This window comes from Bacteroides fragilis (assembly GCF_019583405.1).
In the GTDB taxonomy this organism is placed as follows: Bacteria; Bacteroidota; Bacteroidia; order Bacteroidales; family Bacteroidaceae; genus Bacteroides; species Bacteroides fragilis_B.
In genome coordinates this window covers 576713-634383 of sequence record NZ_SZUU01000002.1, presented here as the reverse complement: position 1 = coordinate 634383, position 57671 = coordinate 576713, and the positions used below count along the sequence as shown (strand labels likewise).

General features: G+C 44.8%; 43 protein-coding genes (1 of these 43 cut by a window edge). 21 read left to right on the top strand and 22 right to left on the bottom strand.

The annotated features are described in order from the left end of the window. From FDF36_RS07025 to FDF36_RS07000, 6 genes are all read right to left on the bottom strand, one after another. Positions 1 to 146, bottom strand: the beginning of a protein-coding gene (locus FDF36_RS07025) for a tetratricopeptide repeat protein (protein WP_220390842.1). It extends 1891 nt beyond the left edge of the window; only the first 146 of its 2037 coding nucleotides appear in the window; the start codon lies at positions 144 to 146; its stop codon lies off the left edge, out of view. A 24-nt stretch (positions 147 to 170) separates the two neighbouring features. Next, complete coding sequence (locus tag FDF36_RS07020) at positions 171 to 989, bottom strand: hypothetical protein (RefSeq protein WP_195317582.1); 819 nt, start codon at positions 987 to 989, stop codon at positions 171 to 173. A gap of 80 nt (positions 990 to 1069) precedes the next feature. Beyond that, positions 1070 to 2152, bottom strand: a complete 1083-nt coding sequence (locus FDF36_RS07015; RefSeq protein WP_220390841.1) for a hypothetical protein — start codon at positions 2150 to 2152, stop codon at positions 1070 to 1072. A 14-nt stretch (positions 2153 to 2166) separates the two neighbouring features. Continuing rightward, on the bottom strand, positions 2167 to 3300 hold the full coding sequence (locus FDF36_RS07010) for a DUF5031 domain-containing protein (RefSeq protein WP_220390840.1): 1134 nt from the start codon (positions 3298 to 3300) through the stop codon (positions 2167 to 2169). A gap of 13 nt (positions 3301 to 3313) precedes the next feature. Then, positions 3314 to 4447 carry a hypothetical protein gene (locus FDF36_RS07005; protein WP_220390893.1) on the bottom strand — a complete coding sequence of 378 codons (1134 nt, stop codon included), beginning with the start codon at positions 4445 to 4447 and terminating at the stop codon, positions 3314 to 3316. Positions 4448 to 4480: 33 nt separating this feature from the next. Then, positions 4481 to 5680 (bottom strand): FimB/Mfa2 family fimbrial subunit, encoded by a 1200-nt coding sequence (locus FDF36_RS07000; RefSeq protein WP_220390839.1) that lies wholly within the window; start codon positions 5678 to 5680, stop codon positions 4481 to 4483. Positions 5681 to 6356: 676 nt separating this feature from the next. Between FDF36_RS07000 and FDF36_RS06995 the strand changes: the two genes are divergently transcribed. The 5 genes from FDF36_RS06995 (at position 6357) to FDF36_RS06975 (ending at position 11651) form a co-directional block, all read left to right on the top strand. Further along, positions 6357 to 6629, top strand: coding sequence for a co-chaperone GroES (locus FDF36_RS06995; RefSeq protein ID WP_005780804.1), 273 nt, complete (start codon positions 6357 to 6359; stop codon positions 6627 to 6629). 42 nt (positions 6630 to 6671) lie between these two features. Then, a complete protein-coding gene (gene groL, locus FDF36_RS06990) occupies positions 6672 to 8309 on the top strand; it encodes a chaperonin GroEL (protein ID WP_005780800.1) in 1638 nt (545 codons plus the stop codon). Between the two features lie 145 nt (positions 8310 to 8454). Continuing rightward, positions 8455 to 9612, top strand: coding sequence for a 6-bladed beta-propeller (locus FDF36_RS06985; RefSeq protein ID WP_220390838.1), 1158 nt, complete (start codon positions 8455 to 8457; stop codon positions 9610 to 9612). Between the two features lie 21 nt (positions 9613 to 9633). Then, positions 9634 to 10917, top strand: coding sequence for a Kelch repeat-containing protein (locus FDF36_RS06980; protein ID WP_220390837.1), 1284 nt, complete (start codon positions 9634 to 9636; stop codon positions 10915 to 10917). 155 nt (positions 10918 to 11072) lie between these two features. Next, positions 11073 to 11651 (top strand): flavodoxin family protein, encoded by a 579-nt coding sequence (locus FDF36_RS06975; RefSeq protein WP_005807817.1) that lies wholly within the window; start codon positions 11073 to 11075, stop codon positions 11649 to 11651. A 103-nt stretch (positions 11652 to 11754) separates the two neighbouring features. Here FDF36_RS06975 and FDF36_RS06970 read toward each other — a convergent pair whose 3' ends face one another. Next, on the bottom strand, positions 11755 to 13494 hold the full coding sequence (locus tag FDF36_RS06970; protein ID WP_220390836.1) for a thiamine pyrophosphate-dependent enzyme: 1740 nt from the start codon (positions 13492 to 13494) through the stop codon (positions 11755 to 11757). Between the two features lie 240 nt (positions 13495 to 13734). On the opposite strand from FDF36_RS06970, the gene FDF36_RS06965 reads away from it, so the two are divergent. After that, positions 13735 to 13953, top strand: coding sequence for a winged helix-turn-helix domain-containing protein (locus tag FDF36_RS06965; RefSeq protein ID WP_005780792.1), 219 nt, complete (start codon positions 13735 to 13737; stop codon positions 13951 to 13953). Between the two features lie 65 nt (positions 13954 to 14018). On the opposite strand, the gene FDF36_RS06960 is transcribed toward FDF36_RS06965, so the two are convergent. Next, positions 14019 to 14444, bottom strand: a complete 426-nt coding sequence (locus FDF36_RS06960) for a DUF6249 domain-containing protein (protein WP_220390892.1) — start codon at positions 14442 to 14444, stop codon at positions 14019 to 14021. Positions 14445 to 14578: 134 nt separating this feature from the next. Between FDF36_RS06960 and FDF36_RS06955 the strand changes: the two genes are divergently transcribed. The 3 genes from FDF36_RS06955 (at position 14579) to FDF36_RS06945 (ending at position 16684) form a co-directional block, all read left to right on the top strand. Then, positions 14579 to 15130, top strand: coding sequence for an RNA polymerase sigma factor (locus FDF36_RS06955; protein WP_220390835.1), 552 nt, complete (start codon positions 14579 to 14581; stop codon positions 15128 to 15130). Further along, positions 15130 to 15501 carry a hypothetical protein gene (locus FDF36_RS06950; protein ID WP_220390834.1) on the top strand — a complete coding sequence of 124 codons (372 nt, stop codon included), beginning with the start codon at positions 15130 to 15132 and terminating at the stop codon, positions 15499 to 15501. Before FDF36_RS06955 ends, FDF36_RS06950 begins: the two co-directional genes overlap by 1 nt. Positions 15502 to 15670: 169 nt before the next feature. Next, complete coding sequence (locus tag FDF36_RS06945) at positions 15671 to 16684, top strand: threonine aldolase family protein (protein ID WP_220390833.1); 1014 nt, start codon at positions 15671 to 15673, stop codon at positions 16682 to 16684. Positions 16685 to 16802: 118 nt separating this feature from the next. On the opposite strand, the gene FDF36_RS06940 is transcribed toward FDF36_RS06945, so the two are convergent. Together FDF36_RS06940 and FDF36_RS06935 are read right to left on the bottom strand one after the other, a co-directional pair. Further along, a complete protein-coding gene (locus FDF36_RS06940; RefSeq protein WP_220390832.1) occupies positions 16803 to 19016 on the bottom strand; it encodes a TlpA family protein disulfide reductase in 2214 nt (737 codons plus the stop codon). A 427-nt stretch (positions 19017 to 19443) separates the two neighbouring features. After that, complete coding sequence (locus FDF36_RS06935; protein ID WP_220390831.1) at positions 19444 to 21954, bottom strand: bifunctional glycoside hydrolase family 9 protein/polysaccharide deacetylase; 2511 nt, start codon at positions 21952 to 21954, stop codon at positions 19444 to 19446. Positions 21955 to 22238: 284 nt separating this feature from the next. Here FDF36_RS06935 and FDF36_RS06930 point away from each other — a divergent pair, with 284 nt between their 5' ends. From FDF36_RS06930 to FDF36_RS06910, 5 genes are all read left to right on the top strand, one after another. Continuing rightward, a complete protein-coding gene (locus tag FDF36_RS06930; RefSeq protein ID WP_220390830.1) occupies positions 22239 to 23465 on the top strand; it encodes a BamA/TamA family outer membrane protein in 1227 nt (408 codons plus the stop codon). Further along, positions 23452 to 25152: a phosphoethanolamine transferase family protein gene (locus FDF36_RS06925; protein WP_220390829.1), complete on the top strand. Its 1701-nt coding sequence runs from the start codon at positions 23452 to 23454 to the stop codon at positions 25150 to 25152. Before FDF36_RS06930 ends, FDF36_RS06925 begins: the two co-directional genes overlap by 14 nt. A gap of 141 nt (positions 25153 to 25293) precedes the next feature. After that, positions 25294 to 26931: a PAS domain-containing sensor histidine kinase gene (locus tag FDF36_RS06920; RefSeq protein WP_220390828.1), complete on the top strand. Its 1638-nt coding sequence runs from the start codon at positions 25294 to 25296 to the stop codon at positions 26929 to 26931. A gap of 73 nt (positions 26932 to 27004) precedes the next feature. Further along, positions 27005 to 27946, top strand: a complete 942-nt coding sequence (locus FDF36_RS06915) for a DnaJ C-terminal domain-containing protein (RefSeq protein ID WP_220390827.1) — start codon at positions 27005 to 27007, stop codon at positions 27944 to 27946. Between the two features lie 15 nt (positions 27947 to 27961). Further along, entirely contained in the window at positions 27962 to 28273 is a 312-nt protein-coding gene (locus FDF36_RS06910; protein WP_005780772.1) for a chaperone modulator CbpM, read from the top strand. A gap of 146 nt (positions 28274 to 28419) precedes the next feature. On the opposite strand, the gene FDF36_RS06905 is transcribed toward FDF36_RS06910, so the two are convergent. From FDF36_RS06905 to FDF36_RS06865, 9 genes are all read right to left on the bottom strand, one after another. Continuing rightward, on the bottom strand, positions 28420 to 32445 hold the full coding sequence (locus FDF36_RS06905; protein WP_220390826.1) for a glycoside hydrolase family 2 TIM barrel-domain containing protein: 4026 nt from the start codon (positions 32443 to 32445) through the stop codon (positions 28420 to 28422). Between the two features lie 233 nt (positions 32446 to 32678). Then, a complete protein-coding gene (locus FDF36_RS06900; protein ID WP_220390825.1) occupies positions 32679 to 34382 on the bottom strand; it encodes an acyl-CoA dehydrogenase family protein in 1704 nt (567 codons plus the stop codon). A gap of 3 nt (positions 34383 to 34385) precedes the next feature. After that, complete coding sequence (locus FDF36_RS06895) at positions 34386 to 35405, bottom strand: electron transfer flavoprotein subunit alpha/FixB family protein (protein WP_005780766.1); 1020 nt, start codon at positions 35403 to 35405, stop codon at positions 34386 to 34388. A gap of 15 nt (positions 35406 to 35420) precedes the next feature. Continuing rightward, positions 35421 to 36293: an electron transfer flavoprotein subunit beta/FixA family protein gene (locus tag FDF36_RS06890; RefSeq protein ID WP_005807781.1), complete on the bottom strand. Its 873-nt coding sequence runs from the start codon at positions 36291 to 36293 to the stop codon at positions 35421 to 35423. 150 nt (positions 36294 to 36443) lie between these two features. Next, on the bottom strand, positions 36444 to 37655 hold the full coding sequence (locus tag FDF36_RS06885) for a 6-bladed beta-propeller (protein WP_220390824.1): 1212 nt from the start codon (positions 37653 to 37655) through the stop codon (positions 36444 to 36446). Between the two features lie 192 nt (positions 37656 to 37847). Further along, the gene (locus tag FDF36_RS06880) at positions 37848 to 39728 is read right to left on the bottom strand and encodes an alpha-L-fucosidase (RefSeq protein WP_220390823.1); all 1881 of its coding nucleotides are present in this window, start codon (positions 39726 to 39728) and stop codon (positions 37848 to 37850) included. 76 nt (positions 39729 to 39804) lie between these two features. Continuing rightward, positions 39805 to 41496 carry a RagB/SusD family nutrient uptake outer membrane protein gene (locus FDF36_RS06875; protein ID WP_220390822.1) on the bottom strand — a complete coding sequence of 564 codons (1692 nt, stop codon included), beginning with the start codon at positions 41494 to 41496 and terminating at the stop codon, positions 39805 to 39807. A gap of 13 nt (positions 41497 to 41509) precedes the next feature. Then, positions 41510 to 44665 (bottom strand): SusC/RagA family TonB-linked outer membrane protein, encoded by a 3156-nt coding sequence (locus FDF36_RS06870; protein ID WP_220390821.1) that lies wholly within the window; start codon positions 44663 to 44665, stop codon positions 41510 to 41512. 745 nt (positions 44666 to 45410) lie between these two features. Further along, positions 45411 to 46091 carry a transporter gene (locus tag FDF36_RS06865; protein ID WP_220390820.1) on the bottom strand — a complete coding sequence of 227 codons (681 nt, stop codon included), beginning with the start codon at positions 46089 to 46091 and terminating at the stop codon, positions 45411 to 45413. A gap of 233 nt (positions 46092 to 46324) precedes the next feature. On the opposite strand from FDF36_RS06865, the gene FDF36_RS06860 reads away from it, so the two are divergent. Both FDF36_RS06860 and FDF36_RS06855 read left to right on the top strand, forming a co-directional pair. After that, entirely contained in the window at positions 46325 to 47446 is a 1122-nt protein-coding gene (locus FDF36_RS06860) for a sensor histidine kinase (RefSeq protein WP_220390819.1), read from the top strand. Then, positions 47443 to 48180 carry a LytR/AlgR family response regulator transcription factor gene (locus tag FDF36_RS06855; protein ID WP_220390818.1) on the top strand — a complete coding sequence of 246 codons (738 nt, stop codon included), beginning with the start codon at positions 47443 to 47445 and terminating at the stop codon, positions 48178 to 48180. Before FDF36_RS06860 ends, FDF36_RS06855 begins: the two co-directional genes overlap by 4 nt. Positions 48181 to 48271: 91 nt before the next feature. Here FDF36_RS06855 and FDF36_RS06850 read toward each other — a convergent pair whose 3' ends face one another. Then, positions 48272 to 49456 carry a C1 family peptidase gene (locus FDF36_RS06850; RefSeq protein ID WP_005807760.1) on the bottom strand — a complete coding sequence of 395 codons (1185 nt, stop codon included), beginning with the start codon at positions 49454 to 49456 and terminating at the stop codon, positions 48272 to 48274. Between the two features lie 119 nt (positions 49457 to 49575). Between FDF36_RS06850 and FDF36_RS06845 the strand changes: the two genes are divergently transcribed. Then, the gene (locus FDF36_RS06845) at positions 49576 to 50034 is read left to right on the top strand and encodes a copper resistance protein NlpE (protein WP_220390817.1); all 459 of its coding nucleotides are present in this window, start codon (positions 49576 to 49578) and stop codon (positions 50032 to 50034) included. A gap of 1 nt (position 50035) precedes the next feature. On the opposite strand, the gene bamG is transcribed toward FDF36_RS06845, so the two are convergent. After that, complete coding sequence (bamG, locus tag FDF36_RS06840) at positions 50036 to 51241, bottom strand: BamG family beta-barrel-assembly machinery protein (RefSeq protein ID WP_220390816.1); 1206 nt, start codon at positions 51239 to 51241, stop codon at positions 50036 to 50038. Then, positions 51238 to 52563, bottom strand: a complete 1326-nt coding sequence (locus FDF36_RS06835; RefSeq protein WP_220390815.1) for a DUF4270 family protein — start codon at positions 52561 to 52563, stop codon at positions 51238 to 51240. The genes bamG and FDF36_RS06835 overlap by 4 nt, the downstream gene beginning before the upstream one ends. A 195-nt stretch (positions 52564 to 52758) precedes the next feature. Between FDF36_RS06835 and FDF36_RS06830 the strand changes: the two genes are divergently transcribed. The 4 genes from FDF36_RS06830 (at position 52759) to FDF36_RS06815 (ending at position 57566) form a co-directional block, all read left to right on the top strand. After that, the gene (locus FDF36_RS06830; protein WP_220390814.1) at positions 52759 to 53811 is read left to right on the top strand and encodes a Kelch repeat-containing protein; all 1053 of its coding nucleotides are present in this window, start codon (positions 52759 to 52761) and stop codon (positions 53809 to 53811) included. After that, on the top strand, positions 53798 to 54124 hold the full coding sequence (locus FDF36_RS06825) for a DUF4907 domain-containing protein (RefSeq protein ID WP_259281385.1): 327 nt from the start codon (positions 53798 to 53800) through the stop codon (positions 54122 to 54124). The genes FDF36_RS06830 and FDF36_RS06825 overlap by 14 nt, the downstream gene beginning before the upstream one ends. A gap of 375 nt (positions 54125 to 54499) precedes the next feature. Continuing rightward, positions 54500 to 56689 carry a cation:proton antiporter gene (locus tag FDF36_RS06820; protein WP_220390812.1) on the top strand — a complete coding sequence of 730 codons (2190 nt, stop codon included), beginning with the start codon at positions 54500 to 54502 and terminating at the stop codon, positions 56687 to 56689. 37 nt (positions 56690 to 56726) lie between these two features. Continuing rightward, entirely contained in the window at positions 56727 to 57566 is an 840-nt protein-coding gene (locus tag FDF36_RS06815) for a patatin-like phospholipase family protein (protein ID WP_005780737.1), read from the top strand. Positions 57567 to 57671: the final 105 nt, after the last annotated feature.

Sequence of the window (57671 nt, the reverse complement as noted above, 5' to 3'; positions counted from 1 at the left end):
TCTACCTGAATACTTACTCCTGAAATAGGAGCGGCTTCCTTGTCTTTCACGATACCACTAATGGTATGTGATGTTTGGGCTGATAGACGAACAAGCATGAAAGTTTGTAATAAGATAATAATCAGAGTTCGTATTCTCTTTTTCATGATTTACTGCGTTAATGTCTAAAGTTAGGGTATGATTGTTTCATCGTCATTATTTGTACCATCCCAGTCAGGATTGATGGTCACGGAGAAGCCGGAGTTCCCCAGAATGGTATAGTTAAAATCTGTGCTGATACGGGTCAGTTGGTTACGTAGAATGCGTACATTGTTTAGTGTGTTCTGGTAAACCGGAGAATCGGACTTACCATCGGCATATAATTTAAGGATAATGCTGGCATTCTCTGTTCCGGTTGTTGGGAAGGTACCTATATTGAAAGAAACGATACCTTCTGCGTTAGTGGCTTCTGTGACTGTGGTATGGTATTCGGCTATTGTTTCACCTTTATATAAAGTATCAATCTGACAGGTTGCCGCTACTTTATGCATTTCTACTGCGATTCCGGTAATGTTTTCGGGTAACTGTTTCAATTGGAATTGAGTTACGGCTTGAGTACGTCGAAGAATTACGAAGTCTTGATAACCGCATTCACAATCAACGGTAAAATCATAACAGGATGTAAAATAATCTTTTGTTTGTTCGGCTCCCGGATAGTTTAAATTGAGTGCCTCGGGGGTAGTCGTGTCAGAAAGTTCCTCTTCCGAAGCATTGGCAACAAGTCCCAGGCAATACTCTCCGAATGCCAGTTTGGGAAAGCTCAGTGGATGCGTATCAGTGTCCAGGTCAGTTGCATTGTCTATAATTCCGGACTGGACCAGTGTGTTATCTTTATAGAGATAATAACGGATGCTACTGATTCTAACAGACAGATTATCTTCCAATTGCCCTTTATCGGTAGCCGGCTGCTGGAATTTTTCAGCTGCAATTGTCAAGGTAACGTCACCCATCCAGCAGTTTTTCAAATCTTCTTTCCAGCAACTGCTAAAAAGTAGAATGAAAGGAAGAAGGTATAAAAGACGGTTTGTTTTCATTTTGAGAAATTGAGTTCTATGTGTCCCCATGGAATATTATTAGGATCCCAATTATCGGGTGTACCTATTATGAGAGATTGACAGTTTAAAGCAGATCCTACTTTATTTAGGATAAGAGTCGTCACTTGATTGCGCATCGCTTGGGTTTCGACTTCAATAGTAGGCGGTGTTTGATCGTTGTCCTGGAAGATGGTTACAGTAATGTTTTTACCTTCGGGTGGGGTTAATATGTTTTTTAATTTATCCTCCTCTCTCACTCCAAAGTAAGTGAAAAACATCGTCTGATCACCGACTTGATACTGAAATGCTTGTCTTATAATTGTTTTTAATTTACCGAAAGATAACTCAGTATCTTTTGTGACAGTTTGACCAAGTAGATTTATTCCAGTAATGCTTTGTTCTTTTATGGAATAATTAATCTCTGTTTCTTTATCGAAGATTCCCCAGAAGTCGTCTCCTGTTGTAGATAGGCGTATTAATGAAGAATATCGCTTTAGAGTTAATTGTTCTGTTAATGGGTGGTGATGACCGGAGTCTTCAAGTTTTTCAATTTTTTTAATCGTAACAATGTCTGATGTTGCGAAAAATATTTCATAACTGCAATAGTCTGTATCAAGGCTTGTTAGCCATGGAATATCGCTTTCTGTAAAGCTTTGATTAGGTTGTAATGTATTGTTTTTCGGACCATTAATGAGAAGTATAAATTTATAATTTCCCGGGCGTAGTGTCTTTTGGAGAGTATAGTTAAATGAATCGGAAGATTTTATGTATCCTTGGGGAATAACCTTATCTTCTATCTCTTCTATCACCCATGTGGAGTTATCTACTTCTTTTATAATGATCAATCGGCTATCGTTGATTGCTGCCACATTGTAGTCTGCTATGCTGTTGGTTCGTGTCCTCATCGGTACAATTTCGTTGTCTGTTGAGAACTCTTTACTGTTTATAGTGGCAGTTAATCGGACTGTAACCAGTTCATCCTTACTATCAGGGAATTCCACCTCATTACTACAGGAGGTATATAAGAATAATAGACTTATCCATCCTGATAGAGTATATAATAATCTATGTCTCATCATATTCTCATTATTTTTTAGTCCCATTTCCAGTCTATTCCGTAATAACCCGAAACAGAAAGATCTATGATACGATTGTTTCGAAGGCGTATATTGGTTACGGTATAATGGTCTTTCACGATAGTCAATGGTTTGTCGGTAAGAGATAGAGTGAGTTTTTTGGTATTGTAACTTCCGGGGGGAAATGGAGTTGTGTCATAATACGAAAATTTGAGGACAGCTTTGACTCCTTCTTCTATCTCTGCCACTCCTGTTTCCGGATTATCTAAAGTTATCTTGGAGAAGAGGTATGGACCACAGATGCGCGTTGCTCCATTTACGGCTTTATTATCAATATCCAACGGAGCATCGTTAAGTAACTCTATGATTCCTTTATTGTCTTCGAAAACAGGGAAGTATGTATCCTCTTTGAGAGTGACTGTTTTAGAGAAACAAATATCAATTCGTTCCGGCTTTTTCGTTTCGTTGGTTAAAGACACTTTGGGTGTCACTCCGCTTACCTCCATATCTATTTGAAATACTCTGTCTAAAGTTGAGGAGCATTCTGCGTCAATATCGATGGGATTACCCTTTTCATCGCACTTCATTACATCAAAAACCAGTTCACCCACTGCCCGTTTTAATTTGAACTCGATAGAAGTTTTTCCTTGTGTTATGTCTTCCGGGGTAAGAGCCTGGATGGCATAATAGTTATCTTTGGAAAGAGGAATATAGCTGTTATCGTTTTCTCTAACCATACTGATCTCTGAGTCTGTGAAAGTCATACCTTCTCCACTTAAGACTACAGACTCCGGTTTCTGTTTCGGAGTGGCATGGAGTAGTAACAGATAAAATCGATCAGTATATTCGGTCGGGATGGATAATGTGTAGTTTTGGATTTCTTCGAGATCGAGCCCTTTCTCTTCGGTCCGTTCCCAAAAGATATAATCGGAACCATCATTGGATGAAGGGGTAGAAGTTGCGGAACGGAAAATGAAAAGATGGTAAACCAATTGGGGCAATACTGTATTATCACCGGGGACTACCTCTCCGGCAGGAGGCACCAGACTAAGGCTGAAGGCTGATGTTTCAGGAGCTCCTTCGGGTTGTTCACACGAAAAGACCCCCAACAATAGAATTCCTAAAATCAGAAAAAGTGTATGTGGTTTCATTGCCTATGTGTTGTTAGTTCCAAAATCCGTCGTTACCGGAAACCTGACTATTGAATTTTAGTTCTTCTAAATTCAGTTCGGCGTCAGGGGAAATGGAAATATCAATATTTTCATTTAAAATCCAGAGGGTGAACAGGTACATCTTGTTGCGTTCTAAAGTGATATTTTTTAATGTGAAAGTTTTGCTCTTCAGAGTTCCTGTGTAATCGATATCGATGGTTATGCAAATCGTTTGATTGAGAGGGGCAGGGAATAGTAGCGGACCTTCGCAATAAGCTGCTCCTTGGTACTTTTGATAGTCTGCTTTTTCAATAGCCGGGCTGAACAGAGAAACAAATTTGTCTACATCAAACTTTTTAAAAGAGAAATTCCCGTCTTGGAGTCGTGCCGAACAGTGGTAGGACATCGGATTTTTAAAGATTAATCCGGTTTCACTTAAATAGCAGCGACTACTGCTTCCTTCTATTGTAAGATTGATACCATCAATCTTTTTCAATGCATTATCAAAAGTGTTTTCAGGTGAATCAATTGATATGTATTGTCCGTTTTCTTTTCTGGCTCTTTGCATAATAAAGCATAATTGGCCTTGTAAATGGTTTATTTTCCGGGAAATTTGTGCTTGATTCGTTGTTGATAAATTATATTCTGTCTGACTGTCTTGGATATCTTCTTGGTCTGAGTCCGTAAAGAGGGCTGTTGTGCAGTGATTGAGTTCCGTTTGTTCGTTTATAACGTGGGTAGGATACTGAAAATAATAGTTCCGGTCATATGAAGTTGAAATTAGATTTTCCGGATTATCTTCGGTCACGAATGAAATTTTTTCAGAACTTACCGCATTTTGAGAAAATCCTTTTGCCAACAGGAATCGATAGATTCCTGTTGGCAATAAGATGTTTTTTTGCAAGTGTTCTTTCTCGGTAAACCATGGACTCTCTTGGATACTTTCTGTTTTGGTAAATTGGTTCTCTTCTTTTTTAAATATGAGAACTGACATTTCGTCGTCATCTCCTCCTTTGGTGGAAGGTGACTGTTGGGCCTTAAATGTGACATTGACGGAAGTATCTCCTTCGATTATTTCCCGGTGGTTAGTACAGGCACTTCCCAGCACAAGTGTTCCCAAAAGTAATTGTCCGATGTAGTGTTTCATCATATTAGGCTCTGCAGAAGGATTTTAGTGGATTTATTCGACATCAACATCCGTTTGATGGATACCGTCATAAGTTTTTTCTATTTCTACAATGAAAGTAGATTTTGGGTTGAATAGATGTTCGTCATCATTACCTTCATCATTGTTTTCGGCTTCAGTCGAAGAATTTAATTTAATGGTAATCACAGAAACATAGTTTTTGGTGACTGTGAACGAAGGGACTTTGATCGTTCTTTCCTGATTTGCTTTGTTAAGTTGAATGTTGGCATTCAGCGTTTGAAAAACAGATGGTGAAAATGGTAGTAAGTAAGATCCCATAAAGTAGGCTCCACCGTTTGCTATACCATTTTTGATATTAGTTTCCATATTTTGGTTGATTGCATCTGCATCTTTAGGGAATGGTTGGTACTCTGTTGACTTTACTGCATCCGCGCCGGATTCTCCATATCGAAATGTAGGAGTATTGTAGGTTACTTCACATGGGGTGCCTGCTGTATAGTCCGGATTTTCTCCATAAAGGTTATATTTGAGAGGGATATTTGTTGGCTTGAAGATCAACGATGTCAATGGGTTCGCCTCTGTACTTCCAAATATATTACCTGTTTTATATGGTACTTCTATTGTGGGATCGTTTGACGCTACTTTGATAAACTTAATATCTATGCGTGATACAATACGTGCCAAAGTTAATTCTATTTTTATTTCATTGTCATCTCCGCCTACACCACTGGAAATATTTATCTCTTCCGTATTACCACAGAAAATTTCATTCATGTCCGTTTGGTATTGGGAAGAGGTAGAGGGGTAATGGGTAATTACGATACTTTTTAATACAGTCTCCCAACTTATATTTTTTATGTTTTCTATAATTTCATTGAGATTAGTTCGGTTGCTTTCGTCCAGATTGTAAAATGCAATAAATTTATAGGTACCTACCGGAAATGCAGCATTATATTTCCAGGTTTCTCCATTAATGGCAGTTGCTGGGTGTTTAGCCTCTTCATAACTAAAGTTACCTTCTCCGTTTTTTTTGAATGCATACAGCACGAAATGGTCCTCGTCCAGACTTGTTGGTGCGGATCCTCTTGTTTGGGCGGAAGAATGAGTTGTTAATTGAGTGGTACAACTGATGTTTCTCAATTCTGTTTCAGGAATTTCTGTTGTAGCTTTTTCGCTGCAACTTAGAGTCATTGCAGACAATGCAGTAATAAACAATAGTTTTAATGTTTTCATAATGTTGAGTATTTGTTATTGTTTTGGTGAATAATCGAATGGGAGATACTCCCCCTTGTGTAAGTTGGCGTAATACAAAAACAGCAATGTTGAGGTTACAAAGCGTTTTGATAAGAAATTAAAAATGATTTGTTGATAAGGCACGCTACGCTCTTACCTCTTACAGAGGCGTTATACGATAACGTAATAATAAAGATTAGGAAAAGACTTTTCTCATACTTAATAGGTAAGAGAATTTATTTTATGGACATATGCTCTTACGGGTAGTTTTGAGTTAAATTCATAATCTCATGGCAAGAAACAGTCATATAGATATATATTATTTTATAATAAGGAATTATATTTACTTTAAAAATCATTCATAGATAACAATTTAATAAAAAGAACTGGTGTAAAAGGCAAATATTAAATAGTTTCATTTAAAAAAAAGAAAAGAAATATTTTGGATACATTAAAAATTATCCATACATTTGCAACGATAAAATGAATGACTTATCATTCTCTTACCTATTAAGTAAGCGCCTGTTTTTCCAATGTCATCAGTCATTTTGGCAGTCCTTCTCTGACAAACAATCATTCTTCCCTTTTGGCACACTTTTCGCAATAGGTTATTCGTCCTGCTAAAAGGACAAAATATTACTATAATAAGTATAACATATAAAAATAAAAAGTAACTATGAACATTAAACCATTAGCAGACAGAGTGCTGATACTCCCTGCACCTGCAGAAGAAAAAACAATTGGTGGTATCATTATTCCTGATACAGCAAAAGAGAAACCTTTGAAGGGTGAAGTTGTGGCAGTTGGTCACGGTACGAAAGACGAAGAAATGGTATTAAAAACAGGCGATACGGTTCTTTATGGAAAGTATGCCGGAACAGAACTTGAAGTAGAAGGTACAAAATACCTTATCATGCGTCAGAGCGATGTTCTCGCTGTTTTGGGTTAATAAACGTAGTGTTTAATCAATTAATTAAATAGTAAAATCATTATGGCAAAAGAAATATTATTCAATATCGAAGCTCGCGATCAATTGAAAAAAGGTGTTGATGCTTTGGCAAATGCGGTAAAAGTAACACTGGGCCCGAAAGGACGTAATGTAATTATTGAGAAAAAATTCGGTGCTCCTCACATCACTAAAGATGGTGTGACAGTGGCAAAAGAAATTGAACTGACAGATGCTTACCAGAATACCGGTGCACAGTTGGTAAAGGAAGTTGCTTCTAAAACAGGTGACGATGCCGGTGACGGTACAACTACTGCAACTGTTTTGGCTCAGGCTATCGTAGCAGAAGGTTTGAAGAATGTAACTGCCGGTGCAAGCCCTATGGATATCAAACGTGGTATTGACAAGGCTGTTGTCAAAGTGGTTGATTCTATTAAAAATCAGGCAGAGAAAGTTGGTGATAACTATGACAAGATCGAGCAGGTTGCTACTGTTTCCGCTAATAATGATCCGGTTATCGGTAAACTGATTGCTGATGCCATGCGTAAAGTTTCTAAAGATGGCGTAATTACTATTGAAGAGGCTAAAGGTACTGATACTACTATCGGTGTGGTAGAAGGTATGCAGTTCGACCGCGGTTATCTGTCGGCTTACTTCGTGACTAATACGGAGAAGATGGAATGTGAGATGGAGAAACCTTACATCCTGATTTACGACAAGAAGATTTCTAACCTGAAAGATTTCTTGCCTATCCTCGAACCGGCTGTACAGTCAGGCCGTCCTTTGTTGGTTATTGCGGAAGATGTAGATAGTGAGGCATTGACTACATTGGTAGTGAACCGTCTGCGTTCTCAGTTGAAGATTTGTGCAGTAAAAGCTCCGGGCTTCGGTGACCGCAGAAAAGAAATGCTGGAAGACATTGCCGTATTGACCGGTGGTGTGGTGATCAGCGAAGAAAAGGGTCTGAAACTGGAGCAGGCTACTATCGAAATGTTAGGTACTGCTGACAAAGTGACTGTTTCTAAAGACAACACTACAATTGTAAACGGTGCCGGTGCTAAAGAAAACATCAAAGAACGTTGCGACCAGATCAAGGCTCAGATTGCTGCTACTAAATCAGATTATGACCGTGAGAAATTGCAGGAACGTTTGGCTAAGCTGTCAGGTGGTGTAGCTGTTCTTTACGTAGGTGCTGCTTCTGAGGTAGAAATGAAAGAAAAGAAGGATCGTGTGGATGATGCACTTCGCGCTACTCGTGCTGCTATTGAAGAAGGTATCGTACCGGGTGGTGGCGTAACTTACATCCGTGCAATCGATGCTTTGGAAGGTATGAAAGGCGACAATGCCGACGAAACAACCGGTATCGAAATCATTAAACGTGCTATCGAAGAACCGTTGCGTCAGATTGTAGCCAATGCCGGTAAAGAAGGTGCTGTAGTAGTTCAGAAAGTTCGTGAAGGTAAAGGTGACTATGGCTATAATGCCCGTTTGGATGTTTACGAAAACCTTCATGCAGCCGGTGTGGTAGATCCTGCTAAAGTAACACGTGTTGCTTTGGAGAATGCCGCTTCTATCGCAGGTATGTTCCTGACTACCGAATGTGTGATTGTAGAAAAGAAAGAAGATAAACCCGAAATGCCGATGGGCGCTCCCGGAATGGGAGGAATGGGTGGAATGATGTAATTTATTCCCAGGATTGAAAAAAGAAAGCTGCTTTCGGAAACGGAAGCAGCTTTTTTTGTTGACCTTTGCGGATATTGCGTGGAACGCTTTGCCGAGATTATATATTTGTGTACATTCGTATATTCAAACCAAAACAAACTTATATATGAAGGCACATCTTATATTTCTATGGTTCGTTGCTTTGGGGGTGATAGCTTGTACTTCTCAGCCGGGGATTAATACCGGTGGCCACAAAATAAAAGGAGATACTATACCTGTATTAGATTTTGCTTCGGCAATCCATAAACAAGTTCCTGATACGTTTATGTGGAATAGTGTGGCCAAAAAGATTACTTATATACCATTGTCCTCTTCTCATCTGATGGACGGTCATCCTGTAATAGAGTATCTCGATGATGATATGTGCATTATTTCGGAAGGGAAAAGTCAATGGATAAATTGTGTCGATTATAAAGGTAATTTCTTAAATAGCTTCAGGCATGTAGGCAATGGGCCCGGAGAATATGTTTATTTATCTTCAGTCGTATACCATCTAAAAGATTCCACTATTCGTGTTTTTGATAATGGCAGTTATAAACATATCATCTATAATAAGCAGGGGAAGTTCTTCCGGGAGATTAATTTGGCCGATTCCGAATTTAATTATTTATTGCACATGCAGGGCGATTCTTATTTTTTTCGTGGTAGTTTCAGTAAAGGTAAATCAGAAGTTATTGTGACGGATACGGCGTTGCGGGTGAAGTCTTCCATTTTACCTTTTGATTCGACGGCCGATTATATTACACGGGGAGCTACTATGTTGAATAGCAGTATAAAAGCGTGCAGTCCTGATCTTTGTTTGTTTAATCACATTAATAGCGATAGTGTTTTTCTTTTGACTCCGGACGGATTGAAACTTGACTTTATCCTTCGTAAAGGCAAATATGCGCCGTCTTCGGAAGATGTAAAGCAATTCATGAAGTGGAATCAATATGATCCATTTATTAAAGGATTATCTATTAGTACTTTCCCGGGATATTATTATTTGCAGTATGCATACAAAGAGCAAGTTCTGGGCGAAATATGGAGCCGGAAAACGAATCAAATCGTGTCGAGAAGTATCTTGACCCGTCCCAATCAGTTTACAGTGTTCCGTGGAATCCAATTTCGTTTACTTTCGGGTACAATCATCAAATTATTACCTGCTTATATAAGTGGAAATAAACTTGCTTTTTTTATTCCGGCGGATGAAGCTATGGGTGAAATTCCGGGAGTAAAGATAAGGGAGGATGATAATCCGATATTGATGGTGATGGAGTTGTAGCTCATATTTTGGGGGATCAATATGTTGACAAAGTATTCGCGTGCGGCTTTATTTCTATGTGCTCTCTTTTTGGGGGGACCAGTTGTTGATGCTCAAACTAAAGGAGTTGTTGTGGATGGTGTAAAGGGACGGCTCTTGTCCGGTGTGAATATTTACTTGCAGAAAGATTCCGTTGGAATCGGATCGACAGACCGAAAAGGAGAATTTTTCTTTAGCTGTGATATGATGACGAAAAGTGATACCATCGTCTTTTCGCATGTCGGCTATTTGCCGTTGAAGTGTACATTACCCCAATTACAGCGTCTCGAATATAAAGTGACTCTATATGAGCATCCCCAATTGCTGCATGAGGTAGTGGTTAGCGGAGAGCGTCCGCCATTCTTCCTGGAGTGGACGTCACTAGCTCCTTTACCCAAGCCTTTATACTCTTACGGCGGATTTCTGCATGCAGGGAAGATTTATGTGGTTGGCGGTGATGAAACACTGGTCCGAATGGCATCCAATAAATACAGGCAAGGTACTGAAGCCTGGGAGTATCGTTCTTCCAATATGTATGTGTATGATATTGCAACCGATATGTGGAAGAAATGTGCTAAAGGCTTTATACCGCGTGCCGGCCATGTTGCCCATTTCTATAATAGCAAAGTTTTTGTTTTAGGAGGGAAAAGATTTTCCACTAACCGGCAGTTGGAGTATACAGATGCTACAATGGAAATTTATGATTTGGATAAGGATACGTTGTATGTCGATCCCGTCAATCCCCATCAGGCAGTTGATTTCACTTCTTTCATTTACGGTGACTGTTTGTATGCGATGGGAGGGGCTATAAAAGAGAAAGTTTTTTCTAATAAAATACACACGCTCGATTTGAAACGAGGTGTCTGGTATGAACTGGAAGATACCATTCCTGCCGGGCGGTGTGGCAGAATGAATGGCATTCTGGTGAGAGATAAGGTTTATTTTTGGGGTGGTTACCATACAGCACCTATGTGGACAGCTGCGAGTTACGATTTGCGGACGGGGAAATGGCAACGATTGTGTGACCTGAAAGATGGAGTTTCCTATCCCGGACTGGCTTCTGATGGCAGCTATATTTATATTTTTGAGAATCGCAACTTACAGGTTTACAATATTGAAACAGATACAGTGCGTATTTACGAACTGGCTGCTTTGGACGTGGAAAATGCAGGGCTTTTCTACTGGAAAAATACGCTTTACATAGTGGGTGGATGTAACCGTCAAGGGATATATGTAACCCCTCTTAGAGGCGTGATTGCTGTTGATGTAAGTCAGATTAATCCCTAAGGAGTCATCGTACGTTAACTGCGGTAAATTGTGTTAAATTGTGCTTGTGTATCAATAATAAAACAAAATAGGAGGGCCGGAACCAAGGGCACTTTTACTCTAACATATTTTACTAATTTATATTTGCATTTTAAACCTATAAAAGAACAGACAAAATGAAAATTGTGGCGTTTAACGGAAGTCCCCGTAAAGGTGGCAATACAGAGATGCTAATTAATGAAGTGTTTAAACCTATACAGGAAGCCGGTATAGAAACCGAATTGGTACAGTTGGGTGGGAAGTTGCTGCGTGGCTGTGCTTCATGTTATACTTGTTTCAAGACAAAGGACGGACAATGTGTCATCAAGACCGACCCAATGAATGAGTTTATCCGAAAAGCCCAGGAGGCAGACGGAATAATTCTGGCATCACCTACTTACTATGGTAGTGTGAGCGCGGAGATGAAAGCTTTTATGGACCGATTGGGGTTGACCACTATCGGACAAGGGCGTACACTGACACGTAAAGTTGGAGCTGCCGTGATTAGTGTCCGCAGAGGTGGTGCCGTAACGGTTTATGATGAACTTAACCGTTTTATGCTCGGAAGCGGAATGATTGTTCCCGGATCTACTTACTGGAACTTCGGTATTGGTGAAATGCCGGGAGAAGTTTATGATGATGCAGAAGGGTTGAGAAATATGAAAGACCTGGGAGTACAATTGGCGTGGTTGCTAAAGGCTGTACATGATAAATGATGAATGCTGAATGGTGTACGATGAACGCAAGGTGTGGATCATAATTATCCATTATTTACCGTTCATCGTTTACCATTCATCATTCACCCAACCCTGTTCATCATTAAAATACCTCTCTGATATGTTTAAAGTTCGAATTGATCGTATCGATAACTTCCTGTGAGCGTCCGTTGATCAGTAGTTTATACATGGATTGGGCGAAGCCTACCATTTGGCCTAATTCTATTTTCGGAGGCATGGCCAAAGCATTCGGGTCGGTCATGATATTTACCAATACGGGACCTTCCAGTTCGAATGCATTACATAATGTATTTAATACCTCTTCCGGATCGGAAACATTGAAGCCTGTCATACCCATTGCTTCGGCTACTTGTGCAAAGTTAGGATTCAGCATATTCGTCTGCCAATCCGGCAGTCCGTCTACTTCCATTTCCAGTTTTACCATTCCCAAGGACCGGTTGTTGAACACAATCACTTTTATAGGGAGTTTATATTGTACCACAGTCTCCAGATCTCCCAATGTCATGGATAATCCTCCGTCACCACAAAGGGCGATTACCTGTCTGTCCGGGCAAGCCAACGCTGCTCCTATAGCTTGGGGCAGGGCATTTGCCATCGAACCATGATTGAAAGAGCCCAGCATGTGCCGCTTTCCGGTCGCTTGCAGATAGCGGGCTCCCCATACACACGTCATACCTGTATCTACCGTATAGATGGTGTCATCGGATGAAATCTTATTGATTTCGGACATCACATATTCCGGATGAATCTGATCCATTTTGCCTTTATCTTCCGTATAGGCAGCCAGATCTTTCTTTACTCCTTCGTAACGTTTCAGCTGTTTACGTAAAAAAGAGTCATCCTTTTTCTGTTGTAGCATGGGCAATAAGGCACGAAGAGTAGAGCGTATATCTCCACAAAGCCCCAGATCCACTTTGGCACGTCGTCCCAGTCTTTCGGGTTTAATATCCACCTGGACAATTTTTATATCATCGGGTAAAAAGGCGGAATAGGGGAAATCGGTTCCGAGCATGACAAGCACTTCTGCTTCGTGCATGCTGTAATAGCCGGAAGGCATACCCAGTAGTCCGGTCATACCTACTTCATAGGGATTGTCATATTGTACTTCCATTTTTCCTTTAAAAGTATACGCGACAGGAGCATTTAGAATCTCGGACATCTGGATGATTTCCTCATGTGCTCCTTTACAGCCTATACCACAAAACAGGGTGATGCGTCCGTAGTGATTCAGCATGCCGGCCAGCCGGATCAGGTCTTCTTCGGCCGGACATACAGACGAAGCTAACGGATAAATCTGTTCAGAGGACTCTACTTGGGCTGCCGGTTTCTTTGCCAAGTCACCGGGAAGCCCGATTACGGCTACTCCTTTTCGGGTAGTGGCTGTTTGCAAGGCCGATTGCAGCATGCGGGGAAACTGTTGGGGAGTAGTAGCTACTTCGTTATAGAAACTACAGTCATTGAATAGTTTGATCGTATTGGTTTCCTGAAAATATTCAGTTCCGAATTCTCCGGTTGGAATAGTTGAGGCAATGGCTATCACAGGAGCTCCCGAACGGTGAGCATCGTAAAGCCCATTGATTAAATGGACATGTCCCGGTCCGCTGCTTCCTGCACAACATCCCGGCAGTCCGGTCAGTTGTGCTTCCGCACCTGCGGCATACGCACCGGTCTCTTCATGACGTACATGTATCCACTTCATTGCTTCGTTTTGCCTGACGGCTTCATTCACTTCGTTCAGACTGTCGCCTGTTACTGCATAAATTCTTCTGACACCTGCCTCAATCAGAGTGTCGACAAGCTGTTCTGCTACCTTCTTTCCCATATCTATCATTCAGTTTAGGTTATTCAATGATGCAATAACAGGTGATTATATCAAAAAGTTGTATATTTAACGTATGCTAATAACCTTGGTAGATTGGTATATAAGATAGATTTTATGTTAAAAATATCGTATGTAGTATGTTTTTAGTGTTTTTGTAGTAACAATGCTTACATAATTTTGTTAACTTACACCGCGTAAATAGTAGCTTTATGTGTTTTAACCTTTAAACTTTTGTATCAAATGGATAAGAATGAAATCGGCTTGAATGCCGGAAAAGTTTGGCAATTGTTGAGCAACAATGACAAATGGAGTTATGGCAACCTGAAAAGGAAATCCGGGTTAAAGGATAAGGAATTGGGGGCAGCTCTGGGCTGGTTAGCCAGAGAAGATAAGATTGAGTTTGAACAAGAAGAGGAAGAACTTTATGTTTACCTCTGTGTAAATGTTTATATTGGATAGATGCTGCTTATTGTGAAAAAAATCCCCGGAACAGTCCAGTGGTATTGCATTCCGGAGATTATTTTTTATTCCTCTTTCTTTTTATTGCAGAAATTCCGTTCTATCAAAAAAGAAGTCACTAATCCAGCTCCTCCGAAGAGAAGTGTGCATGATCCGTAGATAACTCCTATCATTTCGCGGGGATATCCTTTGTCGAATCTGTCAAAGTCATACAGAGAGAAGCTTACATAACTGAGGATAAAACCGATTAATAGTCCCAGTCCTACTCCCAGCAACAGACAGCCGCCTTTCAAAGCACCGAATGATGGTTGAGAACGATTATAGTCGGGCAAACCAATCTTCCCAGTCAGTTCGAGATTGCCTTCTGACATCTTTTCTCCTAACTTTTCGATAAGAGTGATACGTTCGCGTCTGCATGCAAAAAGTTCAAACAATTTGTAAATACCTAAGGTAATGATGCCCACAACTAAGGGGACTGTAATGAAATCCATCATGATCGTATGTTTTTAAGTGAATAATTCCGTTCTTTGCACTGTTTGACGCAACAGACTACGGAAAGGTTACAAAGAAAAAAATATTTTTTTGCTTGTAACCTTTCTAATCCGCCTGCGTCTAACCGAATATCATGGTACAGAACGAAGAAACACAATACATAGCACGGATACTGAACGGAGACACAGAATCTTTTTCTGTATTTATCGACCGTTACAGCCGTCCGCTTTATGTGCTGATTGTGCAGATTGTCGGTTGTTCCGAAGATGCGGAAGAGTTGGTGCAGGATGTTTTTCTGAAAGCCTTCCGTTGTCTTGAGAGCTATAAGGGAGAGTGCCGCTTTTCTACCTGGCTTTATCGGATTGCTTATAATGCAGCTGTATCCGCTACCCGCAAAAAGAAACAGGAGTTTCTTTATATTGAGGAAGGTACTATAAATAATGTACCCGATGAAAAAGCCGACGAAATACTTTGCCCTACCGATGACGAAGAACGGACAACGAGGCTGGTTCAGGCCATCGACTTGTTGAGTGTCGAAGAAAAAGTCTTGATTACACTTTTCTATTATGAAGAGAAGTCGATAGAAGAAATAGGGGAGGTGCTGAAACTCTCACCGGGAAATGTGAAAGTGAAACTGCACCGTACCCGTAAAAAAATTTATGTATTGATGAACGGAAAGGAGTGATGATGGAAACAGAGAAGAAACCTACGGAAAATGCATTGAAACAGGCCCTCCGAAAGAGGCAGTCCGGCAGATTGCCGTCTAATTTTAATTATCGGATGATGGAGCAGATCCGTCTGGAAGCGGAGAAACAACAGAAGCGGAAGGAGCGGGCGATGCTGTGTGGCATGGTTGCCGGTATATTGCTGTTGTTGGGAGTAGGAGTATATACGCTTGTTCTCAAATTGGAATTCAATGTTAAGGACTGCTTGTCCGGTATGGATTTCTCCCATGTTGATTCTCTCTTGTTGGTCTTTTATAGCTATATTGCAACGTTAGTCCTGTTATTGCTTGGATTGGACTATTGGCTTCGCAAGAAGAAGTTTCATTCCTGAGGGAGTTTGATTTCACCACAGATTACACCGATTTCTACAGATTAATGATTTATTCCGTTGATATTTAATAGTAAAGGTGCTGTGGAAATCTGTGTAATCTGTGGTGAAATCCTTTCTTTTTCTGCGAATAATTTTCTTCCTTTGCAGAATAATTTATCTTTAACACACTATGAGAAGTTTTGCCTCTGATAATAATTCGGGTGTGCATCCTGCCATTATGGAAGCCTTGACACGGGCTAACCGGGATCATGCCTTGGGCTATGGCGATGATTTGTGGACAGAAGAAGCTGTCCGGAAAATTAAAGAAACGTTTGTAGCCGATTGTGAGTCACTGTTTGTTTTCAATGGGACAGGCAGCAATGTCATTGCCCTGCAATTGATGACTCGCCCTTACAACTCTATCCTTTGTGCCGAAACTGCGCACATTTATGTGGATGAATGCGGGTCTCCGGTGAAGATGACCGGTTGTCAGATCCGCCCTATCGCCACTCCCGACGGGAAGCTGACTCCGGAACTGATCACACCCTATCTGCATGGCTTTGCCGACCAGCACCACTCTCAGCCGGGAGCTATTTATCTTTCGGAATGTACGGAACTGGGTACCGTCTATACACCCGACGAATTGAAAGCCATTACTTCGCTTGCCCATCAATACGGTATGCGGGTGCACATGGACGGTGCGCGCATAGCCAACGCTTGTGCTTCGCTGGGGCTTTCATTGCGGGCGCTGACTGTAGATTGCGGTATCGATGTGCTCAGTTTCGGTGGAACCAAGAATGGGCTGATGATGGGAGAGTGCGTGATCGTATTCGATGACTCACTGAAACCAGAGGCGCGCTTCGTGCGTAAGCAATCGGCTCAGTTAGCATCCAAGATGCGTTATCTTTCTTGCCAGTTCACCGCTTATCTGACAGACGGACTATGGCTGAAAAACGCAACCCATGCTAATGCGATGGCAAAGCGTCTTGCTGATGCCCTGAGGCAGGTCCCCGGTGTACGTTTCACTCAGAAGGTGGAAAGCAACCAGCTGTTCCTGACCATGCCCCGTGCCGAAATAGACCGCATGCTGCAATCTTATTTCTTCTATTTCTGGAATGAAGAGGCTGACGAAATACGCCTGGTCACTTCGTTTGATACAACGGAAGAAGATATCGATACGTTTATCCGTATACTGCAAAAATAATTTTGTGCCCAATAGAGGCAGATGTTCACCACAGAGTAACACAGAGTCTCACAGAGTTTTAATTTCTATTATTTTCTCTCTGTGGGACTCTGTGTTACTCTGTGGTGAACAATCTTTTTCACTCCTTCCTTATTTTAGATTCTTTCAGGAACAGTTCAATATTATACATCGGGAAGTCTCCGTCCAGCAGTTTGCCGTCACGGTCCAGCAACACGTAACGGGGAATGCCATTGAAACGGAATAATTCCCTCAGATAGTTATAGTCGCTTTGTGGAAGGCGGAAGATGGTTTCCTCTTTCAGGTGCTTCTCCACATAGCTTTCATAAGCTTTTTCCGGTGAGTCCTGGTTGCTGGTAACAAAAATGAACTTGATGTCGGGACTGTTGCGGTATTCTTTTCTCAAATCCGCATGCTTCTCGATGCTGGCGCGACAAGGGCCACAAGACGTTGCCCAGAAGTCGATAATCACAAATTTCCCCAGATAAGGTGCTGTCAGTTTACGGATGATGTCCGTACCTTTTCCTGCCGGAAGCTCTTGCGGCTTTTTCCCCTGTGCGGGATAAATCTGGCGGTATATGCGTTCGGCCTCCGCTGACAGGAATGGGTCGTGCAGATAACTCTTCAGTGTGTCCAGCAGAGCAAAAGCCTTCTTTTCGCTCTTGAGAGTTTGGGCCAGGAACGGGTAGGAGCGCGTCAGAATGAGTTCGCCGACTACCGGGAAAGGCATTCCCGTCGTATCCTGCAATATCTTCTTTTGCTTTCGCCAGCTTTCTGCATATATCTTCACCCTGTCGTCTGAGTCATTCCTTATTTGCCAGCTTGCCGGTCGGAAGGGGTTCATAAATTCAATGCGGTTGATAAAGGTAGAGAAGCCGTTGCAACCGATGCTGCGGACATCATTCAACGGCATTGCTTTCAGGAAGTCATAATAGTCCGGGCTTTCCTTTATTTTCAATATCGCGTTAGTCGTATCTTTACTGGCATCTATGTCTCTCATCAGGGTAAATTCCAAGAGCCAGGCACCGTAATTGATCATCACATCGTTCTTCAGCATTTGCATCGCTTCGGGCTGTAGTGTTTTCGACTGCTCCAGCGAGTCGATCCGATGCATCCACAATTGATACATCGGTTCTTGTTGTGCCTTGAATTCAGAGGGTGTCAGTGTTTTGCACGCATTCAGTATGATTTGATAATCTTTTGAGAACAGCGTTTTGCAAGGCATCAGTTCCTGATTTATGCTGCTTGAAGGCCCCATGTACAGAGTTTCTGTCAGCATAGGTTTCAGTCTCCTTTGGCGGAGATAGTCCAGATGGGCTTCCCAGTTGACGTAAAGCATCAGGGTCTCGCCCGGCTTGACATAGAATGTCATCCAGTTGCTACCTATAGAGAGGTGGTGCACTCCGGGATAATTGACGACGAAGTCCGACTCAAAGCGTCCGTCCGGATGGATGGTGACTACGGCGGGAGTGCTTTCGTGAGTTATGTGATTGTCCGTATAAATCAGTACGGTAGTGAATCCCAGTTTGGGGCTGTATCCATCCAGGAATCCGCGTATGTGAACCGTGTCTTTCCGGAAGAAGTCTGTTTGTGGGGTCGTGGGGGCTGTGGTTGCCGCATAATTTCTTTGGGGACATCCGGCACGGATATACTTATTGGGTTTCTCCCCGTTCTTTCCGATACGTAGGTTGCCGTCTTTTTCCTGTGTTATTTCGAGCAGGCACTGCTCGCCTGTTTCGTCCTTTAAGTTCAGTTTGATTTTTTTCCCCTGTTGCCGGCAAAGATCATATTTCCAGAAACGGTTGTCCATAATCGCCAGCGAATCATAAATCCCGATGTCCCATCCGTTTCCGGCATCTGCCTGCTGCCAGTTGCCACGTATCTTGCGGAAGGAGGCCTGTTCTTTGGTTTCCTGAGGCTTCACCAGCAAGATGCCGTAAGTATTGGTCTCCGAGTTGAGGTTATCGTCTATCCAGTCTATCCGGGTAGTGCCTTCGGGCAAGGGAGGATAGGTGATGACGCAATCGTGCTCTATGATGCCGGAGGCGGGAGTCGTCACCTGTTCGCCGAATTTACGTCCCTCTATGCGCAGGGGATAAAGTTGCTTTTTGCTTTCGGGAACGTAAATGTAAGTCAGGCTGTCCAGGCTGGTCCACCATTGCGGACGGAACACAGTTCGTATCGTCAGTCGGGTTTCTGTTGGCGAGAGTTCTATTTTCGAGATGGTGTGTATACTTCCCTGACGTGTTTCGAAAGGGGGATTTTCAATTACTGTCTGCGCTGTGATGTAGCTGCTTCCCAAAAGTAGCAGCAAGAGTAGTAGTTTGTTTTTCATATCCGTATCATTAAAGTTGAGACTGTAAAGATAAAGATTTGTCGGGAGAAACCTTACGGGACGTTACTTTATTTTTGTCTGGAAGATGGATTCTTGTGTTTGGGAAGGCAGAGAATGCCAGTGGTACAACTGGTGCATGACGAGTTGTATAACTGGTAGTGCTTGAGTTGTACAACTCTTATGATACTGGATGGGTAACTTGTTGTACTGATGTTCCGAAGGAGTGAGGACTATCTTGGCAAGAAAGCATAATAAAGGTCCGGACCTTCGCAGGGGCGGACCTCAGGTTATACAAACCACATCCTCCTTGGGGGTGGAGGTGGGGTATTTACTGAAAACAATCGGAGCGGTTGTGTACCTTAAATACCTATTATGATAACCTTCTTAACTAACCTTTATCTTATTCTACATTAAGTAAGAGCTGTCTCTATATCCCGACAGCCTCCCGCAACGGGACAAATTTATATCCTTTTTTCTTCAGGACTTTAATCAACCGTTCAAGGTAGCCGTGGTAGAACTTATCAATCCGGCGATCGTCTGTTCCGAAATGGATCAGCATCAAGTGTCCGTTCAGTCCTTCGCTGGCTTCTACCGAGAGGATTCTATCATAAATGTTCCGGCTGCTTCGGTAGTTTTTCATGTCCGGTGTGGTATAGTCGGCATTGCTGCCTGTCCCAGGTGTGAAGTTAACCACTTGAATACCCATACTCTTCGCCCACGCTGCAATCTGCCGGTTGTAATATTCGTAAGGTGGGATGTAGAGCGGTGCGTCTTTAAATTCAATACCGGCCTTTCGCATCACTTCGTAGCTTTTCAGCAGATCCTTTTCAAACTCTTCGCGCGTCACCAGCAGCGAATCACGGTTTCCCCACGGACTGTATAGCAAATGTCCGTAGCTGTGACTGCCGACGTAGTGTCCCTCTTTCAGCAGGCGTTGCACTACGTCTGGATAGAGTTCGTAAAATTCTCCGGTGAAGAAGAATGCTCCTTTGATATCTTGCTTTTTCAGGGTATTGATGATGGCATCCGCTCCGTCTGCCCTATCGGCGGCGGTGAATACGAGTGTGATTTGTTTTTTAGACGGGTCGGTACGTACAATACCGCCGTTGCTGTAGATGTTCTTGTCTGCTGCTGCGTTCGCTTGTTTCATGCCGTCTTTCTGTAAAGAAGATAAGTAGTAGGTCAGGCAAGCGGTTCCGTCCATGGTCGGTTCGTTGGTCGAATAATCATGGAGTGCATCGTGATAGACCATTAGATCGGGTTGGAAACGTTTGTAATCCTGTCCGGGTATTCCCGGAATACCCTCCATATTTACTCCCCGGAGACTTTCGAAGATGGTACGGTATACCGGGCCGTCCACCAGTCCGCCGGTAGTGTTGCCTATTCCTGCGTTCAGCAATGAAGAGTGAGGCTGTATCGGATAATCTCCGGATAAAGGTAGCTCTACGATCATGCTGGTTCCCCATGGGTTACACCCAAGGAGCCAGTCGCGCAGGGCGGCTTCCATCTCTTCATAAGTCGTGTCGCCTGTCAGCTCACGGTAGAGCCGGCATTGCGTAAGCATGGCGGTGGTCAGATTGTTCGAACACCAGATATAAGGTATGCCGTGCAGGAAAGGACTGCTTGTGGCTTTTTCGTATGTTCGCTGTATGCCGGTTCGCAGGTTCCGGATAAATTCGTTGCGCAGGCGCTCGTTGCCCGAAGCTTTGGCTATCCAGTAGTGTCCCATGTTCATGAACGGATACCATTGATAGTGGCGGGCACTGTCGGCACCCATCCACGGTGTCACCGGCTCACGCCTTCCGTATTCTACTGCTTGTTCCAGATATTTGGGGTTGCCGGTAGCTTTGAACAGTTCCATGGCTCCGAGTTCCATATCGTCCACCCAATTGTCTTCTTCATAAATATAGGGCGACTTTACCGAGGCCGTCTGGCAGGGACCGGGTTTCTTTATACCCTCTTGATAGGCATTGTCTGCTTTAGAGGCTATTTCTTGGGCGAAGTCCGGATAGAAATCTTTCAGTACCTTTGCCCCCAGTGCAAAGCAAGAGGCGAATTTGCCTGCGGTACTGGCCACTCCGGTGGTTGCATTTCTGAATTTACCGCGAACTTGTGGCTCGCCACTGCAAAAGTAAACCGGACGCCCTTGCCCTCGTCCGTAGCCGTAGTCTACCGAATCTTTATTGGGCAGGCGCATCCCTGCATGATCCCGGTCATCGGCAATCTGGTTGTAAAGCTCTCCTTGGGCAGGGTTCATCCGGTTCAACCAGTCGAGCCCCCATTTTATTTCGTCTACAATGTCCGGGATGCCGTTAGCTCCGGGGTGTCCGGTAGCGTCGTAAGCATCGCCGAAAGCTTCCGGGTTTTGCAGATAGGCAAACATCATCTGATAAATGGCATTGGCCGAGGTTGTGGTATATTGCAGATAGTCGGTCGCGTCATGCCATCCTCCCCGGACATCGATGTGCTGTCCGGTCTTTGTAGGATGATACACGATAAAGCCGTCATGTACATGGCAACTGTCTTTCAGGAAGGGATTGTAACCGCATCGCTGCTGGCGCATGTAATTCAGCAGGAAGTCGCCTGTCCCGTCATATACCCGGTGGTTGATGGGGAAGTGGGGCGATACTGCTTTTCCGGCTTTCAGATAGTAGGTTCCGGGTGTATCAAAGGTACTGAAGTCCAGCCGGTAGGTTGATTTCATTTGTCCGATCGGGCCTGTCTTCCGGGGAGATGTGAAAGTGTGTACCGTTTTTCCGGTAAATACATTGACCAGTGAATAGTTGCTCACTTCAGTCGGGGTTTCACTCATAAATACAGCTACCTTTTTAGATTGTGGGAGGTAGCCCAGTTGGTTAATCCGTATCCATTCATCTGCCTGGGCGTGCAGGATGGAAAGTAAGAAAACAATGGCCGATAGCCAGTAATTCCGTTTCATAATGGAAGCATTGTTTAAGGTTGGGGAATGTGTTAAGTTGTACAATGCAAATAAAGCGGATTTAATTTACTTAAAGAATAATAGAGTTGTTTTATTAGCTGATATTATGTGTTGTTTACAAGTTTTTAGAATTTAATATTGCTTTATATGGCACATTCTGAACTTTTTTCGTTTATTAAGTGTTAAATGGAGGCAATAAATGATAAAAGAGAATGTAATATGATTGTAACAAGGAATGATAAAACTACTTTTGTAGATTGAGTTTTCTTAAGAGGGAACAATATATGAAACCTAAACACAAAAACTGGCTATTACTTGGATGCTTTTCCGCACTGTGGACTGTATCTTTGGCACAGGGGGAGAATTGTAACGATAGTCTCTCACCGATTACGTATATTCCTGTTGCAGAGGATTCCGCTTCTACTGCTGTCGCTGCCCACTCCGACTCTGTTGCAGTGAAGCGTAGTTTTATCAAGAAATTCCTTGATTACTTCAACGATGCCAATAAAGAGAAGAAAAGTAAGAAGTTTGATTTCAGTGTAATCGGTGGTCCGCATTATTCCAGTGATACCAAGCTTGGGCTGGGACTGGTGGCTGCTGGATTATACCGTACCGACCGTGCCGATACACTTCTGCCGCTTTCCACCGTATCATTGTATGGCGATGTGTCCACTGTCGGATTCTATCTGCTGGGCGTTCGGGGCAATCATATTTTTCCGAAAGATAAATACAGGCTGAATTATAACCTTTATTTTTATTCTTTTCCCAGTTTGTATTGGGGAATAGGATACCGGAATGCGGTGAATGACGAAAATGAAAGCAGTTACAAGCGCTTCCAGGCACAGGTGAAAGTTGACTTTATGTTCCGTTTGGCAAAAAACTTCTATCTGGGACCTATGGCAAGTTTCGATTATATCGACGGACGCAACTTTGAGAAACCCGAACTCTGGCAGGGGATGGACACCCGTACGACCAACGTCAGTGCAGGGCTTTCCCTTGTGTACGATTCGCGGGACTTCCTCACGAATGCCTATAAGGGGTATTATCTGCGCATAGACCAGCGTTTCAGTCCTGCGTTTCTGGGGAATGACTACGCATTCAGCAGTACGGAGCTGACCACAAGCTACTATCGTAAGGTGTGGAAAGGTGGAATACTTGCCGGACAATTTCATACGCTGCTGACTTACGGCAATCCGCCCTGGGGATTGATGGCAACATTGGGCAGTTCGTATTCCATGCGCGGGTATTATGATGGCAGATTCCGTGACAAGAATGTGGTGGATATGCAGGTTGAACTCCGGCAGCATATATGGAAACGTAACGGAGTAGCTGTCTGGGTGGGAGCCGGAAATATTTTTCCCGACTTTTCTTCGTTCGAGGTGAAACATATACTTCCCAATTATGGATTCGGCTACCGGTGGGAGTTCAAGAAGAGAGTGAATGTACGATTGGATTTAGGGTTTGGAAAAGGCCAGACCGGATTTATATTTAATATCAATGAAGCTTTTTAATAAGATAAAGAAATGGTTCGATAATCAGGAGAACTTGTTCTACCTGTTTTTGTTTGTGCTGATTGTGCCCAACATAGTACTGTGTTTCACGGAACCTTTACCGCTTGTGGCTAAGGTTGCCAACGTCCTGTTACCTCTGGGTTGTTATTATCTGATTATGACCCTGTCCAGGAATTGCGGAAAGATGCTCTGGATATTGTTTCTTTTTGTATTTTTCGGGGCCTTTCAGATCGTGTTGCTCTATCTGTTCGGGCAGTCCATCATAGCGGTGGATATGTTCCTCAATCTGGCTACGACCAATTCTTCCGAAGCTATGGAGTTGCTCGACAATCTGCTGCCGGTCCTCGTTACGATCGTGATACTGTATATACCCGCCCTGATATTGGGTATGATTTCCATTGTTCGTAAACGCAGGCTCTCTGGCGATTTTATCCGTAGGCAACGGAAACGTGCGTGGGGAGTACTTGCCATTGGCTTTCTTTCGTTGGGAGCTGCCTACCTGCTGGATAAGAAATATGAGATGACCACCGATTTATATCCGGTCAATGTGTGCTACAACGTAGTGCTTGCCGTAGAGCGCAACGCACAGACCCTCGACTATGCAGAGACTTCGAAGGATTTTACTTTCCATGCTACTGCCACCCATCCGGCGGAGGACCGCGAGATATACGTGCTGGTTGTGGGGGAGACATCCCGTGCTCTCAACTGGTCGTTGTACGGTTATGACCGCGAGACGAACCCCAAATTGTCGGAAATACCCAATCTTACGGCTTTCACGAATGTGCTGACCCAGTCGAACACAACCCATAAGAGCGTTCCGATGCTGATGTCCGCCGTTTCGGCAGAAAATTTCGACTCTATCTACCATCAGAAAGGAATTATTACGGCTTTCAGGGAGGCAGGTTTCAAGACGGCTTTTTTCTCCAATCAGCGTTACAATAATTCTTTTATAGACTTCTTCGGAAAAGAGGCCGATCATTGCGATTTCATCAAAGAAGATTCGCTGACCGCCGGTCAGAACCTTTCGGATGACAACCTGCTGGCATTGGTGAAAGAGGAACTTGCCAAAGGGAACCGCAAACAATTCATTGTGTTGCATACCTATGGTTCGCACTTTAACTACCGTGAGCGCTATCCTGCCGGGGCTGCGTTTTTCCGGCCCGACAGTCCAGCGGATGCCGAATTTAAGTATCGGGACAATCTGATTAATGCCTATGACAACTCCATTCGCTATACCGACGATTTCCTGGCAAGGTTGATCGGCTTGTTGCAGCAACAGGATGCCGGTTCGGCCATGCTCTATACTTCGGACCATGGAGAAGATATTTTTGACGATGACCGTCACCTCTTTCTGCATGCGTCGCCTGTACCTTCGTATTATCAGTTGCACGTGCCGTTTATTGTCTGGACTTCGGATACATACCGGGAGAAATATCTGGAGCATATCGCTGCTTTACAGCAAAACCGTCAAAAGTCTGTCGCTTCGAACCGGGTCGTGTTCCATTCGGTACTCGATCTGGCCGGGGTGACTACTGCTTATGTGAACGACTCGCTGTCCGTGGCAAGCCCGTCCTATACGGAGTTCCCCCGCTTTTACCTGAACGACCACAACGAGCCGCGGGCTTACGACGATATCGGATTGCGTAAGGAGGACTTTGAGATGTTCAGGAAGATGAATATTCGCTGAAAACGTATTTAAACTATAGACTCGGGGATATAAGTGTAGTATCTTGAAACTTTGTTCCCTACAGGTGCTTTTGTTTCATATTGTGGTGAAAGTCGGAGAATAATTTCTATATTTACCGTCAATTCATCATAATATGCAATTATGGCAACCAAACTACTATTGGTAATGGGGGTAACCGATAATCTATGGCTTTATGTGTTATCCGTATTTTTGTTTCTGACCGTTTGCTTCCTGCTCTTTCAGAACTTCCGGCTTCGTAAATCGGCTTCGGCAGACGATGACTATCGTCGCTTCCTGTTTGAGATATTAGATAATCTTCCGTTTCCTATTATGGTGAAGGATATTCAGGAACAATTCAAGTACACGTACTGGAATAAGGAGGCCGAGTTGCAGTCGGGCATCAGCCGCAAAGATGCCGTCGGCTTTTCCGATGCCGATATTTTTGGTGAAGAACGGGGTAAGCAGTATCGTAAAATAGATGAAGATCTTGTCAAGGCCGGAAAACCCTATAAAGCGGAAGAGAGGTATGTGACTGCCGATGGAAAAGTGCATGATACCCTTGTGGTGAAATCAATCATATCTTCGGGCAAACTGGGCAAATGGTTACTGGTGGCCCGTTGGGAGATCACTCAGCTTAAGATGTACGAAAGGGAGCTTTTGGCTGCCAAAGAGCAACTGGAGGGAGCCGTTCGTAAACAGAAACTGGCTTTAAGAAGTATCGATTTCGGCCTGATTTATATCGACCGGAATTATAAGGTGCAATGGGAAGAGACCAGTAATATAAAGAATCTGGTTGTCGGACGTCATTATATTCCCGGTACTACTTGCTACCGGACAACGGGGCGAGGAGACAAACCGTGTAAAAGATGTGCTTTTCAGGAGGCCATCAGTACCGGCAAAATGGTGAGGCATATTACCCATGTGGATCATGTAGACTTTGAAATTACCGCTACTCCCGTTTATAGTGATACGGGAGGTGAAATCATCGGTGGATTGCTGCGCTTTGAAGATATCACCGAGAAACTGAAAGTAGACCGTATGCTTCAGGAGGCTAAGGAGAAAGCCGAAGAATCCAATCGGTTGAAATCGGCCTTTCTTGCCAATATGAGCCATGAAATACGTACGCCGCTCAATGCCATCATCGGTTTCTCCGACCTGATCTGCCAGACAGATGATGCCGAAGAGAAAGAGGAGTACATCCGGATTGTCACTTCGAATAACGAACTTTTGTTGCAGCTTATTGATGACATTCTCGACCTGTCGAAGATAGAAGCCGGAACGATGGATTTTTCATATGCCTTGACGGATATCAACGAACTGATGGAAGACATCTGCCTGCAAATGCAGCAGAAGAACCAACATCCAGAGGTACAGATTCTGTTTACTGAAAAGGAGCCCTGCTGTGTGATCAATACGGATCGTTTGCGTTTGTCGCAGGTCATCATCAATCTGATGAATAACGCAATGAAGTTTACTGCCGAAGGTTCCATTACGTTGGGATACCGGTTGAACGGACAGAGGAATGAACTTTATTTCTTCGTGAAAGATACAGGCATCGGCATTCCCGCCGATAAAGCTGAAAAAGTCTTTGAACGTTTTGTCAAACTGAACTCCTTCGTTAAGGGCACGGGGCTGGGACTCGCCATCTGCCGGGTGATCATAGAGCGCCTGGGAGGAACGATCGGGGTCGATACGGCAGTAGAAGAGGGTGCCTGCTTCTGGTTCCGTCTTCCTGTTCAAGAGGACGTACCACTCGATATTCCTATTAATTTGTGCTAAAAATTGAACCTAAAACTCCGGTTGGCGTGTTGTTTGTATACACTTAATATAGAGGTTTAAATATATAAAAAACATGGCTTATATAGATTATTACAAGATTCTCGGAGTTGACAAGAATGCTTCTCAGGATGATATTAAAAAGGCTTTCCGCAAATTGGCCCGTAAATATCACCCGGACCTGAATCCGAATGACCCAAGCGCTAAGGATAAGTTTCAGGAGATTAATGAAGCCAACGAAGTATTGAGCGATCCGGAAAAAAGGAAAAAGTACGACGAATACGGCGAACATTGGAAACATGCGGACGAATTCGAAGCGCAAAAGAAGGCCCGCCAGCATGCCGGTGCGGGTGGAGGCGGCTTCTCCGGTTTTGGCGGAGACGGTGGTTCCTATTGGTACTCGTCCGATGGAGAAGGATTCTCGGGTGGTGATGCCGGAGGATTCTCGGATTTCTTCGAGTCTATGTTCGGGCATAGGGGCGGAGGCGGACGAGGCGGATCAGGTTTCCGCGGACAAGATTTTAATGCGGAACTACACCTGTCTCTTCGCGATGCGGCACAGACCCATAAGCAGGTGTTGAATGTGAATGGAAAGCAGGTTCGTATCACAATACCGGCCGGTGTAGCCGACGGACAGGTGATTAAACTGAAAGGATACGGTGGTGAAGGTATTAACGGTGGTCCGGCAGGCGATCTGTATATTACTTTCCGGATAGCCGAAGATTCTGTATTCAAGCGTCTCGGAGACGATCTGTACGTGGATGTGGAAGTCGATCTCTATACTGCCGTACTGGGTGGTGAAAAGGTGGTTGATACGCTGGAAGGTAAAGTGAAACTGAAGATAAAGCCCGAAACCCAGAATGGTACGAAGGTACGCCTGAAGGGTAAAGGTTTCCCCATATATAAGAAAGAAGGACAGTTTGGCGATTTGATTGTCACTTATTCAGTCAAGATACCTACGAGTCTGACAGATAGACAGAAAGAACTGTTCAGAGAGTTACAACAGAGTATGAACTAATAATGAAAGAGCGCTATGCAGACCGAATTAATAATAGTCAGTGAATACTGTCACAAATGTCATATTGAGCCTTCATTTATCGACCTGTTAGAAGAGGGTGGCTTGATTGAGGTACGCACCGAGGGCGGCGAGCACTATCTGCTTGCGTCGCAACTTCCCGATGTGGAACGATACAGCCGTATGTATTACGACCTGTCCATCAATATGGAGGGTATCGATGCCATTCATCATTTGCTGGAAAGGATGGAACTGATGAGGCGTGAAATCAGTACTCTCCGGAATCAGCTTATCGTCTTTAAGAGGGAAGGTGTAATGGAGGACTGGTAAAAGGTTTATTTCATGCGTTGGATAAAGAGGCCTCTCCGGTTTCTATCAGAGCCTTTGTATGATATAAACAGAGCCTTTATCAAGGGTGGACAGAGTGTCTGTTCCGCCTTGATAAAGGCTCTGTTTTTTTATGCTTGGCCGTACTCTTATTCAGCCAGAATCGTCAGTTCGGCACCCGAAGCGTAGTCTTGTCCGCGTTGTTCACTCAGAGCGGTGAAGCGGATGTAACGGGCTTTTACAGGTTTCTCGAACATTACTTTCTTCTCTTTCAGGTCTCTTGCGAAAGTACCTTTCAGGATTGGTTCACCCCATTCTTTGCCATCCTGGCTTACGTGGATGGTGTAATCTTTCACATTACCGTTGCTGCTGTCCTGACGTGGAAGGTAAGTGAAACCTTTAATTGTTTTCACTTCACCGGCATCCAGGTCTACCCAGTGCGGGTGTTTAGCCACGGTTACAGAGAACATGGTGTGCCAGATGGTATTCGGGTCACCGTCGGTCAGGTTCTTGGCTTCGCCTCCATCCGATTCTTCGCTGCTTGCATAGATCACTTCCGTCTGGATGCTTTCGATCTTGTCGAATGTCATGGTTGCTTTGATGAAAGGTGCATCTTTGAACCAGGCAGTCACTGTACCGCCGTTGCGTAATGCGATCGGTTCGGTGTAAGTTTTGGGCTTACTCTTATCTACCGTATAGAGGATAACGGCATCCTTTTTCTGTGATGATACAGATACTGTACCGGCACGGTTGCGGGTAATGGACAACGGCATCTCTCCGGCAGGGGCTACATTGGCTGTTGCAGTCAGGTCTTTACCCGCAGGGCGGATGATGAAACCTGTGTTGTGATGGCTGGCGAAGACACGGTCTTGTTCCAGCGGGCCACCTTGGCCGCAACTGTTGCCACCCAGACCGGTTACGGCTGCATCCAGATGAAGATAAGTATCACCGGCTTTCGGCAACTGATACGGATGTGAAGCCAGGATCAGGTCGAGTGCGGAGTAGGGCAGAGCCGAAGCCGACAAGCGGTCGGTAGCTACAAACACGGCACCGTTGCCTGCGTTGTTGGTCAATGCACACCAGCGCACATCTTCGTGATTACCCATATCCTGTGGTTTGGGGAAGTTGACAAATTCTCCGGCAACCGTGTTCTTATGTTGCTCGATGAACTGTCCTACCTTGCGGTCGGCATAGTTGTCAATAGGTCCGCGTCCGTAGTAAGTGAAGTTATCATATTGCTGAGGCACGCGTATCATATATCCCAGACGAGGCAATACGAGGCTCGGCTGATTGGATGTGATACTTGCTTCCAGTTCGATGGAACCGTCTTTATAGACAGTCCATACCTGATTGGTGGTGAACTTGAAGTCATTGCTGCCGAACTTCTTGTCCGTCAGTTCTTCAATTTTGTTCTTGCCAGAGCTCGTTCCACCCAAAATCTTAGCTGCGTTCGGAGCCTGAGATTCTACTGTGAATGACAATACGACTGTGCCGTCTTCTTTGGTAGTCATATCGAAGCCGGTAGCTGAGTGCTTCAGGTTGTGCAGTCCGTTGTCGAACCACTGAGAGTAGAACCAGTTGTCGTTGTTCGTGAACGCGCGGAGCGCATCCAGCTTCGGACCGTTACCGTCAGTAATTACTTTTTCGTTTCCGTATGTCAGGCTGTAGATAGTACCTGTTTTGATATCGAATTGAGCTGTGTAGCCATTGCCTTTAATGGTAATGATATCGCTCGCTTTAATCATAATTACTTCCGGTTTGTCGCTTCCGGATGCTACAGTGTTGATGGCAGGACGTGCAGTAGCTTCTTTAACGAGTATCTGCTCTTCTGCCTGCGCAAAGTTCTTGTCAGCCCAAGGCATGTTGTCTTTCAGCAGGAACTGAATCTTCACGAAATATTCCGAATCGGCTTTCAGTTTACTGAACTGATAAGGAACCGTGATCTGCGTACGGGTACGCGGAGCCACTTCATCCATGGACAATATGCCCGATTGTGCTTCCTTACCGTTTTCGTAAAGTGACCATTTAACTTTATAGTCCGAAAGGTTTTTGAAGTAATACTTGTTGAATACTTCGAACTGTCCTTTTTCTACATCGATTGGTTGTATACCGATGTGTTGGTACACTTTCTTCACTTCATAATATTGTGGTTTCGGTTCCAGATCGCCGAATACGATACCGTTCATAACGAACTGTCCGTCATTCGGAGTATCACCGAAGTCACCACCGTAAGCCAGATAGCGCTCTCCGGTTTTCTTATCGTAATTGTACATCGATTGGTCTACCCAGTCCCAGATAGCTCCACCACAGAAGAAGTTGGTCGATTCGATAGCTTCCCAGTAGTCCACCAGGTTACCGCAGGCGTTACCCATAGAGTGAGCGTATTCCGAAACATGGAACGGATATTTGATATCATAATTACCTTTCACGGCACCACGCATCCAGCCGATGGAAGGATACTGGTTGGAACCCATGTCGACGATGTCGTTGTTACGTTCGTACTGAACAGGGCGTGACAGGTCGAATGCTTTCAGTGCATCGTATGCTGCTACGAAGTTCTTTCCCGGTCCGGCTTCGTTACCCAATGACCAGATGACAATTGAAGGATTGTTTACGTTGGCGTGAACCATTTCCATCACACGGGCTACGTGGGCGTTTTTCCACTCCACCGGATGAGACAGTGAAGCGGCTCCATAATAATACTCGTGAGACTCGATGTTGGCTTCATCTTCCAGATAGAGTCCGTATTTGTTGCATAGATGGTACCAGTACGGATCGTCCGGATAGTGGGAGTTACGTACGTGATTGATGTTGGCACGTTTCATCAGCATTACCTCTTTCTCCATCATTTCGCGAGTGATGGCATGACCTACGGCAGGATTTGATTCGTGGCGGTTGACACCTTTCAGTTTCACGGTCTTGCCATTTACATAATAGTAACGGCCTGCCAGTCCGAATTCGTCTGCGGAAGCAGGGGTGTCTTTGATTTCAACTTTACGGAAACCTACAGTAGTTGAAACGGTTTCTATTGTTTTGCCTTTCTTATCTTTCAGTTCAGCAACGAGTGTATAGAGGTAAGGGAACTCAGCCGACCACTTGTTGGGTGACTGCACGTTCAATATCGCTTTCTCGGCCTCTACGGTTTCGTTCGGGTTCACCAGGTTCACAGTAGCATTGGCAACCGCATTGGCAACGGGGGTATTTTCGTCCGAATACAGTTTGTTTGCATAAAGTGTATAAGCCATCTGGTATCCTTTGGCAGCTTTCTTGCCATAGTTACGGATGTCAGCGCTGATAGCCAATGAACCATTGGTGTATGTCTCGTCCAAGTCGGGGATTACGACGAGGTCGCGTACCTGTACTTTCGGAGTAGAATAGAGGGCTACGGTACGGAAGATACCCGGCAGGCGGAACATATCCTGTGCTTCAAGGAATGAGCCGTCCGAGCTGCGGTATACTTCGGCAGCAACGGTATTCTTTCCTTTTTGCAGGTAAGGAGTGATGTTGAAGTTGGCTGTGTTGCGTGAGTTCTTGGAGAAACCTACATACTGTCCGTTGATCCAGAGGTAGAAGAAAGAGTCTACGCCGTCGAAGCTGATAAATACTTCACGACCGTCCCAGTCCTGCGGGATGTCGAAGTCGCGACGGAACGAACCCACTTCGTTACGGTCTTTATAAGTAGTCCAGTTGGTCGGGGGAGTACGCATCACACCTCCGCGCCAGTCGTCTACTTTCACTTTGTGCATGAAAATTACAGGTTGATTCACGTAGATGGGTACTCCGTATTTCAGACTTCCGTCTTTCTGGATGCCATAAATATTCCAGCTTGAGGGAACCGGGATATTGTCCCATCCCGAAACATCGAAAGTTGTTTGATAAAAATCTTTGGGGCGGGAGTCCGGATCGGGTGCCCAATTGAATTTCCAGTCACCATTCAGTGACAACCAGTATTTACTGTTTTCAGGCAACACCTTCCGTGCGCTTTCCACATCCTGGAAGGAAAAGAACCAGGCGCGTGGTTGTTCTTTGTTGAGTGCTAAGTTCTCCGGTGATTCCCATTCGTTGCCCACCGGGGCTTTTTCCGAGGCATACTTAAATCCCTCTAAAGGTCGTTGACCGGCAAAGCAAAGCGTAACCATGCTGCATAGTATCAGACCTAACGTGATTTTCCGCATAATTGTTTTTCTTTTAATAGATTATTTACTGAAGTTTTTTCGTGTTATATTGATCCGTAATCCGGTATCTCTCTAATTTTGTTGCAATATTCGTAAAAACCAGCCACATAGCCAAATCATTTGACATTAATTGGGTATTTTCGGAGGATAAAAAGCCTTGCGGCTCTTCCGTAATACAAAAAGAAAAGGGATCCGGCTATCCGAATCCCTTTTTTAGTCTTGAAATAAACTCTTTACTTTCTGTAGTAAGCCAGATCGTCTTTATCGAATTTGCGAATGAAGTTGATATGTTTTTCTACTTCGGCCTCAGCATAACGTACGTATACCTGAGCCGATTCGGAGAACAGATCACTCTTCGAAGCATCCTGAACCATCAGATGACCCATGATGATGTGAGCAGCCATTTCTACCAGACGGCGTGCGCAGAAGTCGAGCAGTTCCTGGTCTTTTGCTTCTGTGATTTGAGTCACGCAGGCTGCATATTTGCTTGCCATGCTTTTCAGGCGATTCTGCAAACCTTCCAGTTCTGGAGCTACAGGCATGTTCTCGTATTCTTGGATACGTGCCAGATAAGCACCGGTCGTTACGTAACGGATAGCAGCCACAATCTGCAACTGGGTGGTACCTTCGTAAATGGAAGTGATGCGTGAGTCACGATAGATGCGTTCGCAGGCGTAATCTTTCATAAAGCCCGAACCACCGTGAATCTGAATGCAATCGTAAGCGTTCTGGTTGGCAAATTCACTGCCCATGCCCTTGCCCAGCGGAGTAAAGGCATCAGCCAGTTTGGCGAATGTTTTTTGCTCGGCACGTTCTTCCGGAGTCAGCTTGCGCTCTTTGGCGATGTCGTCCAATGCTTTGTAAATGTCTACAAAACGAGCTGTCTCGTACAGCAGTGAACGGGAAGCATCCAGTTTAGCCTTCATCAAAGAAAGTATCTCGGCTACGGCAGGGAATTCGATGATTGCTTTGCCAAACTGTTTACGGTCTTTGGCATAAGCCAGAGCTTCATTGTAAGCTGCTTGTGACAAACCTACCGATTGTGCGGCAATACCCAGGCGGGCACCGTTCATCAACGCCATTACGTATTTGATAAGACCCAGTTTACGGTCACCGCAAAGTTCGGCTTTGGCATTTTTATATACCAGCTCGCAAGTAGGGGAGCCTTTGATACCCATTTTGTTCTCGATGCGGCGTACGTTAACTCCGCCATTGCGCTTGTCGTAGATGAACATAGACAGACCGCGTCCGTCGTGTGTTCCTTCTTCCGAACGTGCCAATACGAGATGAATATCGGCATCACCGTTTGTGATAAAGCGTTTCACGCCGTTCAGATACCAGCATTGGTCTTTTTCACTGTAAGTGGCTTTCAGCATGACAGATTGCAGGTCGGAACCTGCATCCGGTTCGGTCAGGTCCATTGACATGGTTTCGCCCTGGCATACACGGGTGATGTAGCGCTGCTTCTGTTCTTCGTTGGCAAACTCGTAGATGGTTTCGGCACAGTCCTGCAGTCCCCAGAGGTTCTCGAAACCTGCATCACTGCGGCTCACGATATCGGCAGCCATGATGTATGGAGTGATTGGGAAGTTCAGACCTCCAAAGCGGCGGGGCATAGCCATACCCATCAGCCCGGCTTTACGGCAGGCATCCAGGTTCTGGGCAGTTCCGCTGGCATAAGTTACGCGGTTGTCGGCACAAACCGGACCTTCGTGATCGACACCTTCTGCATTGGGAGCGATGATGTCACCACAGATTTCCCCTACAATTTCCAATACTTTGTCGTAGCTGTCCATTGCATCTTCGAAGTCTACCGGAGCATAGTCGAATTTATCTTTATCAGCATAGTTGCGCTCTTTCAGCTCAACAATTCTCTTCATCAACGGATGGTTCAAGTGATGCTTGAGTTCCGGAGTATCTAAATAAAAGTTAGCCATTTCTTACTTACTGTTTTGTTTATAATACTTAATCATCTTCGGTACAACTTCTTCGATTGTTCCGTTGATCACATAGTCTGCAATCGTATTGATCGGAGCTGACGGATCATTGTTGATGGAGATGATGATACCGCTTTCCTGCATACCGGCAATGTGCTGAATTTGTCCGGAGATACCGCAGGCAATATAGAGTTTCGGACGTACTGTAACACCGGTCTGGCCGATCTGACGGTCGTGGTCAACGAAGCCTGCGTCTACAGCGGCACGGCTGGCGCCTACTTCTGCGTTTAACACCTTTGCGAGATCGAACAGCAAGTTGAAATTTTCTTTCGAACCTACACCGTAACCGCCGGCGATGATGATCGGAGAACCTTTCAGGTTGTTCTTGGCTTTTTCTACGTGGCGTTCGATGACTTTTACTACGTAATCGGTGTCGGCTACGTATTTCTTCACATCATGCTTGATGATTTCACCTTTGTAGTCGGCTGACAGAATGGCTTTTTTCATCACACCTTCACGAACGGTTGCCATTTGGGGGCGGTGTTCGGGATTGACGATGGTAGCAACGATGTTACCTCCGAATGCCGGACGAATCTGGTAAAGCAGGTTTTTGTAAACCTTACCTTCTTTCTTATCCTCGTGATCACCGATTTCCAGTGAGGTACAGTCGGCTGTCAATCCGCTGGTCAGGGCTGACGATACACGCGGGCCGAGGTCACGACCGATCACTGTCGCACCCATCAGGCAAATTTGCGGCTGTTCTTCTTTGAACAGATTCACGAGGATTGAAGTGTGAGGAAGTGAAGTATAAGGATAGAGTCCTTCACCATCGAATACATGGAGTTTGTCTACTCCGTACGGGAGAATCTGTTTTTCAATATCTTTGAGACCGGTTCCGGCAACGACTGCTTCAAGCTGGCAGTTCAACTGATTGGCCAACGAGCGTCCTTTTGTCAGAAGTTCGAGGCTTACGTCTGCGACGATGCCGTCTTCTATTTCGCAATATACAAATAAGTTATTCATATCTTTTCTCTCCTCTTATCCAATAGTGTGGTTCTCCAACAGTTCAACAATCAGTTCTTCCACTTCACGGTCGCTGCCGCTGATGGTTTTACTCTCTTTCGCCTGGAACACGATGTTCTGGATGGCTTTTACCTTTGTCGGCGAACCGCTGAGGCCGCATTGTTTCAGATCACCGTTTACGTCTGCTACACTCCATTCCACCAAGTTCAGGTAGTCGCGGGTGTCGTACAGGTCGGTATAGTCCAGGTTGCCCTGTTGCTTCTCGGTAACGGTTTTGGCATGTTTGTACTTCTGAACCAGCTTTGCATTGCGCGGGCGGCAGGGAGCTGCACTTCCGTTGACAGTGATAACGATAGGCAACGGACCTTCTACGGTTTCCACACCACCGTCGATGTGGCGTTTTACGGTGATGCTTCCGTCACCTACTTTGAGGATCTCTTCGGCATACGTAATCTGAGTCAGTCCCAACTTCTCTGCAACCTGCGGTCCTACCTGTGCCGTATCTCCATCAATAGCCTGACGACCACCGATGATGATGTCATATTCACCTATTTTTTTGATGGCTGTTGCCAGAGCGTACGAAGTAGCCAGCGTATCAGCACCGGCAAAAGCACGGTCTGTCAGCAGATAACCATTGTCGGCACCACGGAAAAGTCCTTCACGAATAATGTCGGCTGCACGTCCCGGTCCCATGGTCAGGATGGTAACGGTAGAGCCTGGGTGGGCATCTTTCAGTCGGAGAGCCTGTTCAAGAGCGTTCAGGTCTTCGGGGTTGAAGATGGCAGGGAGTGCCGCACGGTTAATGGTTCCGTCGGCTTTCATGGCATCTTTCCCAACGTTGCGTGTGTCGGGAACTTGTTTTGCCAATACAACAATTTTCAAACTCATGTTATTAATTTTAGTATTAGTATTTCTACAAGTTAGCAGCCAGTAGTCAGTAGTAAGGTTCTTGCTATTCACTATCCGGTTAACTATCAGCCTGCAAATTTAAGCAAACGCTTGGTTCTGACAAGAAATCCGTCTGAAAAATGCACAAGTTTAAAGATTCTGAGCAACTTGTTTGGTTCTTACGATCATGAATACCGGGTTATCGTCGGCTTTCAAATCTTTTAATTCGGGGATGTTTTTCAGTTCCGGATCTTCTTCTGCCAACTCCAGTATGTCACTTGCTTCCCAATAATACAATAAAACATCATCTGCCACACGCATTGCCGGGTAGAAAGGGACTTTGCCATACATATCGTTCTGTATCATTCCGTCTTTTACACCGAATAGCTGTCCTTTCTGTTTGTCGTACATAGCCAGGCGGGGAGCTTCCGACTTGTCCGTTATGTCCCATGAAGTATAAGGGATGAACAGGTATCCGGGCGTTTCCAATATATCCGGACGGAGATAGTTGGAAGCCGTTGTTTCATAAACGTTCCAGTTGCCGTCGAGAACTTCGAAGCGTTTCTCTTTGGGCAATTTATATTTTCCAAGTTGTAGGATATAGCGGGGCAGGAGTGTATCCGGACGGACGGTAAATACTGTGTCATTATAGTATTCTTTCATGCAAACCTGATTCTGGAACCGGTATAAATATTTGTCGCATTTTCCCCATAAATAGAGGTTTAGCCCGCTGGGGATGGTGAAACGGTCGTATTGGGGAAATGAAGTCAGTGTATCGCCTTTAGAGTCGATTATTAATAATCTGAAAAGCTTGTTTCCCGTATTGTTGTAAATGTAGGACGCAAAAGTGCTGTCGTTCAGTGCCGAAAATTGCCAGGCAAATGGAAACTTACATTCATTCATGAACTCTCCGTTGCCGGAATATGCCAGTAGTTTTCCATGGTCCATCAGGAATACTTGTTTGGAAACATCGTCTGTTGATATAAAACGAATACCGGTATATTCTCCGGGGCCTTGTCCCATCCGGGCAACTGTTCGGACAAATTTACCTTCGTCCGTGAACTGAAAGACCTGTTTTTGCGTAGGGATGTATAAGTTATGTCCGCAGAGTGTAATGCTGTTTTTTATGATGGCCGGCAGTAAACATTGGTCGGTGGTTTCCAAAGGGATGATTTTCACTTCCCGGGCTATCTGGCTCAAGGTAACTGTTTGTTCCGTCCCGATTCCGGTTTCAAAAGGGAGAGTGACGGGAAATGTTGTTTCGGAGATTGCTTCTTGTGACGAAGAGGGTTTATTGGTACATCCCAAGAAGAGTAAACCGGAGGAAAGGAGTAAGCTGAAAAGGGTTGTGTTCGTTCTCATAGTCTATGCTTTTTAGTAAATGGCATAAAACTACGTAATATTCGTAACTTAAATCAAACCTGATAGTTAAACTATGTTATCCTTTAGCATTATTCTTCTTATAAGGAATATATAAAAAAGGAGAAAGGGTTGAATATTGGAGGTATGCCTCAGATTTATAATTACTTTTGGCATACCTCCGGAATACTGTTGTTATTGGATTCCTATTTCTGCAAATCCCATCGTATCTCCTTCTGTTACCATTTTGGTAGGTTTCAGAGAAAGGTATCGTGCTTTCACTGGAGTGAAGTAGACAGACTGTAGAATCGGATTGTTTTTGATGTTTGAAAATTCCCCTTTAGCTACTATCTGGTTTACTGCATTTGCTTCGGTACCTACAGATAGTTCATAAGAGGAAATTAATCCTTTGTTATATTCGCTTTGATCCGGCAGATAATGGAAAGAGGTAATTGTACGTTCTTCTCCCAGATCGATCACCAGTGCGTCCCCCTCAACAAAAGCAGTGGTGCTCTTGTCTTTATCCATACATTTCTTAGTCTCCTCTTCGGATACTCCTACGAGTGTAAACGGATAACTTTTTAGTTCTTTGGCCTCTACGGTGAATGTGTCGGCTGTTTCACCTGCATAATAGGCTTCTATGTTGTTGATGCAAAGGCAGGCACGTGCATCCGTGAAACGTATGCGGAGTTTATCGGTAGAAACGGTTTCAAAGCGCAACAAGCGTTTGTAGCCCACGGTCGTAGTCTCTTCATTCAGTTTCACCGGCAGCCATTTTCCATCTTTGTCATATTCCACTACGAATGATTTGACACGTTGTCCCAACGGAATATATTCCTGGATCATCATACGGTTGACCTTCTCCGTTTTTGGGAAGTCGAACTCAATCTCTGCGGCAGTCACACCGTCGTTGGTAGCCCAGTAAGTATCCCAACTTTCATCTGTTGCGGCTTTGGCTGAGAATTTTCCTCCACGTTCATCCGATACTTTCGGTTGGATACCTGCGAGCAGGTTGTGTGCCAATTGTTTCTGTACATTCTTGTGGAAGTTTACTGCGTTGGCCGAGTCGATCGGATGGATCAGCCCGTCGCGGTCAACCGGGAAGTTAAGCAAGAGGGTCGCGTTGTGTCCCACACTCCGGTAATAAAGGTCCGTTAATTGGTCTACGGTTTTTACTCGGTTGTCTTCTTCCGGATGATAGAACCACCCCGGGCGGATAGAGACATCACATTCTGCCGGTACCCATTGGTTACCGTCAGCGTGTCCGTATTGCAGTTCGCGATATTTCGGATAGCCCGGGTACACTTCACCCGCACGCAGGAACGACCAGTTGGTAGCTCCGGCAAATCCGTTCTCGTTACCTACCCAGCGGCAACCGGGACCTCCGTCAGAGAAAACAATGGCCTGTGGTTGGAGTTTATCCAGTATTTCATAGATACGTGGATAGTTGTAGTAAGTCTTGCGGTCAATGGTACGGCTGTCTTTGGCTCCACCATACCATCCGTCACCGCCGTTGGCACCGTCAAACCAAACCTCGAATACTTCGCCATAATTGGTCATCAACTCAGTCAGTTGTTTATGGAAATAATCTACATATTCCGGTGTACCGTAGTTAGCCTGGTGTCTGTCCCAGGGAGAGAGATAAACGGCGAATTTAATGTCGTATTTCTTACAGGCGGCTGCCAGTTCACCTACAATATCTCCTTTACCGTCCTTGTAAGGAGTGTTACGGATGCAATATTCCGTCAGTTCGGTAGGCCACAAGCAAAAGCCATCATGGTGTTTGGCGGTAAGAATTACTCCTTTCATACCCGATTCTACAAAGGTTTTCACCCATTGTTCGCAGTCCAGTTTGGATGGGTTGAACGTTTTCGGGTCCGAATCTCCGTATCCCCATTCACGGTCGTTGAAAGTGTTCAGGCCGAAGTGAACGAAAGCATACGTTTCCATTTTCTGCCATTCCACTTGTTTTTCTTCGGGAACAGGTAAGATAGCTTCGGGAGCTTTCACTGCAGGAGCGCAAGCGCCAAGTAGGGTTAGGGCAGCTCCGGCATACAGTAGTTTGTTTATTTTCATGATATGTTAAAAGGGTTAATGGTGCAAAGATAAAAAAATCCCCGGAAACTCGTTCCGGGGACTAACTAAAAAGCAATTATTCCCATCCCGGATTTTGCGGGAGAAGGTTCTCGTTTCTCTGAAGTTCCCCGGTCGGTATCGGTCTCAGGTAAAGCCTGTCATTCCAGGTACGGCTCTTGCCTGCTTCATAAGAGTAGTCGGCATTGGTATAGGCAGGATATACGACTGCGTACTTGCCTTCCTTATAAGGTTCACGTTTTCCGACATATGTCTTCACATTATCACATATCTTTCCGGCTTTCCAACGGGCCAGGTCGTCCCAGCGGAATCCTTCACCAGCCAACTCAATGCGGCGTTCGCGGCGGATTTCCTGTAATAGCGGGCTAAGGCTGTATCCCCAGGCGGGCCAGTTCGGATCAGTGAAACCTACTTCCATAGTCAGGTGAGGCATACCTGCACGGTCGCGCAATACATTGATGGTCTTGTTCAAGTCCGCTTGTGTAATCGTGCCCAGTTCGGCTTTAGCCTCTGCGTTGATCAACAAGGTTTCTGCATAACGATAGGCGATGCCGTCATAAGTATTGTTATTTGCTTCAAAGGCTTTATCTGTTGGAATAAGGTATTTGATGGACTTATATCCGGTCAGGCAGTATTGCGAAATGAAATCTTCTTCCTTCTCAACGTACGTACTGTCGTTGGTGGCCACAGTCACCCGTGTAGGGAAGTCCCAGGTCAGAATGGTCTGCTTCAGGCGTGGGTCGCGGTCGGTAGTTTCATTTTTCATATTGTCATCCCCTTTATATTGCTCGTTTCCTGTAATGGGTTTACCGTTGAGACACAGATAACTTTCTACAAAGTCTTTTGAAAAGCCGGTATTGGCTTCGGACAACGTACGGCTCATGCCGTGTTTTCTTTTGCCATCCAGATAGATCACCGGCAGGATAGCCTCTTTCAGGTTTGTTTTGTTTTCCATTACAAATACGTCGTAATAGTCTTTTTCCGGATGTCCGGTGTTGTAGATCTCGTATTTGCCGGTTGCCATGATTGCATCTGTTTCGTCGGCTGCCATTTTCAGCAAGCGGTCTGCTTTGTCTGCCCATCCCAATTCGGTGTGATATTTATAATATGTACCTTCGTGCAGACAAGTCCTGGCTTTCAACTGGCGTGCTACATCTTTTCCGATGCGTCCGGTAGCCGGTTTCTCGGGTAACCATTGGATGGCAAAATCAAATTCTTCAATGATTTTATCCATCACTTCATACCGTTTCAGTTTCGGTCCGTAAAGAATATCCGTATCACCCGTGCCCAGATCTTTATCCAGCCAGGGGATATCGCCGAACGTTCTCATCAATCCGGCATATTGCATCGCTTTGAAGAAACGGACTTCTGCTACATACTGGTTGATTTCCGACTCCTTACCGCTTACAGTCTGATAGTGGGTCAGGAAGTAGTTTACCAGCCGGATCGGTTGCCATCCGCCTTTACTCCAGTTACACCAGCTTGCTGCCTCTGCGGGGGTGCTCAACTGATTCCAGAAGAACTGGGGGATGCTGTTAGGCACCTGATTGTCGCTTTCTCCGTCTGCTATTGAGGTTACACCTCCGGGGAGGTAACTATAGAATTGATTGGCATATGTTTCCAAATCTCCTGTGGTATTCCAGAAGGTTTTGTCATTGATTGCTTCCGGGGCTCTTTCCAGGAAACCGTCGTTACAACCCGATAGGGCGAGTGTTGCCACTCCGATATAGAATAAATATTTGATTTTCATAAGATGCTTTGTATTAGAATGTGAGATTTAAACCAACAGATAATGATCTTTGCATCGGATATTTGTATGGGTTATCCAATTCCGGATCGAGTCCGTCGGGGGTATCCGAAATGGTGAAAAGGTTTTCACCGGTGAAATAGATACGTATCTTTTCGATAGAAGCTTTTTGAGTCAGCACTTTAGGTAATGTATAACCAATGCTGAGCGATTTCAGACGACAGTAAGAGGCATCAACCAGATAGCGTGTCTGAGCTTGATTGATGGCCGAACCACCATTGAAACGAGCGCGTGGGAAGTAGGCTCCGGTGTTCTCTTCAGTCCAGTAATCGTTGTTGTAGGCTGAAGGTACCTGCCATTCGCTTCCGTAATGGCTGCGGAATGAAGTGCCCGGCAGATAGAGGTCTCGTTTTCCCACACCTTGGAAGAAGATACCCAAGTCGAAACCTTTCCAATCGGCTCCCAGATTGATACCATAATGATAACGCGGAGTGCTGTTACCGATAATTTTCATATCGCCCGGATCATCAACGGTGTTGTGACCCCAGTCAATAACGCCATCGTTGTTGCGGTCTACAAAACGGATATCACCTGGCATCAGTTTGATACCTCCCGATACTTTATCCTGATTGGCAGCTCCGGCTATTTCCTGTTCGGATTGGAATAAGCCATAGGTTTCGTAACCCCAGATTTCTCCTTGTTTCTGACCTACATACCAGTTGCCCAGTTCTTTTGACTTATTATCGAACTTGGTAACCTCCGATTGATAGTCGGATAGATTGAATCCGACTGTGTAGTGGAACCCGCTTGCTAACTGGTCGTTCCAGCTGATCTCAAATTCCCAACCTTTCGTCAATGATTCGGCTGCATTTTCCTGAGGTTCGTTGGCACCCAGGATACCCGGCAGGATTTTACCTGCGGCAAGAATATCCGATGTACGTCTTTGATAATAGTCGAAAGCTCCTTTCAACCGGCTGTTCAGGAGGTTAAAATCAAGTCCCAAATCCCATTGTGTAACGGTTTCCCACGTGATGGACGAGCTGACGAGCCCGCCGGGAACCACATATTGCGGCTGGTTGCTACCCATGATCCAGCTGGTCTGTCCGGTACTGTAATTAGAGAGATAAGCATACCATCCATTGTCGAGTGCCTGATTGCCTAAACTACCATAAGAACCTCTGATTTTCAATTCATCAAAGAAACTGTTTGTCCAGTTCTTGAACCAGCTTTCATTGGATAGCCTCCAGGCTGCCGAAAAAGAAGGATTGAACACGGCACGGTCGTGTTTGGGGAATTTGGAAGAGAGGTCGTAACGGCCGTTTACTTCAAGTAAATAACGATCGTCATATCCGTAGTTGATGCGGAAGAAGCCGCTTCGGGTAGCCCAGGAGTTGTCATAGCTGCCTACCCAACGGTCGCCTGTGGCATAGCTCAATGAGCCCAGGTCATTTGAGATCAGTTGTTCGCGTCCGGCATTGAATCCGGTGGTGTGCTTGCTTTCCTGATTGTAACCGATCATTCCCTTCAGGTAATGTTTGCCCAATGTCTTTTCATAATCGCCAAAGAAGTTGAAAGCATTGTAGGTATCGTTGGCTTGTGACTGGGATACAGAGTTCGGATTGGTCCATGCAAAAGTTTGCAGGAATTGTCCGTTGGCTCCATATTCGTCGAATGACTTCATGTGTACTTTATTATTCTCACTATAGTAATTGAACGTATAGTCCATGTTGATGCTCATACCTTTAATAGGAGTCAGCTTCATCGTGATCGTGTTCCAAAGGTCATTCTTGTTGGTTTGCCGGCTACCACCGTCTTCAAGGATGGCAGGAAAGTTGGTAAAGTCGCCTTGTCCGGCCCAGTTCCCATCCGGGTGTTTCACCGGCATGATAGGACGCGTATCACCTCCCATAAAATTATCGCCATGCACGTTGTCCTGATTCAATCCTCTCAGCTTGGTGCGGTTGAAGCTTGTTTTCATGGAGAGGTGCAACCATTCGTTTATGTCATAGTTGATGTTGTTCATCACGTTGAACTTCTTGAACTGTTCGTTACCGAAACGAATCAGAGATCCTTGGTCGGTATATCCTAAAGAAGTATAATAGGTAGCCTTCTTACCGCCGCCACTGATATTGACATTGTATTTCTGGACAGGATAATTCTTCTTATACAATTCTTTCATCCAGTTGGTATTGCCGGCATACGTGTATTTGGTGCCGTTTTTACTGATACTCGGATCTGAGTGGATAAATACCGGAGAGTTGTTTGCCGGATCTTTATAGTAAGCTTCAATGTGCTGCATCCATTCTGCATCGAAATAGTCTCGTCCCACTGTGTTTTGCTGTGCGGTGTTCATCCAAGTAGCATATTGCATGGAGTTCATATAGGTGGGGCGGGTAGTAGGTCCGTTGAAAGAAACCGAAGCATCGAATGATACTTGTGTCGGCTGGTCTTTGCGGCCTCCTTTGGTGGTAATCAGCACAACACCATAGGCTGCACGTGCACCATAGATAGATGCGGATGCGGCATCCTTTAGTACGGAAACACTTTGCACGTCTTGCGGGTTAATGAGGTTCGGATCCATTTCCACACCATCGACCAATACCAGAGGTGAACTTCCACTCATGGCGGTGGTTCCACGGATATTGAAACTTGAACCTTCGCCCGGACGACCACTGGTGGTTATGTTTAAGTTAGGGATGGCGCCTTGCAACCCCTGTCCAAGATTGACAATCGGGCGATCTTCAAGCACTTTACTGTCTACAGCCGATACGGCTCCGGTCAGGTTGGCTTTTTTCACGGTGGCATAACCAACTACTACTACCTCTTCCAATGCCTTACTATCTTCAGCAAGCTTCACTTGAAGGGGCTTTCCGGTATAAGGAATTTCTTGTGTAACATATCCGATGTAAGATATTACAATAATATCTCCTTTTTTCACGCCATCCAACGAGAATTTACCTTCTAAGTCTGTGATGACGCCGTTAGTCGTGCCTTTTACCATGACACTGGCACCAATAACCGGGCCCATCGCATCTTCAACCGTTCCTGTTACTTTCTCTTGAGTAACTTCAGGAACCAATGCTTCTGTGGCTTGCGTTGCATATGAATAAGCTGGGAAGCTTAGTGCACCGGCGAGCAAGAGCAGAGTAACTTGTCTAGTGATTTTTAACATAACAATTTTGTTTTAGATTAATAATAAAGGTTTTGTTCGGTTTTTTTATATTGCACTTTTTCATTCATCTGCCTTTCATTTTTCTTTAAAACAGGATTAGTTCTAACAGAACTTAGTTTATTGTAATATGCTTATTATCATTGGGTATACGCAACTTAGTACAGCTGTTTTTTATTGTATATGGCTTTATATACAGGAAATAAAAGATGGATGTATCCTGTTGTTCTACTGAATGGTTGATTATCTTGTTTGGTATTTAGTGTTTTGTGACAAAATGGAGGCTTTTTGCAATCCTCTCTGTCTACCCTGATACATACCGAAGTATATTTCTCTTGATTTGTTTCCGGAAAGAGTGTAGAAGAATAAAGAATGTTGGGTTAGAATGAAAAAAACTTTTGTGATTATTATTTATTTTTAAAATAATCGCTATATTTGCATCATTGTTAATCTAAAAAATAAAAAATATTCTGTTCTTTTTTAATACATTATAAAATGTTTTTCTTTAAAACCGATTAATTGGGTTATAGTTCTGTTAGGAATAATCTGTATTTCCCTTTTTTACTTTGGTTAATTTATTGTATGATAGCTCTGTATGTGTTGGGATAGAGAGTGATCAGAATAGGGATCTGTGTGTTATAACGATCTGTCGGTTACGAGAAAAAAGGTGTAAATCCCGATGAAATATTCAATATTTTTGTGATTGAATGCCCCAAAATTATGACATTAATTCAGCTTGAATATTCCATTACAAACTTATTCCGAAAACAAAATAGAGTTGGTTTTCGTATGGATTAGCTATCAGTTTACCAAAAACAGATGGAGTGAATCCGGATGAAATATTCAATGTTTTGGTAGCCGAAAGTCCGACATTAACTACATTAAATTTATCAGCGTATTCACCTTCCCATGGAGTGAACCCGGCTTCGACAGCCAAGCCTACTCCCTTTACAGTGAATGGATAGCTGAGTTCGCAATAACTGGACCAGGCACGTCTTTCATTTTCCCGGTAATCGTTTCCGGCAAAGGTGGTATACCAGGCCAACGATAACGGGAAGCTTTCACTAATGGTATAGACAGCTCCTGCTTCGAAGGTGTGACCTGTGGTGTGGGGAGTATAGTGGAAATAGTTGAATGGTTCGTCTTCACTTTGGTAAAAGTAGTTATTAAGGCACAGTTGGAGGTTTTTATATTCATACTCCAGCGTAAGGTCTATTTCATTATTCTCGTTTCTGAATTCTGTCGATCCCCATGCCGATAGGGTCCATCCTTTCCACTCTACACCGAGAGTAGGCTGTACGGAAGCATTTCCATTCTTCATTCCACGCCAGATGTAACTGCTTACCAGGTCGGCATTGATAAATACTTCTTGTGCCTGTATGGCAAAGGGGCAAAGGATGAAAGCTGCAAGTATGGCGAATTTCTTCATTAAAATGGCGGATTATTTTTTCGGGCTGCAAAGATAGGCAATTACTGGCAAAATTCGTGGCTGAGGGGCATCGATCTTTTCAGGGTAACGAATAAATGCACCGGCGGAGAAAAGGGAAGTTCATGATTTACCATGCTTTATCGTCAAAACGTCCCTCTTTGTCGAGTTCTTTTGTCGGGTATGGATAAAAGGGGATATTTTTGTGGCCTAATCTTCAGAAAGACTTTATCATAATGAAACAGATTAATAAGCAGCAATTACTGGAGCAGGTGGTTTATCTCGTCATCTGGCTGACTGTCATCTTCGTACCGTTGGTGGGCGACTATCTGTTTTCATCCATCAGTTCGATACATACTTTCAGCTGGCAGACCATACGGGTGGCATGGCTGTTGACGTTACCCTTTTTTCTGCTTTTTGTAGTGAACAACTATTTACTCGCCCCCCGATTGTTGCTTCGGAAGCAATATTGGTACTATGCATTTTCATTGATAGGAGTCATTATTCTGCTTTTTTTCTTATATCCCTCCTTCAGCCGACCGAGGCACAGGCAGTTCAACAACCCGATGCCCGTTCCTCCCGGTTATATTTATGAAGAACATTCGTCTCAACCACCCATGCCTAAGCGAGTGATGGATCCGCTCCGGCAGGGGCCTTATCCTTTGCCGGGCTATCTTTTTGGACGTTTCTCACTGGCTTTACTGGTAGTGGGTTTTAATGTGGCTATCAAGCTTCTATTCAAGTCCATGCGGGATGAAGAGGCACTGAAAGAGTTGGAACACCAGCATCTGCAATCGGAATTGCAATATCTGAAGTATCAGATCAATCCGCATTTTTTTATGAATACGCTCAACAACATTCATGCACTGGTCGATATGGATGCCGGGAAAGCCAAGAAGACCATTGTCGAACTCTCTAAACTGATGCGTTATGTGCTTTACGAAGCAAGTAATAAAACGATTTTGCTTTCGCGTGAGATACAGTTTCTCGATAACTATATTACCTTGATGAAGCTTCGTTATACCGATAAGGTTTGCATCATGTGCGACATGCCCGGCGAAATACCAAAAGTGCAGATACCGCCTTTACTCTTTATCTCTTTTGTAGAGAATGCGTTTAAGCATGGAGTGAGTTATCAGAAAGAGTCGTTCATACGGGTTGCCATGACTATAGAAGATGGGAAACTTGCGTTTCGCTGTTCCAACAGCAATTGGGGAAAATCCGGTGAACAGAATCATGGCATCGGATTGGAAAATGTCCGTAAGCGGTTGAGGCTTTTGTTCGGGCAGGACTATACCCTGTCTATTAACGAGCGCGAGGGTAGTTTTAACGTTTTATTAATCATTCCTTTGTTATGATAAAATGCATTGCTATTGATGACGAGCCGTTGGCGCTTGAACAATTGGTAGGTTATATTTCACGTGTCCCTTTCCTGCAACTAATTGCTTCCTGCGAGGATGCTTTTGGTGCCATGCAGGTGCTTTCTGAAGAAGAAGTCGACTTGATGTTTGTCGATATTCATATGCCGGACCTGAACGGACTCGATCTGGTGCGTTCATTGGTAGTGAAACCTCTGATTGTCTTTACCACCGCCTATCCGGAATATGCTGTTGAAGGTTTTAAAGTGGATGCGGTGGACTATCTGTTGAAGCCGTTCGAGTTTCAGGATCTCCTGAAGGCGGCGGACAAGGCACGCAGGCAGTTTGAGTATCATTTGCAGGATTACGGGGGAGGGGCGGAATCGGATTTGCTGGAACGGGACGGTTCGTTGTTTGTGAAGTCCGAATCCAGGATTATCCGTATCAATGTGGCGGATATTTGTTATATCGAAGGCATGAGTGAGTATGTGCGCATTTACACGAATATGGCGGATAAGCCGGTAGTCACTCTGCTGAGTATGAGAAGACTGGAAGAACGTCTGCCGCAAGAAATGTTTATGAGGGTACATCGCTCCTATATCGTCAATCTCCGGAAAATAACGGAGGTCTCACGGTTGCGCATCATTTTTAATAAGAATATATACATACCTGTCGGCGATAATTATAAGGAGAGGTTTACAGAATATATCAACAAGATTTGTATCAGCAGTTAAGGTCGGGTTACAGGCCATAAGAACGGGCTGTAATCTACAAGTGGATTACATCTTGCAGACTACAGCCCGTGGCCCTGTAACTTGTAATTTTTTACTTGATTCCCAGTTTCTTTGCGATATCTTTAGGAAGCGCATCTTTGTGAACCAGAATATTCATAGTCTTGTAAGCAACGAAAGCTTTAGAAGCATACCAGGTACCTTTGTACTTGTTATTAGTGCCCCAAGAGTTTTTCACCATAAAGTATTCTTTTCCGTTCTGATCTTTGGCGATGCCGTAGATAATCATTCCGTGGTCATCGGTTGTTTCCCAGTTATCGAAAGCCGTCTGGCGCATTTCCTGAGTAACTTTAATTTCCGGCAGTGGCTTTGAAGTCAGTTCTTTGCGTTTGTCGGCGGCGGTCATTCCGGTCCAGCGGGCCATATCCGAACCTGTCAGTTCAGCACCCTTGGCTGCGTCCGGCATTACGGCGATACCGTCACGGGTAAATCCTTCTTCGCTGACGTCACTACCCCATGCGAACGTGTATCCGTTCTTTACAGCATTGTCCATTACAGCCATGAATTCGTCAAGCGGCAGGTTGTATGACAATCCGTTGCGCCAGTTGTCCTGAATTTCGATGGCAAACTGTGAATAGAAGGGGTGGTGTGTGTATGAAGTCAGAGATACATAGTCGTCCGGATTCAAACCCAGAGACTGTGCAAAAGTCATCGGAGTATATTCTTTACCTTTGTAAGTGAAGTTCTCCGGACATTGTCCGAGGTAAGTGTCATAGATGGCGCAAAGACCCTTTTTCCATACCGGAGTCAGTTTCTTCAGTTTGCCTTTGGCAATGGCGTTTACATAACCTTCCGCTGTTGCATCCAGTTCGTTGTGAACGGGCAGTGAGTCACCATACATGATACCCGGCATGGCTTCTTGCGGAACAAGTCCGTAGTTCTTCATACAGAACATGATGTCATAGAAGCTTCCTCCCGGAGAGAAGGAGCTGTCGCCATGATAGCGGACATAGTTAACGGCGCGGTCAACCATTGTGTGGTGTACAACGAACATTTCAGAAAGATCGTATTCGCCTTTTCCCGTACGGAGCAGTTCCGATTCGAGGAAGCCGAGGCTCGAGAAGCTCCAGCAAGTGCTTGAACGATTCTGGTTTTTGATAGATGTAATCGGGTTTTCTTTCACTGTCGTGAAAACGAAGCCTTCTTCTTTTGGTTTGTCTTTGCCCAATGCGCTCAGACTGATCAAGCCTAAAGCGGCCAGGAGGATTGTCTTTTTCATTATTATGTCGTTTTTATTAATATTTATGCGACAAAGATAGCTGAATATCCTTAAATATGGAAATGAACGCCTATCTTTGCTATCATATTTTAATGTTTCATTTATAAAAACTTAAACCGATGAAAAAGAATCTTTATTGGATGGCAGCAGCATTCATCACTTTAACTGCTGTAGGTTGTACAAATGCGAAGAAAGCCGATGTGTCTGCGGCGGACAACGATACTACACAAGTGGTAGATATGCACACTGCCGAAACCTCTCTCGATTACTATGGAGTTTACAAAGGTACGATTCCGGCTGCCGATTGTCCGGGCATAGAACTGACTCTGACCCTGAAAAAGGACCGCACTTATACATACCACTGGCTTTACATTGATCGCAAAGATGCCGAGTTTGATGAAACCGGCACATTCACGGTAAAAGACAATCTGCTGACACTTACTGAAAAAGGAGGCGAAGTCTCTTACTTTAAGGTGCAGGAGGGCAGCGTGGTGATGCTGAACAATGAGAAACAACCTGCTACCGGTGCTTTGGCCGATGCTTACGTTTTGAAGCAGGAAGAAGTGTTCCGTGATTAGTCTATTGTATTTTCGCCCGGTATGTCCGTTCCGAGAAGGTAAAGTTGAAGAAGAGTGCCAGCCCTTGTTCCCGTTGCATACCGTTGGGCAGATGGAGTTGATCACTGCATTTCACTCCTAACGAGAGGACATTTCCGTTATAGAGAGTGAAGTTGCTTCCCGCACTGATGTAATAGTTCGTTGCTTTCTTCTTCTGGATGACCATATATGAATTGTTGATGCCCGCTCCGAGTAACAGTTTCACCGGATTGCGGTAGATATTGCCTGCTGTGTAGGCCATACCTGCCGATAACCGGTGTTGGTTTTCGAAGCGGACGTTGCTTTTTGAAGACTTCATGCGGCTCCAATCCGTATATTTGTATTCGGTTGTCAGCATCCAGTGGAGGCTATTGTATGATAATCCCGCCCCGATAAACTGCGGGAGGCATTGGCGCACATAACGTTGGCTTTCATCAATCGACTCGCTGCCCGACGAACTGCTCACCGACAGGTTGTTGTCTTGTGCCAGATCTTGTGAGTACCCGTATACAAGCCCTGCTACAATGGACTTGTCCCTATTTAGGGAAAACTTGTATTGCACGCCGAAATCGACATAAAAAGCATGCTTGTAAGAACTCTCTTCCACACTGAGATTTCCCTGAGTCTCTGTTTGTTTGGTGGTTCCGGTCACGTACGAAAGATTGGCACCGACAGAGAAACCTTTGAAAAGGCGGTAGGCGGTACTGATACCCATTTTAGATAGCCCCCCTTCTCCTTCAAAAAGTGATGATACGGTGGAATTTCCGCTTCCCGTGATGTCCTGATCCAGTGTGATAGCGTATCCCATACTGCTGACCGGTGCCATAAATACAGCCCCGTACCAATGGGGAGTGAGACGGCAACCGATGCTGAGGTTATTCAGGTTTCCCACTACCGAATGATTGTTTGTTCCGGTTTGGGTGTAGATTTTGTATGCTCCCATCAGTCCGGCATCTATCAGGAAACGTTGTCCTTCGATGGCGGTAAGTGAGGCAGGATTGGCAGTATTCAGGAAGTTATAGCTTTGCAGGGCGATTCCCGCTCCGCCCAGTCCGGCGTACTGTCCGCCTTCTCCGGTCGAAAGTTCGCCCAGGCCGAACATGGATGTAGGGGAGTTGGTTGTGTTCTGACTATATATTAATAAGGTAGAGTGACAAAGCGTAAGCAGTAGAATCAGCTGTCTTTTCATGGGTTATATGTTTTATAAAGTATGGTTAGTTTCACGGGGCTACTGTCCGGATGGCCGGCATCTCCGAATACGACTCCACTCAGGGTGGTGAAAAACAAATTGTCCGGAAGCATCAGCTGAAGGATTTTCCGGTTGTATCCCACCGTCCCCAGATTGCTTTGCAGGAAAGAGGTAATATCGAAAGAGTAATAGGTCTCTTCTCCCATCATTTCGTCCGTTACCAGGCTTCCGGTTTGTACCGAACTGCCTGAAATATCCGTCACGACATCTTCCGTTACATTGTTTTCGTCGGCTGTATATAGTGTCAGCGATTCGGGGAGAGGATACCGTTCGCCATACGTCTCTTTTACCGGATAAAGGCGGAGGAGCGCACTTTCGATAGTTACCAGTCTGCCTTCGGCGCGCAAGTCATTGAGGAATGGGAAGTCGATGTTGAGATACATTCCCGTCAGTCCTTGCAGGTAGGCCTGGTGGTTGGACTTTTCCGAAGGAAGCCCGTTATTGATTCCGCTTTGTAAGGAGGAGAGGGCTGTCCGGCTACGGTCACAACTGACTTGGTTGAACCTCAGGTCGCTGTTGGCCGGGAAACTGGCGGACAGTTCCGTTGCGTCTGTTTTCGTCTGGTGATAATAAAGTGTGATGCACAGGCTTGAATCATTCACCATGAAACCGTTGATACAACTTCCTCCCTCTTCGGGAATGAATGCAATGCCTTTGAAATAGTCGCGGAAGTATTCCTGTGACTCCATCTCGCGTGATCCGTTTTGGAAACGTTCGAACCACTCGAGTCCCCATTCGTCGGGGAGGCGGATTTCGTGTTCCCGGGTGGTTTCGCCCGGAGTGGGAGTGAAGGTGAACGAAGCTAAGGGAGTGGCATGGTACGCCACTGTCGATTTACTATACAAGTATCCTTCGTCCAGCGACAGATTTTCTGAGAGGCTGTGCAGTGAGATGCGTTGCGGATTCAGAGTATCTCCCAGATAGTTGCCCGAAGAGTAGAACCGGATGGTAATGGAATCGAAACCATAATCGGCATCTTCGCTGAATGAAACTCCCGGTACGTCATATTCTGCATAGAAAGCGGTCTTTATTTTGCCCCAGACGGGATCGTCAATGGTTCCTATCTGGCAGACTGTGTCGCCCGATGTGGCAAGAGAATCACTAAGGATAGTGCTGATGCGGACCGTGCAAGTATCGGTCTGCACCGTCCGCAGGGAACTTTCCACCCATTTGCCTCCTACTGTCGACAGTTCGTCCCGGCAAGAGGCAAGGAGGGATATTAAAAGAGTGATGAATAAAAATGATAGGGTTTTCTGTTTCATTAATCGGATAATTTTGCCGCAAAAGAAGTCGATTTCTCTTCCCTGTTAAAAAACTATCGACTAACCGGAATGATTTATCGACTGCATTTTGGTTGGTAGAGAGAATGTGCCTGTTAGTCGATCCTTTTTTTCACCCTTACTGATGTCGTCTACATTTGCGGTCAGTAATTAACGATTAAAAAACAGAATAAAAGAATGACTGGAATAGAAAAAACTGTAGCGAGTAAGTCCGCGTCCGGAGCATTGGTGCTTTGTGCCATACTCTTTTGTTTGTGTGCCTGTACGGAAGATGCTTCCTATACGGCCGGAGTATGGTACCGGCGTTCGGACTTTGACGGGGTAGCACGGACCGATGCTGCCGGTTTCACCATTGGCAATAAAGGGTACATCTGCGGAGGCTATAACGGAAAAACGACCCGGCTCGCCGATACTTGGGAATATGATATCGACAATGACTGGTGGACTCAGCGTGCCGATATGCCCGGTACGGTCCGCAATGCTGCCATCGGCTTCTCGGTAGGTAGCAAAGGGTATGTCACTACCGGATACAATCCCGATCAGAAATGCCTGTCCGATACGTGGGAGTATAATCCGGAAACGAATAGTTGGAGGCAGATGGACGACTTCAAGGGAGGAGCCCGCTATTATGCCCTTGGCTTCGGCATTGATAATTATGGTTATGTGGGAACCGGTTACAACGATAATTACCTGAAGGACTTTTATCGTTTCGACCCTACTGCCGCAGCCGGTTCACAATGGACTATCGTGAACGGTTTCGGAGGACAAAAGCGTCAGGGAGGTACGGCATTTGTCATCGACGGGAAAGCTTATGTCTGCGGAGGGCAGAACAATAATTCCGATGTATCGGACTTCTGGTGCTTCGACCCTTCCGCTGCTACACCCTGGACGCAACTGAGAGACATCGCCAATACCAGCGATGATGATTATGATGACGATTATACTTCTATTGTCCGTTCCTATGGAGTCAGTTTTGTGATCGATGGAAAGGCCTATCTGACTTTGGGCTCCACTGCCGGAAACAGCTATTATTCGAACTATTGGATTTATGATCCGGCAACCGATCTTTGGGAAGGAGACGACCTGACGGCGTTTGAAGGAAGTACCCGTATCCATGCTGTTTGCTTCTCTACCGGGACCCGGGGTATTATTGCGACAGGTGGCAGTGGTTCGAGTTCTTACTTTGACGATACCTGGGAACTGAAACCTTATGAATATGAAGAGGAATAAGAAGCTGCTTTGTATGATATGCGTTGCCTGCGCTGTCTCAGTCCTCTTTTTCTATGATCGGCATGAAGCTTGTACGTATCGTCTCAAAGTAATTGAAACAGAAAATGGGAACGGATATGGCTATCAGATTCTTTGTGGCGACCGGATAGTGACCTGCCAGCCATACATACCTTCCCTTCCGGGGCGGAAAGGGTTTGCTTTGGAAGAAGATGCCCGGAAAGTAGGCAACCTGGTATTGGAACGGATCAGGCAGGGAAACGATTTTACAATATCGGCTGCCGACCTGAAGGGGCAGGGAATTACCGGCGATTAGTGAATAGGTGTTTTAGGATACATTCGAAACTATGTTCCCGTTAGCTTAAAGCCAAAGTTCTCTGGGGCTTAAACTAACGGGGTTTACCTCTTAAATCAGCAATCCTTTGGTTTTAAATCAATTTTTTGTGTTGTTATAATCTTGTTTTCCTGTTGGTTATCTTTCTCTTTTATTCTTTCTTATTCCTCTGTATCTTCGTTTTCCTGATGACAAACAGGAACTTTGAAGCGGAAATAAGGAAAGTAAACAGAGTGTCCATATATTCTTTTCAGTGCCTTTTTATATGAATCAATATTTAAACCTGCTCTAAAACTATTTTTTCTTTTGGTTTGTTTTATCTTTGCATAGACACACTTCACACAAAAATATGCTTGTATGCAGAGAGCCAAAAAAAATTATCTTATTTATGTGATCATGTTGCTCCTTTTCGGGGCACTTATTTACATGGCTATCGAGGAAGGTGACCGTTTTTCACACCATGTGGTAGCATCATCAGCTGTTGCGGAGGAGACTCCTTTCGCTATGTTTTGTCAGTTTGTCACCGACAACCTGCATCATCCGTTAAGTATATTGTTGATACAGATAATCGCTGTCTTGTTGATGGTGAGGCTTTTTGGTTTTCTGTTTAAACATATCGGGCAGCCGGGGGTGATTGGTGAGATTGTGGCGGGAATTGTGTTGGGACCTTCCGTGTTGGGCTATTTCTTTCCGGATGTATTCCAGGCCCTGTTTCCTCCGGAGTCCCTTACGAATCTTGAATTATTGAGCCAGGTCGGTCTGGTACTTTTCATGTTTGTGATCGGCATGGAACTCGATTTCAGTGTACTTAAAAACAAGATCAACGAAACATTGGTCATCAGCCATGCAGGTATATTGGTTCCGTTCTTCCTCGGCATCGTTGCATCTTACTGGATTTATGAAGAATATGCCGCTGCCCAGACAAGTTTCCTGCCGTTTGCCCTTTTCATCGGTATCTCTATGAGTATTACCGCTTTCCCGGTACTGGCGCGCATCATTCAGGAACGGAATATGACGAAAACTCCTTTGGGTACTTTGGCCATCGCTTCGGCTGCCAATGATGATGTCACAGCCTGGTGTTTGCTGGCTGTAGTCATAGCCATTGCCAAGGCCGGAACATTTGCCAGCGCTCTTTATGCCATCGGGCTGACTGCCCTTTATATCATAATCATGTTTATGGTGGTACGGCCGTTTCTCAAGAAAGTAGGAGAGGTGTATGCCAATCAGGAGGTGATTAATAAAACATTTGTGGCTCTGATTCTGCTGATTTTGATTATTTCCTCTACACTTACCGAGATTATCGGTATTCATGCCTTGTTCGGAGCCTTCATGGCAGGAGTCGTGATGCCTCCCAGCCTGGGATTCCGTAAGGTGATGATGGAAAAAGTGGAAGACATTGCTCTTGTCTTTTTCCTTCCGCTTTTCTTTGCCTTTACCGGGTTGCGTACGGAGATCGGATTGATTAATAGTCCGGCGCTTTGGGGAGTCTGTCTGTTGTTGATTACGGTTGCTGTGGCAGGAAAACTGGGTGGTTGCGCCGTTGCCGCCCGTTTGGTGGGAGAGTCGTGGAAAGACAGTTTTACTATCGGTACGCTGATGAATACACGAGGATTGATGGAGTTGGTTGCATTAAACATCGGATACGAAATGGGAGTGCTTCCACCTTCTATTTTTGTAATCCTAGTCATTATGGCTCTGGTGACTACCTTCATGACCACCCCGTTGCTGCATTTTGTTGAACAGATTTTTGCCCGTCGCGAAGAACGTTTATCGGCTAAGCTGAAGTTGGTCTTTTGTTTTGGACTACCGGAGTCGGGACGCAGCCTGCTTTCCGTCTTTTTCTTATTATTTGGAAAAAAGATGAAAGCTGCCCATGTGGTCGCTGCCCATTTTACGGTGGGGACGGACTTAAACCCATTGAATGCAGAGCAATATGCCCGTGATAGTTTCTCGCTGGTGGACGAAAAAGCTTCCGAGTTGGGACTTAGTGTTGAAAACCGTTACCGGGTGACCGATAAATTGGTGCAGGATATGATCCGGTTGGCACGAAAAGAGCGTCCTGACATGTTTTTGCTGGGAGCCGGTAGTAAATACAGACCGGATGCTGCCGGAGGCAGTGGAGTGTTATGGCTCTCTCTGTTTCGTGATAAGATAGATGATGTGATGGAACAGGTGAAATGTCCGGTAGCCGTTTTTGTCAACCGTGGTTATAGCGGAAACGTCCCCGTTTCTTTTGTGTTGGGTGGGGTGATCGATGCTTTTCTGCTTACTTATCTTGAGAGTATGCTGGAGGGGGGCGTACAGGTACATCTCTTCCTCTTCGACACGGATGATGAGGCTTTCCGGCAGTCTACAGATCCGATATTGGCCAAATATTCCTCCCGGATACAAACGCAATCCTTTAGTAGCGCCGTCGATCTGGCTTCGGTAGCAAAGGACGGCTTGCTTGTGATGAGCCACCTGTCCTATACGAAGTTGTCCGAAGAGGAAGAAGTGTTCCGTGATTTTCCTTCCTTGTTAGTCATCCGGCGGCCTAAGAAAAACTAAGGTACTACTAATTTCTAACGATTAATTATTCTGAAAGATGACAATTGATAATCAAACCGGTCTGGTGCTTGAAGGCGGAGGTATGCGCGGAGTGTTTACCTGTGGGGTACTGGATTATCTGATGGACCATGATATTCGTTTTCCTTATACGATCGGGGTGTCTGCGGGGGCTTGTAACGGCCTTTCGTATATGTCCCGACAGCGTGGGCGTGCCAAGTACAGTAATATCGACCTGTTAGAGAAATATCATTATATCGGGCTGAAACATCTGCTTAAGAAACGGAATATTCTGGACTTCGATCTCCTTTTTACGGAGTTTCCCGAGCATATACTTCCATACGATTATCAGGCATACTTCAATTCTCCCGGGCGTTATGTGATGGTGACTACCAATTGCCTGACTGGAGAAGCCAATTATTTTGAGGAGAAAGAGGATAAAAACCGTGTGATCGACATTGTCCGTGCTTCCAGCAGCCTTCCTTTCGTTTGCCCCATAGCTTATGTAGACGGTATTCCCATGCTGGACGGAGGTATTGTCGACTCTATTCCTTTGCAACGTGCCATAGACGATGGATATCGGAACAATGTGGTTGTCCTTACCCGGAACCGCGGTTATCGGAAAGAGAATAAAGACATCCGCGTTCCCTCTTTTGTTTATCGTAAATATCCGAAGATACGTGAAGCGTTGAGCAGGCGTTGTGCTGTATACAACGAACAGTTGGAGATGGTTGAGCGTATGGAAGAAGAGGGAAATATAACTGTTATCCGGCCCCGGAAACCGGTTGTTGTCGATCGCATTGAACGTGACATCCATAAACTGACCGATCTGTATGAAGAAGGATACGAATGTGCGAAGCAGAAGTTTGAAGTTGGCTGATATCCCGGCAAAGAATGTGGATGTTTTAAGAAGCCGGGTCAGAAGTGGTTGAAAATAAAGTTAAAAGTCTGATTGGTAAAGTAACAAGTAGGTTACAGCCATGTT

Coding starts and splice junctions, on each gene's coding strand:
- FDF36_RS06865 (WP_220390820.1), bottom strand. CDS start 46,091: ATGAAGAAATTCGCCATACTTGCAGCTTTCATCCTTTGCCCCTTTGCC.
- FDF36_RS06970 (WP_220390836.1), bottom strand. CDS start 13,494: ATGGGAAAGAAGGTAGCAGAACAGCTTGTCGACACTCTGATTGAGGCA.
- FDF36_RS07005 (WP_220390893.1), bottom strand. CDS start 4,447: ATGAAACACTACATCGGACAATTACTTTTGGGAACACTTGTGCTGGGA.
- FDF36_RS06910 (WP_005780772.1), top strand. CDS start 27,962: ATGCAGACCGAATTAATAATAGTCAGTGAATACTGTCACAAATGTCAT.
- FDF36_RS06845 (WP_220390817.1), top strand. CDS start 49,576: ATGAAAAAGAATCTTTATTGGATGGCAGCAGCATTCATCACTTTAACT.
- FDF36_RS06825 (WP_259281385.1), top strand. CDS start 53,798: ATGAAGAGGAATAAGAAGCTGCTTTGTATGATATGCGTTGCCTGCGCT.
- FDF36_RS06945 (WP_220390833.1), top strand. CDS start 15,671: ATGAGAAGTTTTGCCTCTGATAATAATTCGGGTGTGCATCCTGCCATT.
- bamG (WP_220390816.1), bottom strand. CDS start 51,241: ATGAAAAGACAGCTGATTCTACTGCTTACGCTTTGTCACTCTACCTTA.
- FDF36_RS06950 (WP_220390834.1), top strand. CDS start 15,130: ATGATGGAAACAGAGAAGAAACCTACGGAAAATGCATTGAAACAGGCC.
- FDF36_RS06930 (WP_220390830.1), top strand. CDS start 22,239: ATGAAACCTAAACACAAAAACTGGCTATTACTTGGATGCTTTTCCGCA.
- groL (WP_005780800.1), top strand. CDS start 6,672: ATGGCAAAAGAAATATTATTCAATATCGAAGCTCGCGATCAATTGAAA.
- FDF36_RS06925 (WP_220390829.1), top strand. CDS start 23,452: ATGAAGCTTTTTAATAAGATAAAGAAATGGTTCGATAATCAGGAGAAC.
- FDF36_RS06890 (WP_005807781.1), bottom strand. CDS start 36,293: ATGAGTTTGAAAATTGTTGTATTGGCAAAACAAGTTCCCGACACACGC.
- FDF36_RS06905 (WP_220390826.1), bottom strand. CDS start 32,445: ATGCGGAAAATCACGTTAGGTCTGATACTATGCAGCATGGTTACGCTT.
- FDF36_RS06940 (WP_220390832.1), bottom strand. CDS start 19,016: ATGAAAAACAAACTACTACTCTTGCTGCTACTTTTGGGAAGCAGCTAC.
- FDF36_RS06855 (WP_220390818.1), top strand. CDS start 47,443: ATGATAAAATGCATTGCTATTGATGACGAGCCGTTGGCGCTTGAACAA.
- FDF36_RS06815 (WP_005780737.1), top strand. CDS start 56,727: ATGACAATTGATAATCAAACCGGTCTGGTGCTTGAAGGCGGAGGTATG.
- FDF36_RS06860 (WP_220390819.1), top strand. CDS start 46,325: ATGAAACAGATTAATAAGCAGCAATTACTGGAGCAGGTGGTTTATCTC.
- FDF36_RS06870 (WP_220390821.1), bottom strand. CDS start 44,665: ATGTTAAAAATCACTAGACAAGTTACTCTGCTCTTGCTCGCCGGTGCA.
- FDF36_RS07020 (WP_195317582.1), bottom strand. CDS start 989: ATGGGTGACGTTACCTTGACAATTGCAGCTGAAAAATTCCAGCAGCCG.
- FDF36_RS06830 (WP_220390814.1), top strand. CDS start 52,759: ATGACTGGAATAGAAAAAACTGTAGCGAGTAAGTCCGCGTCCGGAGCA.
- FDF36_RS06875 (WP_220390822.1), bottom strand. CDS start 41,496: ATGAAAATCAAATATTTATTCTATATCGGAGTGGCAACACTCGCCCTA.
- FDF36_RS06995 (WP_005780804.1), top strand. CDS start 6,357: ATGAACATTAAACCATTAGCAGACAGAGTGCTGATACTCCCTGCACCT.
- FDF36_RS06920 (WP_220390828.1), top strand. CDS start 25,294: ATGGCAACCAAACTACTATTGGTAATGGGGGTAACCGATAATCTATGG.
- FDF36_RS06900 (WP_220390825.1), bottom strand. CDS start 34,382: ATGGCTAACTTTTATTTAGATACTCCGGAACTCAAGCATCACTTGAAC.
- FDF36_RS06985 (WP_220390838.1), top strand. CDS start 8,455: ATGAAGGCACATCTTATATTTCTATGGTTCGTTGCTTTGGGGGTGATA.
- FDF36_RS06975 (WP_005807817.1), top strand. CDS start 11,073: ATGAAAATTGTGGCGTTTAACGGAAGTCCCCGTAAAGGTGGCAATACA.
- FDF36_RS07010 (WP_220390840.1), bottom strand. CDS start 3,300: ATGAAACCACATACACTTTTTCTGATTTTAGGAATTCTATTGTTGGGG.
- FDF36_RS06915 (WP_220390827.1), top strand. CDS start 27,005: ATGGCTTATATAGATTATTACAAGATTCTCGGAGTTGACAAGAATGCT.
- FDF36_RS06880 (WP_220390823.1), bottom strand. CDS start 39,728: ATGAAAATAAACAAACTACTGTATGCCGGAGCTGCCCTAACCCTACTT.
- FDF36_RS06935 (WP_220390831.1), bottom strand. CDS start 21,954: ATGAAACGGAATTACTGGCTATCGGCCATTGTTTTCTTACTTTCCATC.
- FDF36_RS07015 (WP_220390841.1), bottom strand. CDS start 2,152: ATGATGAGACATAGATTATTATATACTCTATCAGGATGGATAAGTCTA.
- FDF36_RS06820 (WP_220390812.1), top strand. CDS start 54,500: ATGCAGAGAGCCAAAAAAAATTATCTTATTTATGTGATCATGTTGCTC.
- FDF36_RS06885 (WP_220390824.1), bottom strand. CDS start 37,655: ATGAGAACGAACACAACCCTTTTCAGCTTACTCCTTTCCTCCGGTTTA.
- FDF36_RS06965 (WP_005780792.1), top strand. CDS start 13,735: ATGGATAAGAATGAAATCGGCTTGAATGCCGGAAAAGTTTGGCAATTG.
- FDF36_RS06895 (WP_005780766.1), bottom strand. CDS start 35,405: ATGAATAACTTATTTGTATATTGCGAAATAGAAGACGGCATCGTCGCA.
- FDF36_RS06980 (WP_220390837.1), top strand. CDS start 9,634: ATGTTGACAAAGTATTCGCGTGCGGCTTTATTTCTATGTGCTCTCTTT.
- FDF36_RS06850 (WP_005807760.1), bottom strand. CDS start 49,456: ATGAAAAAGACAATCCTCCTGGCCGCTTTAGGCTTGATCAGTCTGAGC.
- FDF36_RS06835 (WP_220390815.1), bottom strand. CDS start 52,563: ATGAAACAGAAAACCCTATCATTTTTATTCATCACTCTTTTAATATCC.
- FDF36_RS06955 (WP_220390835.1), top strand. CDS start 14,579: ATGGTACAGAACGAAGAAACACAATACATAGCACGGATACTGAACGGA.
- FDF36_RS07000 (WP_220390839.1), bottom strand. CDS start 5,680: ATGAAAACATTAAAACTATTGTTTATTACTGCATTGTCTGCAATGACT.
- FDF36_RS06960 (WP_220390892.1), bottom strand. CDS start 14,444: ATGGATTTCATTACAGTCCCCTTAGTTGTGGGCATCATTACCTTAGGT.